The organism is Lederbergia citrisecunda (assembly GCF_018343695.1).
GTDB lineage: Bacteria > Bacillota > Bacilli > Bacillales > Bacillaceae_C > Lederbergia > Lederbergia citrisecunda.
Genome location: NZ_JAGYPJ010000001.1, coordinates 3145601 through 3203271 on the forward strand (window position 1 = coordinate 3145601; position 57671 = coordinate 3203271).

57 protein-coding genes, 1 pseudogene and 2 riboswitches (2 of these 60 running past the window's edge) are annotated in these 57671 nt (G+C 36.4%); of the genes and pseudogenes, 17 read left to right on the forward strand and 41 right to left on the reverse strand.

Going from position 1 to position 57671, the window contains the following annotated elements:
- From KHA93_RS15370 to KHA93_RS15410, 9 genes are all read right to left on the reverse strand, one after another.
- A protein-coding gene (locus KHA93_RS15370; RefSeq protein WP_349772303.1) for an ABC transporter permease crosses the window boundary here: on the reverse strand, positions 1–218 show its 5' portion. The gene continues 715 nt to the left of window position 1, outside the view; 218 of the gene's 933 nt are visible here — the first part of the coding sequence; its start codon is at positions 216–218; the stop codon falls past the left edge of the window.
- A 100-nt stretch (positions 219–318) separates the two neighbouring features.
- Positions 319–1932, reverse strand: coding sequence for an ABC transporter substrate-binding protein (locus KHA93_RS15375; RefSeq protein ID WP_233711178.1), 1614 nt, complete (start codon positions 1930–1932; stop codon positions 319–321).
- A gap of 59 nt (positions 1933–1991) precedes the next feature.
- Positions 1992–3044 carry a hypothetical protein gene (locus KHA93_RS15380; protein WP_213111544.1) on the reverse strand — a complete coding sequence of 351 codons (1053 nt, stop codon included), beginning with the start codon at positions 3042–3044 and terminating at the stop codon, positions 1992–1994.
- Entirely contained in the window at positions 3045–3764 is a 720-nt protein-coding gene (locus KHA93_RS15385; RefSeq protein WP_213112963.1) for a response regulator transcription factor, read from the reverse strand. It abuts the gene before it with no gap.
- The gene (locus KHA93_RS15390; RefSeq protein WP_213111545.1) at positions 3742–4548 is read right to left on the reverse strand and encodes a sensor histidine kinase; all 807 of its coding nucleotides are present in this window, start codon (positions 4546–4548) and stop codon (positions 3742–3744) included. Before KHA93_RS15390 ends, KHA93_RS15385 begins: the two co-directional genes overlap by 23 nt.
- Before the next feature lie 567 nt (positions 4549–5115).
- Positions 5116–5403, reverse strand: a complete 288-nt coding sequence (locus tag KHA93_RS15395) for a phospholipase (RefSeq protein WP_213111546.1) — start codon at positions 5401–5403, stop codon at positions 5116–5118.
- Positions 5404–5715: 312 nt separating this feature from the next.
- Positions 5716–6276 carry a DoxX family protein gene (locus tag KHA93_RS15400; protein ID WP_213111547.1) on the reverse strand — a complete coding sequence of 187 codons (561 nt, stop codon included), beginning with the start codon at positions 6274–6276 and terminating at the stop codon, positions 5716–5718.
- Positions 6277–6557: 281 nt separating this feature from the next.
- Positions 6558–7544 carry an alpha/beta hydrolase gene (locus KHA93_RS15405; protein WP_213111548.1) on the reverse strand — a complete coding sequence of 329 codons (987 nt, stop codon included), beginning with the start codon at positions 7542–7544 and terminating at the stop codon, positions 6558–6560.
- 17 nt (positions 7545–7561) lie between these two features.
- The gene (locus KHA93_RS15410) at positions 7562–8095 is read right to left on the reverse strand and encodes a helix-turn-helix domain-containing protein (protein ID WP_213111549.1); all 534 of its coding nucleotides are present in this window, start codon (positions 8093–8095) and stop codon (positions 7562–7564) included.
- 237 nt (positions 8096–8332) lie between these two features.
- Positions 8333–8432: riboswitch (guanidine-I (ykkC/yxkD leader) on the forward strand.
- A gap of 67 nt (positions 8433–8499) precedes the next feature.
- Between KHA93_RS15410 and KHA93_RS15415 the strand changes: the two genes are divergently transcribed.
- Positions 8500–8829, forward strand: a complete 330-nt coding sequence (locus KHA93_RS15415) for a DMT family transporter (protein ID WP_213111550.1) — start codon at positions 8500–8502, stop codon at positions 8827–8829.
- Entirely contained in the window at positions 8829–9143 is a 315-nt protein-coding gene (locus tag KHA93_RS15420) for a DMT family transporter (RefSeq protein ID WP_213112964.1), read from the forward strand. The genes KHA93_RS15415 and KHA93_RS15420 overlap by 1 nt, the downstream gene beginning before the upstream one ends.
- A gap of 34 nt (positions 9144–9177) precedes the next feature.
- Here KHA93_RS15420 and KHA93_RS15425 read toward each other — a convergent pair whose 3' ends face one another.
- The 6 genes from KHA93_RS15425 to KHA93_RS15450 all read right to left on the reverse strand — a co-directional run bounded on the left by KHA93_RS15425 (position 9178) and on the right by KHA93_RS15450 (position 16631).
- Positions 9178–10122 (reverse strand): hypothetical protein, encoded by a 945-nt coding sequence (locus KHA93_RS15425; RefSeq protein ID WP_213111551.1) that lies wholly within the window; start codon positions 10120–10122, stop codon positions 9178–9180.
- On the reverse strand, positions 10112–10627 hold the full coding sequence (locus KHA93_RS15430) for a sigma-70 family RNA polymerase sigma factor (protein WP_349772304.1): 516 nt from the start codon (positions 10625–10627) through the stop codon (positions 10112–10114). Before KHA93_RS15430 ends, KHA93_RS15425 begins: the two co-directional genes overlap by 11 nt.
- Positions 10628–10855: 228 nt before the next feature.
- Complete coding sequence (locus KHA93_RS15435; protein WP_213111552.1) at positions 10856–11599, reverse strand: ABC transporter ATP-binding protein; 744 nt, start codon at positions 11597–11599, stop codon at positions 10856–10858.
- A gap of 1 nt (position 11600) precedes the next feature.
- Positions 11601–13232, reverse strand: a complete 1632-nt coding sequence (locus KHA93_RS15440; RefSeq protein ID WP_213111553.1) for an ABC transporter permease — start codon at positions 13230–13232, stop codon at positions 11601–11603.
- Between the two features lie 163 nt (positions 13233–13395).
- Complete coding sequence (locus KHA93_RS15445) at positions 13396–14433, reverse strand: Fe(3+) ABC transporter substrate-binding protein (protein WP_432806351.1); 1038 nt, start codon at positions 14431–14433, stop codon at positions 13396–13398.
- Positions 14434–14678: 245 nt separating this feature from the next.
- Positions 14679–16631 (reverse strand): elongation factor G, encoded by a 1953-nt coding sequence (locus KHA93_RS15450; protein ID WP_213111555.1) that lies wholly within the window; start codon positions 16629–16631, stop codon positions 14679–14681.
- Positions 16632–16895: 264 nt separating this feature from the next.
- Here KHA93_RS15450 and KHA93_RS15455 point away from each other — a divergent pair, with 264 nt between their 5' ends.
- Positions 16896–18128, forward strand: a complete 1233-nt coding sequence (locus KHA93_RS15455; protein ID WP_213111556.1) for an EAL and HDOD domain-containing protein — start codon at positions 16896–16898, stop codon at positions 18126–18128.
- Between the two features lie 74 nt (positions 18129–18202).
- Here KHA93_RS15455 and KHA93_RS15460 read toward each other — a convergent pair whose 3' ends face one another.
- Together KHA93_RS15460 and KHA93_RS15465 are read right to left on the reverse strand one after the other, a co-directional pair.
- The gene (locus KHA93_RS15460; RefSeq protein ID WP_213111557.1) at positions 18203–19459 is read right to left on the reverse strand and encodes an MFS transporter; all 1257 of its coding nucleotides are present in this window, start codon (positions 19457–19459) and stop codon (positions 18203–18205) included.
- A gap of 159 nt (positions 19460–19618) precedes the next feature.
- Positions 19619–19858: pseudogene (locus tag KHA93_RS15465) on the reverse strand (U32 family peptidase C-terminal domain-containing protein); the annotation flags it as partial.
- A 172-nt stretch (positions 19859–20030) separates the two neighbouring features.
- Here KHA93_RS15465 and KHA93_RS15470 point away from each other — a divergent pair.
- Both KHA93_RS15470 and KHA93_RS15475 read left to right on the forward strand, forming a co-directional pair.
- Positions 20031–20411, forward strand: coding sequence for a VOC family protein (locus tag KHA93_RS15470; protein WP_213111558.1), 381 nt, complete (start codon positions 20031–20033; stop codon positions 20409–20411).
- 27 nt (positions 20412–20438) lie between these two features.
- A complete protein-coding gene (locus KHA93_RS15475; protein ID WP_213111559.1) occupies positions 20439–20903 on the forward strand; it encodes a GyrI-like domain-containing protein in 465 nt (154 codons plus the stop codon).
- A gap of 35 nt (positions 20904–20938) precedes the next feature.
- Here the strand turns inward: KHA93_RS15475 and htpG are convergent, their stop codons facing one another.
- The 6 genes from htpG to KHA93_RS15505 form a co-directional block, all read right to left on the reverse strand.
- Positions 20939–22819, reverse strand: coding sequence for a molecular chaperone HtpG (gene htpG / locus KHA93_RS15480; RefSeq protein WP_213111560.1), 1881 nt, complete (start codon positions 22817–22819; stop codon positions 20939–20941).
- A gap of 132 nt (positions 22820–22951) precedes the next feature.
- Entirely contained in the window at positions 22952–24238 is a 1287-nt protein-coding gene (locus tag KHA93_RS15485; protein ID WP_213111561.1) for an MFS transporter, read from the reverse strand.
- Positions 24239–24483: 245 nt separating this feature from the next.
- Positions 24484–25218 carry a sulfite exporter TauE/SafE family protein gene (locus KHA93_RS15490; protein ID WP_213111562.1) on the reverse strand — a complete coding sequence of 245 codons (735 nt, stop codon included), beginning with the start codon at positions 25216–25218 and terminating at the stop codon, positions 24484–24486.
- A 315-nt stretch (positions 25219–25533) separates the two neighbouring features.
- A complete protein-coding gene (hpt, locus tag KHA93_RS15495) occupies positions 25534–26061 on the reverse strand; it encodes a hypoxanthine phosphoribosyltransferase (RefSeq protein ID WP_213111563.1) in 528 nt (175 codons plus the stop codon).
- A gap of 30 nt (positions 26062–26091) precedes the next feature.
- A complete protein-coding gene (locus tag KHA93_RS15500) occupies positions 26092–27117 on the reverse strand; it encodes an alpha/beta fold hydrolase (RefSeq protein WP_213111564.1) in 1026 nt (341 codons plus the stop codon).
- A gap of 25 nt (positions 27118–27142) precedes the next feature.
- Positions 27143–27757 (reverse strand): TetR/AcrR family transcriptional regulator, encoded by a 615-nt coding sequence (locus KHA93_RS15505; protein WP_213111565.1) that lies wholly within the window; start codon positions 27755–27757, stop codon positions 27143–27145.
- Between the two features lie 122 nt (positions 27758–27879).
- Here KHA93_RS15505 and KHA93_RS15510 point away from each other — a divergent pair, with 122 nt between their 5' ends.
- From KHA93_RS15510 to KHA93_RS15520, 3 genes are read left to right on the forward strand one after another with little or no spacing between them, the layout of a single operon-like run.
- Complete coding sequence (locus tag KHA93_RS15510) at positions 27880–28137, forward strand: FeoA family protein (RefSeq protein ID WP_349772305.1); 258 nt, start codon at positions 27880–27882, stop codon at positions 28135–28137.
- Positions 28134–30143, forward strand: coding sequence for a ferrous iron transport protein B (feoB, locus tag KHA93_RS15515; RefSeq protein WP_213112968.1), 2010 nt, complete (start codon positions 28134–28136; stop codon positions 30141–30143). The genes KHA93_RS15510 and feoB overlap by 4 nt, the downstream gene beginning before the upstream one ends.
- A 20-nt stretch (positions 30144–30163) precedes the next feature.
- Positions 30164–30355, forward strand: coding sequence for a FeoB-associated Cys-rich membrane protein (locus KHA93_RS15520; RefSeq protein WP_213111566.1), 192 nt, complete (start codon positions 30164–30166; stop codon positions 30353–30355).
- Positions 30356–30418: 63 nt separating this feature from the next.
- Here the strand turns inward: KHA93_RS15520 and KHA93_RS15525 are convergent, their stop codons facing one another.
- Positions 30419–31591 carry an MFS transporter gene (locus tag KHA93_RS15525; RefSeq protein ID WP_213111567.1) on the reverse strand — a complete coding sequence of 391 codons (1173 nt, stop codon included), beginning with the start codon at positions 31589–31591 and terminating at the stop codon, positions 30419–30421.
- Between the two features lie 280 nt (positions 31592–31871).
- Here KHA93_RS15525 and KHA93_RS15530 point away from each other — a divergent pair, with 280 nt between their 5' ends.
- The 3 genes from KHA93_RS15530 to KHA93_RS15540 all read left to right on the forward strand — a co-directional run bounded on the left by KHA93_RS15530 (position 31872) and on the right by KHA93_RS15540 (position 33461).
- Complete coding sequence (locus KHA93_RS15530) at positions 31872–32507, forward strand: hypothetical protein (RefSeq protein WP_213111568.1); 636 nt, start codon at positions 31872–31874, stop codon at positions 32505–32507.
- Positions 32508–32635: 128 nt separating this feature from the next.
- Positions 32636–33010, forward strand: a complete 375-nt coding sequence (locus KHA93_RS15535; RefSeq protein ID WP_213111569.1) for a VOC family protein — start codon at positions 32636–32638, stop codon at positions 33008–33010.
- On the forward strand, positions 33003–33461 hold the full coding sequence (locus KHA93_RS15540) for a pentapeptide repeat-containing protein (RefSeq protein WP_213111570.1): 459 nt from the start codon (positions 33003–33005) through the stop codon (positions 33459–33461). The genes KHA93_RS15535 and KHA93_RS15540 overlap by 8 nt, the downstream gene beginning before the upstream one ends.
- A 65-nt stretch (positions 33462–33526) precedes the next feature.
- On the opposite strand, the gene KHA93_RS15545 is transcribed toward KHA93_RS15540, so the two are convergent.
- The 3 genes from KHA93_RS15545 to KHA93_RS15555 form a co-directional block, all read right to left on the reverse strand.
- Positions 33527–34195: a YdeI/OmpD-associated family protein gene (locus KHA93_RS15545; protein WP_213111571.1), complete on the reverse strand. Its 669-nt coding sequence runs from the start codon at positions 34193–34195 to the stop codon at positions 33527–33529.
- A 58-nt stretch (positions 34196–34253) separates the two neighbouring features.
- Complete coding sequence (locus tag KHA93_RS15550) at positions 34254–34673, reverse strand: DUF1801 domain-containing protein (RefSeq protein ID WP_213111572.1); 420 nt, start codon at positions 34671–34673, stop codon at positions 34254–34256.
- Between the two features lie 113 nt (positions 34674–34786).
- Positions 34787–35092 carry a putative quinol monooxygenase gene (locus tag KHA93_RS15555; protein WP_213111573.1) on the reverse strand — a complete coding sequence of 102 codons (306 nt, stop codon included), beginning with the start codon at positions 35090–35092 and terminating at the stop codon, positions 34787–34789.
- A gap of 239 nt (positions 35093–35331) precedes the next feature.
- Between KHA93_RS15555 and KHA93_RS15560 the strand changes: the two genes are divergently transcribed.
- On the forward strand, positions 35332–36930 hold the full coding sequence (locus KHA93_RS15560; protein ID WP_213111574.1) for an FMN-binding glutamate synthase family protein: 1599 nt from the start codon (positions 35332–35334) through the stop codon (positions 36928–36930).
- A gap of 68 nt (positions 36931–36998) precedes the next feature.
- Here KHA93_RS15560 and KHA93_RS15565 read toward each other — a convergent pair whose 3' ends face one another.
- The 8 genes from KHA93_RS15565 to KHA93_RS15600 all read right to left on the reverse strand — a co-directional run bounded on the left by KHA93_RS15565 (position 36999) and on the right by KHA93_RS15600 (position 44885).
- Positions 36999–37592 (reverse strand): TetR/AcrR family transcriptional regulator, encoded by a 594-nt coding sequence (locus KHA93_RS15565; protein WP_213111575.1) that lies wholly within the window; start codon positions 37590–37592, stop codon positions 36999–37001.
- An 86-nt stretch (positions 37593–37678) separates the two neighbouring features.
- Positions 37679–38581, reverse strand: a complete 903-nt coding sequence (locus KHA93_RS15570) for an SDR family NAD(P)-dependent oxidoreductase (protein ID WP_213111576.1) — start codon at positions 38579–38581, stop codon at positions 37679–37681.
- Between the two features lie 367 nt (positions 38582–38948).
- Positions 38949–40949, reverse strand: a complete 2001-nt coding sequence (locus KHA93_RS15575) for a Na+/H+ antiporter (RefSeq protein WP_349772306.1) — start codon at positions 40947–40949, stop codon at positions 38949–38951.
- Between the two features lie 201 nt (positions 40950–41150).
- Positions 41151–41690, reverse strand: coding sequence for a phosphoribosyltransferase family protein (locus KHA93_RS15580; RefSeq protein ID WP_213111578.1), 540 nt, complete (start codon positions 41688–41690; stop codon positions 41151–41153).
- Between the two features lie 13 nt (positions 41691–41703).
- Positions 41704–42780, reverse strand: a complete 1077-nt coding sequence (locus tag KHA93_RS15585; RefSeq protein WP_213111579.1) for an NCS2 family permease — start codon at positions 42778–42780, stop codon at positions 41704–41706.
- Positions 42781–43098: 318 nt separating this feature from the next.
- A riboswitch (purine riboswitch) is annotated at positions 43099–43199 on the reverse strand.
- 105 nt (positions 43200–43304) lie between these two features.
- A complete protein-coding gene (locus KHA93_RS15590; RefSeq protein WP_213111580.1) occupies positions 43305–43745 on the reverse strand; it encodes a NanQ anomerase/TabA/YiaL family protein in 441 nt (146 codons plus the stop codon).
- A gap of 55 nt (positions 43746–43800) precedes the next feature.
- Entirely contained in the window at positions 43801–44181 is a 381-nt protein-coding gene (locus KHA93_RS15595; protein WP_213111581.1) for a DUF1761 domain-containing protein, read from the reverse strand.
- A gap of 206 nt (positions 44182–44387) precedes the next feature.
- Entirely contained in the window at positions 44388–44885 is a 498-nt protein-coding gene (locus KHA93_RS15600; protein ID WP_213111582.1) for a metallophosphoesterase family protein, read from the reverse strand.
- Positions 44886–45023: 138 nt separating this feature from the next.
- Between KHA93_RS15600 and KHA93_RS15605 the strand changes: the two genes are divergently transcribed.
- Positions 45024–45662 (forward strand): hypothetical protein, encoded by a 639-nt coding sequence (locus KHA93_RS15605; RefSeq protein WP_213111583.1) that lies wholly within the window; start codon positions 45024–45026, stop codon positions 45660–45662.
- 199 nt (positions 45663–45861) lie between these two features.
- On the opposite strand, the gene KHA93_RS15610 is transcribed toward KHA93_RS15605, so the two are convergent.
- Complete coding sequence (locus KHA93_RS15610; protein ID WP_213111584.1) at positions 45862–46920, reverse strand: NAD(P)/FAD-dependent oxidoreductase; 1059 nt, start codon at positions 46918–46920, stop codon at positions 45862–45864.
- 144 nt (positions 46921–47064) lie between these two features.
- On the opposite strand from KHA93_RS15610, the gene KHA93_RS15615 reads away from it, so the two are divergent.
- From KHA93_RS15615 to KHA93_RS15630, 4 genes are all read left to right on the forward strand, one after another.
- Positions 47065–47907, forward strand: a complete 843-nt coding sequence (locus KHA93_RS15615; protein ID WP_213111585.1) for an ABC transporter ATP-binding protein — start codon at positions 47065–47067, stop codon at positions 47905–47907.
- The gene (locus KHA93_RS15620) at positions 47861–48790 is read left to right on the forward strand and encodes an iron-hydroxamate ABC transporter substrate-binding protein (RefSeq protein WP_213111586.1); all 930 of its coding nucleotides are present in this window, start codon (positions 47861–47863) and stop codon (positions 48788–48790) included. Before KHA93_RS15615 ends, KHA93_RS15620 begins: the two co-directional genes overlap by 47 nt.
- Positions 48791–48861: 71 nt before the next feature.
- Complete coding sequence (locus tag KHA93_RS15625) at positions 48862–49869, forward strand: FecCD family ABC transporter permease (protein WP_213111587.1); 1008 nt, start codon at positions 48862–48864, stop codon at positions 49867–49869.
- Positions 49866–50873 carry a FecCD family ABC transporter permease gene (locus KHA93_RS15630; RefSeq protein ID WP_213111588.1) on the forward strand — a complete coding sequence of 336 codons (1008 nt, stop codon included), beginning with the start codon at positions 49866–49868 and terminating at the stop codon, positions 50871–50873. Before KHA93_RS15625 ends, KHA93_RS15630 begins: the two co-directional genes overlap by 4 nt.
- A gap of 227 nt (positions 50874–51100) precedes the next feature.
- Here the strand turns inward: KHA93_RS15630 and KHA93_RS15635 are convergent, their stop codons facing one another.
- The 5 genes from KHA93_RS15635 to KHA93_RS15655 all read right to left on the reverse strand — a co-directional run.
- A complete protein-coding gene (locus tag KHA93_RS15635) occupies positions 51101–52870 on the reverse strand; it encodes an ABC transporter ATP-binding protein (RefSeq protein WP_213111589.1) in 1770 nt (589 codons plus the stop codon).
- Between the two features lie 194 nt (positions 52871–53064).
- Entirely contained in the window at positions 53065–54105 is a 1041-nt protein-coding gene (locus KHA93_RS15640) for a flavin-containing monooxygenase (protein ID WP_213111590.1), read from the reverse strand.
- A 170-nt stretch (positions 54106–54275) separates the two neighbouring features.
- On the reverse strand, positions 54276–54434 hold the full coding sequence (locus KHA93_RS15645; RefSeq protein WP_213111591.1) for a hypothetical protein: 159 nt from the start codon (positions 54432–54434) through the stop codon (positions 54276–54278).
- A 92-nt stretch (positions 54435–54526) separates the two neighbouring features.
- A complete protein-coding gene (locus tag KHA93_RS15650) occupies positions 54527–56950 on the reverse strand; it encodes an ABC transporter permease (RefSeq protein WP_233711180.1) in 2424 nt (807 codons plus the stop codon).
- Between the two features lie 31 nt (positions 56951–56981).
- Positions 56982–57671, reverse strand: partial view of an ABC transporter ATP-binding protein gene (locus tag KHA93_RS15655; protein ID WP_213111593.1) — the 3' portion only. The gene runs 27 nt beyond the window's last position; the window shows 690 of its 717 coding nt (coding positions 28–717); the start codon falls outside the window, past its right edge; it ends in the stop codon at positions 56982–56984.

Sequence of the window (57671 nt, forward strand, 5' to 3'; positions counted from 1 at the left end):
CCCCAGTCACCTGTAAATACATTTCCAATCCAAGTAAAATATTGAATGTACAAAGGTTGATCTAAACCAAGCTGGGCATTTAATTTAGCAATCGACTCTGCTGTTGCTTTCGGACCTAGTATAATTTTTGCAGGATCTCCTGGAGATAAATGCATGATAGAGAAAACAAGGATGGTTACACCTAGTAAAACAGGAATTAGCCCTCCTAATCTCTTCAAAATATATGTAAACAACTCATTCACCTCGTTCCGTACTAAAAAATGATTGTACTCTTGTGAAACAACAAAGAGGAGTTGCTCTCCTCTTTGCTGTAAACCATTATTCTACTGTTACAGTCGAAAATCTAAATACACCCGTTGGATGAAGTTTAAAATCTTTAATACGACTATTTGCAACAACAATTTGCTTTTCATGATCCACGACAATCCAAGGTGCATCTTCCATCACTAACTCTTGAACTTCTTCGTATATCTTTGTACGTTCAGCTTTGTCTTTTATGACCCTGGCTTTGTCCAACAATTCATCAACCTTTTTATTTTGGTAATATGCATCATTGAAACCAGCTGTTGGCCATTGCTTACCACTTAGTAAAATATATAAGAAGTTGTCAGGGTCACCATTGTCACCCATCCAAGACATTTGGTGCATATCCATGTCATTCTCTTCTGCTGGAACAAATACTTTATCTAAATACGTTCCCCATTCCAGAGTTTGAATCTTTACATTTACACCGATTTCTGCCAAGTCTGCTTGGATGGCTGCTGCCATTGCTTCAGGCTGCTGCATCCCACTTCCAGATTCCGGTACCCAATAGGTCACATCGAAACCATCTGGATAACCAGCTTCTGCTAATAGCTTCTTCGCTTTTGCAGGGTCATGTTCATAATTTTTCACATTTGGATTATGACCCCATACAGTTGGTGGTACAGGACTGTTTGCCACTTCACCTGTTCCTTGTAAAATTCCTTCTACAATCGCTTCTTTATTAATAGCATAGTTAATCGCTTGACGAACTTTCACATTATTAAAAGGTTCACGTTGCGTGTTAAGAGCTGTCCACCAAACGTGCATACCAGCTTGTTCAATTACTTGCAGCTTTGAGTCATCTTTTAGTCTGGCAAGATCATCCGGCGGAACGTTTACGATAAAATCAATACTTCCTGATTCAAGCTCCGCTAAGCGTGTTTGCGGTTCTGTGATTGGTTTAAATATTAACTTATCAACAGAAGGCGCACCTTTAAAATATTCTTCGTTCTTTTCTAAAATAACTTCGACGCCTGGATTCCATTTTACAAATTTATATGGACCAGTTCCGACTGGATTTTTCGTAAAATCAGCACCGTATTTTTCAACAGCTGTTGGGCTGACGATACTCGCTGCATGCATAGCCATATTTCCTAAAAACGGAGCAAACATTTCTTTCAATGTAATTTTTACCGTGTATTCATCGACAACCTCTACTTTATCAACGGATCCAAAGGTAAAATCGGCGTAAGCATATTGTCCAGTATCATGGAACGGATGCTTCGGATCGATTTGACGATCAATACTGAACTTAACTGCATCTGCATTAAATGGAGTTCCATCGTGGAATTTAACATCCTTTTTCAAATAAAAAGTATATTCTAGACCGTTATCAGAAACATCCCACTTTTCTGCTAGGCCCGGCTCTAGCTCTGTACTCTCGTCTTTAAAATGGACGAGCTGATCATATAATTCCATAGCTGTCCGGCTCGAGTTGAAGTCTGACAACTGATGAGCATCTAAAGATGTCGGCTCAGCCTCCAGCCCAATAACAATCGTATTGTTCTTTTCTGTTTTTGCGTTACCGTCTTTCCCCTTTTCATTAGAGGTCTTGGAACTACTACAACCACTAATGACTAAAACAACAATAAGAAAAAAAGAAAGTACCATTAATTTGGTTCTCCCCATGTTTTCAACCCCCTCTTTTTGCTTATTATAGGGAATTTTCAAACAATAATGTTGCAATATTATTTCATTTTTTTAATGTTTTTTGACATTCTGAAAAATAGAAATAAAAGAATAAAACCACTAATAAGGATCCCCGAAAAACTATATATATTCAAAAGGGTCAGTTCTTGATGGTAAAAAACAATCGCACATCCTGCTGCAATTAAAATTAGAGTCTGAGGAATTCTCAATAACCTTCTATGATCCAGCTCATCTTCAAATAGAAAAAAAGAAAGTACTAACGTAAGCAAAGTACATATATAAAGAACTATTCCTATTAAATGAGAGACGTTCGGAGTTGAAAGTTTTCTAATCATGTACAAGAGCAACTCGTTAACATGATTCACTTCCAAATTTTGAGTAATCGCAACAACCATCATCGTTGAAAAAGCCAAGATAAAAGTTGAATAAATAAATACTGCTACGAATAGCTTGCGAATTCCTTTATTAAACGTTGTTCCCGCATATTTAGCCAGCAGTTCTCCTTGCAATAAAAACTTCGTAAAGAAAATCAAAAAAGCAATGGCAATAAGCAGCCACAAGTCCTTTTGATCATTATGGAGAATACTAGGATGATAATGTAAGAGATCGTGGTATACGGATTCGAGACCTTTTTGCAAATAGATATAGGTAGGTAGAAAAATGGCTAAACTACTTATTAAAATAAATTTGGTATTTTTAAGGGCAAATATCAACATTCTAATTTTTGATAAAAATATAATGACCCCGAAGGTTATCGCGACTGTAAAGAAAATAGAAACCGTATAGTGCAAATCAAAAAAGGCTTGTAAGAGCAGCCCACTGATCACAAAATGTAAAATGAATATTTCAAGAAACCATATTGCAAGCAGAAGTCCCTTTAACCATTTTTGGATCCTTACAGGAGGAGAATTAGAGAAAATAGGCTTTAAAAACGGTAGTGCAGCACAAAACGCCAGTAAAAAAGTGCACACAATCACAATGCCCGCAAACACTCCAAATCGAATGACGGCCTCACCTATGAGGAAAATCATGCTAATGGAGATCCAATTGGAAATTAAATACGTTACATTTAAAGGTTTTAATGTTTTCACTTATGCAATTCCTTTATTTCGATATTCTTTTGGTGTACAGCTTGTTATTTTTTTAAATGCGTTACTAAAATAATGTTGGCTATTAAAACCACATTCTTCTGCAATACGTTGAATGGACCAATTTTTTTGAAGCAATAACAGACTCTTTGCTTTTTCGATTCGATAATTGAGTAAATAGTCTGAAAAAGACGAACCGACTTCCTCACTAAAAAGTCTACTTAAGTAACTAGCGTTAATATGAAGCTTCATAGCTATTTCTGATAGTTTAAGAGACATCTTATAATTATTTTTCACTAACTGTATTACTTCATGTACTACTTCTGTATGGTTATTATATTCCGGATGATCATTTAAAAATAGATGAAGACTTTCTATTAATTCTCGTTCTACAACTGGCTTGACCAGATAATCAATTACTTTTAAATGAATCGATTGCTTCGCATAATCGAAATTTTGGAATGCCGACACGATGATGATTTCTAATGAAGGCATGAGGGACTTAAGCTTTTCAGCCACTTCCAATCCATTTCTTCCAGGCAATTTAATATCCATAAGTGCAAGTTGAAATTGCTTTCCATCTTTTATCATATCTTCGGCTAATTCCATTGCTTTGGATCCGAATAAAGCCTTATAAATATTCCATGTTGGAAAATGCGAATGAATGAGCAATTCCAATTGTTCCAATTCAATTGGCTCATCATCCAAAAGAAGAATATTCATGTTCATTGTCACCTCCCAGCTCGTCAATATTGAAAATCTTTGGTAAAGAAACTTTCACCTTTCCTCCTGTTTCCTTTTTATTATTTAAGAGAAAATCAATTTGGGCTTCCTCTCCGAATAGTAAATTTAGACGCTTTGTTATATTCATTAATCCTACGCCCACTTGATAGTCGCCAGATAATGGATGATATTTAAAACCAGGGCCGTTATCCTCTACAGTAAGGTTAAGCCGCTCTTCACCAGTAGAACGCACTGTAATGTTCAATATCCCTTCTCCCTCAACACTTTCGATTCCATGCTTAAAAGCATTTTCAACTAATGTCTGTAGGACATACGGAACAATCATAGCTTCTTCAATTTCTTCCTCAACATTCCAATTCACATGAAGACGCTCACCGAAACGTAATTGTTGGATTGCGATAAAATGTCTAGTATATTCTAGTTCTTCACGTAGTGTATAGAGTGATTTTTCTTCATTGTATTTAGAACGTAAATACAGCACCATATGCTCAAATACATTTTCCAATCGCTCATATCTCTTTAACCTAATTAATCCGAGCATGGAATTCAAAGCATTGAACAGAAAATGAGGTTGGATTTGTTGATTCAGTTGAATATATTTGCTTGTTTCCAGTTCTTTTTCCAATAATACTTGTGTGTTCTCCACTTCCAGCATATAGACTTGTCTTTCAAATGCATTGAAAAATATAAGAGTGATTAGTCCAACCACTGGTCCTAGTACACTAATTAATATTAATAAAAAGAAACTTTCATAGGAAACCATTGATTAGTTTCACCACTTTCAAAAGATTATTAATAATATTACTATGAAAGGTGACTTTATTACTAGAGGAGTTATTGATTTTCGGCAGAAGTCCTCCGCTGTTAATCGTTCGAAAGAAGTCTTTTCATTCAGAAGAGGTGTCGACTAAGAATGCAACGGATTAATATAGCATCTTCTATTTGGAATGATCGATATTACTTTTTGCCTTCGTCCATACTGAGATCAAAATGAATGGGGCTGTCTAATATGTCCCTAAAATAAGTGAAGAAAAAACGGGTCGTTTTTCTCCATTAAAAAGCACATAATTAAATTTGGCACAATGTTGATTGTAGCGGAAGGTGTGAGACTCCTTCAGGAATACGGAGCAGGGGAGATCCCGCAGGCGCTGAGGCTCTGAGGAAGCTCCCCGTACCGCCAATGCCTGTAGCGGAAATCAACAGTCCAGGTAAACAGGGCCAATTAAATAAAAAGAGAGGGACCTCCCAAAAGTAGTCAATTACTACGACTTTTTGGACTGGCCCCAGAAACAAATATTTTTTACATTGAACAGGATAAGTTGAACGTGATTCATAAAGTATCACAATGGAATAATATTTGGAATTTCATATATTCGTATAAAAGGGAGGCATGTCTTCCTGTTCTCGTATGAGGATTCTTTATTGAGCGTAGACGGCGAAGGAATGCCCGATCACAATCACAAGAGCTGCCATACCGTTGATAACATTCATCATGTGCCTTACAAGCCGCATCCACCTCATTAATTGGAGCACCCGGTCCACTACAACCTGGCCCACACCAGCGGTATCCTGGTAAAACACATATACGCAATCTTCTGCGATACCTTTTTCTTGTCATTAACACAACCTCCCTCCGATAAGTTATTTATATAAGATATTCCATTTTGAACAGATATGTATAAGCTGTTTTCTTAACTGTAAGAGGCTTGAGATTACAAGAACAAAAGCGCAAGCGACTGTCCATCGACGTACAAACTTCAGTGCCTTTGACTGAGATAAAGGAAACACGCCGAGGTTGGAAAAGCGGAAGGCGTTGGAGCTAGACGGAAACAACCTCCTTAAAGATATCCACATCGTTTCCAATTTATTTTTTTCTAAAGCATAAAAAAACCATTCCTAAAAACTAGGAATGGTCTTAGAAAAAATAAAATTAAAATTTAAGAGAACTTTCTCTATTACTTCGATTCCAAGGTGTGCCTAGTAACGGCAGAGCCCAACGATCTAATCCATACCAGCCCGCAACTTTCCAAGCTAATACTAACCAGGTTGCTAGAATGAACAACAACGGATTAATGCTCAAGGTGCCGGCGAAAAGAAAACTTACATTCATTAATGCACCAAAGAATGCAGCAATTCCAGTTAATAAACCAACTATTAATCCTAAACCAACGAGTAATTCACCGTAGGCAACCATAAAAGAAAAAGCTTTGGCGTTCGGCAATACCATACTCTCTAAAAAGTTAGCATACCATCCAGTAACATCTGCCCCTTCTTGAGACTTTGCTAATGCTCCCTTTACAAAACCTTGAATAGCCGCTCCAGCATTTTCACCCGTCCAAGCATCGCTTGTCACCTTTCCCCAACCGGCGGTCAACCAAGTATAGCCCACATATAAGCGAATAATTAACCAAATCACAGCGGAACGTGTATTACTAAATAAAAATTTTGAAACAGGGTTTTCAGATATCACAATATTTTGTTTGTCAAACATCGCTCTTCCTCCTCGAATTTCATCAAATTTCATTATATTATAAAAAAGGTGAAAATCCGAATTTTTACTTATTTCATTCCGGACTTAAATGCTTTCAATATTAATATTGATTTTCCTTATTACTTTATTTTTAAACTATCGAATAAGAAGATAGAGACATCCGTTTATGAATGTCTCTCATTACACTACTGAATCACTTTTCTCATTTTCCTAATTATTATAAATGATAAAACTCCAAAGATAGCTTACAACATTCAATGGTTTATACAATGGTAGTATTACTAACCAATATGAATCGTCTCCTGTGGTACATTTTTTACATCTTCCTTCCAGTTGTTTAGCCAAGAAGTTAGATGTTTTACTAGCTCTTCATGAATCGGTTTACCTACTGTTTTTAAGTAATCCTTTTTAGCCGTTAATGCAGAAATAGGTGTAAGTTGAACCTTTAAACCGTGATCCATATTTTCAATTAGGAAAAGTGACACAGGTCCTTTCGCATTCTCTGGGATTCTATTTAGAAAATCATGACTTGTTTGAAAGTCCTTTAAGCCATTAATAGCAAGAACAGGACATGTAATCTTCTTTACCCCCTCAATAATGTCATATTTAAAATGCTCGCGGAAATACTTAGCTGGCATTTTCACAAAACCAGCAATCTTGACGATATCTTTGCTTGTTGAAGTCATTTTTCGATAAAGTCCTTGTGCCTGTTTCTCACTTTTTTCAATCGTATTAAGTTTCTTAATAAGAAATCCTTTAAACCCTTTTGTGTTACTCATTTCTTTATATACTTGCTGTCTTTGCGCATCGAGACTTTCTTGCAATCCTCCGCCCCCACCCGAAAGAAGAATTAAGCCATTAACTGGCCTTCTCTCATTTAACGCAGTTCCTACTATACAGCCTTCACTATGCCCTAACACAATGATCCGATTTGAATCTACTCTAGGATGGCTCGCTAAAAACTCCAGAGCATGTTCAGCATCTGAAACAGCATCCCATAGCCCTGTCTTTAAGAGACTGCCTTCACTTTCTCCAACACCACGTTTATCATAGCGGAGAGTAACAAAATCTAGTTGAGTAACGATTTTTTCTAAGTCTTTATATAAATTAAATTTAAATTTTCCTTTATCGGTACTTCCATCTCGATTAATATTCCCAGAGCCTGCAAGAAATAAAATGGCTGGAAGTTGGTTTTCCTCTGAGTTTGGAAACGTCATTGTTCCTTTTAACAAAACATCACTTTTGATACTGATTTGCTTTTGTTCCATTTTCTTATTCCTCCCAATTAATTGTTTTCAGATGTTACTATCGTTGTAAATGTTCTTTTTCGCCGATTTTCTCCCTCTTCATTCTGAAGGAGCTTTACTGCAGCGCTACTTAATGTTTGTAAGAACTCCAAGTATTCTTCGTCCGTTGCATAAAAGCTTATTTGTCTATAACCGGCTCCGTCTTTTTGCATATCGAACTCCTTCTGACTTACGTACCTTTCAAAATCCGCTAAAACAACAGAAATAAATTTCATAAATGAATCCATATGTTCTTCCTTCGTCCATTTCGATATTTCTTCAGGAGAAATGGATCCAGCTTGTTCTGGCAAGGCATAAACTTTTTCAACAGCACCTCGAATTGGGTTTTCTTCCACCACCTCAATCACCTTTGCCTGTAATAGCTTGTTTAAATGGCGATACAATGTTGCCTGTGGGATATCATGAAGTTTCTCTCCAATTTGCTGAACGGTTAACTTTCTCCCGTTGATCAATGTTTGTATAATTCTCATTCGGACTGGATGTAATATTACGTCTGCTTTTGATTCCTTCATATCTTTCTATCCCTTCTATTGTTATTGTTATCGATAATGATAACAATAATTGATAAAAAATACTGACATAGATAGTCAATAAATATTAGTTGATTTATTCCCTTTTTCACTAACCATTATCAATTATGATAATAATGCATTAGGAAAGTATTGTCAATATTTTTTTGGAAATAAAAATCATTTCTCATTGCTTGAAAAAAAGATGCCCTTGTGTATAATGTTAGATAATTGCATAACATAAATGTTTTCTAGGGTTCCGCAACAAGTTTGTTGGACTGGTCCGAGAGAAAACTCATAGTTTTTAACTATGCCACGGAAGGATAAAAGCCTGGGAGAAACTGTTTAACAGTTATCTCTCGGGCTTTTTTGTTTTTTAATATAAAAAAATTGGAGGTTGTTTATTCATGAATGCAAACTGGTTAAAAGTAGTGATTGCAGCTTTTTTTGAGGTTTTTTGGGTGATTGGATTGAAACATGCAGATAGCTTTTTATCCTGGGTAGGAACTGCTATAGCTATTTTCATCAGCTTTTACTTAATGATTATGGTAGGGCGTCAACTTCCCGTTGGAACGGTTTATGCAGTTTTTGTTGGATTAGGTACGGCAGGTACGGTATTTTCCGATATCCTTTTCTTTGATGAGCCATTTAATATTGGGAAAATCCTTTTAATCTTCGCTTTATTAGTAGGTGTTATTGGTTTGAAATTAGTGACAAAAGAAGGAGTTGATTCGTGATGGCATGGGTTTCTTTAGTGATTGCAGGGCTTTTTGAAATGTTTGGTGTATTAATGATCAATAAATTGCATAAAGACCGCAATTGGCAGTCAGTGATTCTGCTTATTTTAGGATTTGGAGCAAGTTTTCTATTTCTTTCCCATGCCATGCTTACATTACCGATGGGTACTGCGTACGCTGTTTGGACCGGAATAGGTGCTTCTGGTGGAGCTATTTTAGGTATGATGTTATACGGTGAGTCAAAAGACTGGAAACGAGTCATGTTCATCATCATGATCTTAGGTGCAGCAATTGGTTTAAAACTATTTTCTTAAATAAATTCGGATCAAATATCATGAACGAAGCAGTTCATGATATTTGATCCCATATTTTTGAAAAAATCTCGTTATCCATTTTGAAATAAAAATCTGAAGATCCATAGCTTATATACCCACCTTTGATGATCACCAAGCTTACTCGAGATCCATCCTCTAGGTGAAGAATCAGCTGTTTATATTGTTTGTCATTTCGAAAATCACCAAGAAGTTCTTCTACCTTTTCACGAGTCTCGGGAAGGGTATGGTTAAGTTCATTCACAAAAGCTGACAAGGTCTTTTTATCCTTGACTGGTTGGAAATAATCCTTGCTATGATTCCAATCACTATATGTTCTGTATTCTGCCATAACTATATGATTGTCTAGTTTTAATTGACCAAAAATATCTTTTCCATCGCGGATTGTAATGCCATTTAAGCACTCATAAAATTCTGCCTGATTTTCTCCATTTTCTTCATCATACGCCATGATTCTAAAATCTTTGTCATATCCTTTAACTGAGTATATTTCCCTCTTGCCAATAGTAGAGGCAAATTCAACTGAATATTGATCTTGTTTGCTCCATTCATCTATTGTAGGTTTGGTTGTGCCAAGCTTTTCGTCTATTAATGCTTTTGCGTGTTCCGAATCTATTTCCGTTGCAGTATGTGTATAAACCTTTCCGTTATATACGACAAGCCCAATCATCTTCATATTTTCCGAACTCGTTTTTGGTAATTGAATTGGAGGAATTGTTAAGGAGTTGCGTTCTTGTACAATGTTTGTACTCTCATTTGATTTAGAAGACTGTTGGCTAAAAATACTATATCCCCCTATACCAACTACAAGACAAGCGGCTGCGACTATCCCTTTTATTGGCATATTCCTTTTACTCCGTGGCATTTCTGCCTTTGCCATTAAAACACCCATTTTACTTTTTTCATGCAGTTCTGAAGGTATTAATATTCTATCCATTTCTTGTTTCACTTTATTGCTCACCAGCCTCATCTCCTTTCCATTCTTTACGAAGTTTTTTTATGGCTCTGTATAAAATGGTTTTTGCTGTTCCTAGTGGAATTTCAACTGATTCCGCCACTTCTTTAATCGTATAATCATGGTAAAACCTTAAAATGACAACATTCTTCTCTTCTTCATTCAAAAGGTCGAGTAAATCATTTAAAGAGATGGAAAGAGGGATATCCCCTTCGTAATCTTGAGAACGAATCATTTCCTCAAATTCTCGCTTCATCGGAACAACCTTTTTTTGTCTTCTCAAAATATCGAGCGAGCACCTAATGGCAATTTTCATCAACCATGTTTTAAAATACTTTGGTTCCCGCAAATGTTGAATTGATTTAAAAGAACGATACGCCGTCTCTTGTACGACATCTAGTGCATCTGCTTGATTTTTCACATAAACATATGCAGTACGATAAATATCTAATTCGTATTGTTGAAACAGCTTTAAGAATGCTTTGTCATTTCCTCTTTGTGCTTTCCTCACTAACTGTTCGATTTATACCACCCCCCAGCCTTTCACTTATTAGACGTATACGATATTTATTTGGCTTTATATTTTTTCTTGCTCAAAAAAAATAACCTCTTGTAGCTTTCACAAACTACAAGAGGTTATTGGAACTTACGCATTCTTCCATACAGTCGTATATTTCTTTTTATACTTAGGGTCGTCCTCTAATTCAATTAACTCTAATGCTTTTTGCTCAATACCTTCCTATACTCCAGCAAAAGCCGGCTCGCTTTGTTCTACATTAAGCATTGTAGGCTTGGGCACCTGAGCTCCTAATAAATCACACGGTCTTCCGATATTTTGAATTTTACCCGCTCTAATTTGTACAATTCGGTCTGCAATTGCCAGCGCATCGTTTTCATCATGTGTAACAAAGATAGAAGTAATTCCAGCACTCTTTAAAATGTTCCGCAAATCCTTACGAATTTTTAATTGAAGCTCGGAATCTAAGTTGCTAAATGGTTCATCGAGTAAAATAAGACTTGGGTTCGGGGCAATGGCACGTGCAATCGCAATACGCTGCTGCTGACCTCCACTAAGTTGATGTGGATACCTTTTTTCATAATCAGCCATCTCTACCAGCTCTAAGACCTCTTTCAACCTTGCCTTCTTTTCACTCTTTTTCATATTGAAAAGGCCAAAAAGGATGTTTTCAGCAACGGTCATATGTGGGAACAACGCATAATCCTGAAAAACCATGCCAATTCCCCTCTTTTCCGGCTGCACAAACGTATGTTGATCAAATATCACACTATCCTGGATTGTAAATGAACCTTGGCTAGGCAGTTCAAGACCTGACAACAAACGTAGAACCGTACTTTTTCCACTTCCGCTTGGTCCAAGAATAGAAATAACCTCGCCCTTTTCTATTGCCATTTCAAAACAATCCAAAGCTTTTTCCTTTACATGAGGATATGAAAAACAAACATTTTTGATTTTAATAAACATCTTATTGTGGCTCCTTTTCAAGTAGCTTATGGAAAACAAAAATGGCCGTGGCACTGATTGCAACAATAAGTAATGATGCTTGTGATGCTTCCATTATTTTTTCATCACTCGCATATTGGAAAGCTTTCGTCGATAATGTATCAAAATTAAATGGCCTTAAAATCAAAGTTAACGGAATTTCTTTTAAAATATCAACAAATACAAGAATAAATCCACTTATAATGGCTCCTTTCATCATGGGAACATCGACTTTTAAAAATGTTTTCGTTAACCCCATGCCTAGAAGCCTTGATGCATCGCGAAAATTAGTTCCAATCTTATCGTATCCTGATTCAATTGAATTAAAACCGATGGCAAAAAAGCGAATAATATATGCCGCAATGAGCATGACAAGGCTGACACTTAGAACTAGACCGGTATCAATGCCGAGCATTATATAAACCGGAGCCAGAGCCTTATCAACTGCGATAAAAGCAGTAACTACAGCGACAGCGATGACTGCTCCGGGAATCGAATAGCCAAGCACCGTCAATTTCGGGAGTGCTTTTGCTATTTTGCCGTGAACAAGTCGACCGAAATTGCCGACAATAAGGGCGAAAAAGATGATAAGTGTTGAACTGATTCCCGCTACCATGACAGAATTTTTCACATATAAAAGAAAATTATTAAACGGGATTTTCCCCCACGTCAAGATTAACCAATCTATTAATTGAATACTTGGTATCAAAAAAGCAAGGCTAAAAATAAACATACCGTACAAACTGGCAAGTATTGCTTTCTTTCCCTTCAAACGCACAAGTGGGAGCGGCCTAATTTTAGTGGACGAAAAACTATACTGTTTTTTCCCTCGTAGCAATTTTTCAACAATAAGAATAAATATAACTAGACCCATTAAAGATGCGGCAAGTTTAATAGAAGATTCAATGTCTCCTAGCCCAAACCATGTTTGGAAAATAGCTGTACTGAATGTTTGGATACCATAATATTTTACAACCCCATAGTCATTCAATACTTCAAGTACAACTAAGCTTGCGCCACCTATTATGGAAACACGAGAAATTGGAAGCACAACTTTGAAGAATATTTGCCATGGTCCCCTGCCAAGAACTCTTGCACTTTCAATGAGCGAAGCAGATTGTTGAGATAAGAAAATTCTTGTGATTGTATATACATATGGATATAAAAATAACGTATAGATGAAAATGGCTCCAGGTATATTCATAATGTCAAAATAAGCTGGATTTACAGTAATATCAAATTGATTTCGTAAGGTTTTTTGGATAACGCCAGTATAGTTCACAATTCCGTGATACGTGTAAGCACCAATGAATGGTGGAATAGATAGCGGTAATATAAGTGCCCATTTCAAAAAATTCCTTAAAGGAAATTGATATTGGGCTATTAACCAAGCTAGGCTAAGTCCGATAAAAATGGTTAATAACGCTGTTGAAATTACAAGAATAATAGATGTTTGTAAATATTGAAACAGTACATGTTCTTTAATATGAAGCCAATTTTCTGTTACTGGTGAAAATATCCCTGTAACAATCGATAAATTTGGAAGGAATAATAAAAGAATAATAACTGTTGCTGCTATCGTCCAACTATTCACATTCACAAGAAACTTTCGCATGATGCCTACACCTCTGAATCAATGACCAATTACGGAATTTAATACACATTTACTGTATGTAGAGTTTAAAGTTAATACGCTTTCCGGTCTTTATGATACTATTTTTCAAACCTTTGATAACCGCAAGAAACCCCTTGCTAGCATACAGCAAGGGTTCTCTCTATTATTTCCAGCCGACTTCGTTGAAAATCATGATTGCTTTGGCGTTATTATCACCTAGAACTGATAGTGGGATGTCTTGTTCCTTGAACTCTCCCCATGATTGTAACAATTCAGACGGTTTGACATGTTCATTTACAGGATATTCATAATTTGCTTCTGCAAAAACTGCTTGTGCTTCATCTGCAGATAAAAACTCAAGTAGTTTAACAGCATTGCCTTTATTTTTAGATGCTTTCACAACTCCAGCACCACTCACATTAACATGAGCGCCATTTGTATCTTGGTTTGGGAAAAATACTCCGAGCTGTTCAGCCACTTTAACTTCTTCAGGATCTTCGGAATTAAGCATTTGACCAAAATAATAAGTGTTCATAATAGCAACATCGCCTACACCCGCAGCTATCGCTTTTGCCTGGTCACGGTCTCCGCCCTCAGGGTTTTGAGCCATATTGTTTACAATACCTTGAGCCCATTCTTTTGCTTTTTCCTCACCATCAATTTCAATAAATGATGCAAGAAGGGATTGGTTATATACACTTTCAGATGAGCGAACTAAAATGCGTCCTTTCCACTTGTCTTCTGTTAGAGCTTCATAAGTAGAAAGTTCTTCAGGTTTAACTTTTTCTTTATTATACACTAAAATACGAGCTCTTTTCGTTAAACCATACCACATTTTATCTTTATCTTGGAATTTTGCAGGGATTTGCTTATCAAGCACTTCACTGGAGACTGATTGTAGCAATCCAGCATCCTTTGCACGGAATAATCTTCCAACATCAGCGGTTAAAAAGAGATCTGCCTTCGTTGCATCACCTTCACGCTTGATTCTTTCAAGCAATTCGTCTGCTTCTCCTTTAATGATGTTTACTTTAATACCTGTTTGTTCTTCAAATTTAGCATATAGTTCATTATCGACATCATAATGTCGGCTAGTATATAGATTAACTTCTTTGCTTTCGGCAACTTTTTCATTCCCTTGGGAATTAGAAGATCCTTCTTTATTTTTTTCCGGCTGACTTCCGCAGGCTGCAAGTGCCATAACAAAGCAGCAGATTAATATCGAAAAAACTTTTTTCAAGTTATTTCACTCCCTATTAATATATGTAATCACATAAATGAAAATGATTCTCAATTTCAATTATATGGATGAGAGCCTATTTGTCAATTACTTTTAACAATATTTTTTCTCTAGTATATATTTAGGAAGGTCGCATACTGATTTCGTTTTAGTATTTATTCAGTAAAACTATCCAATAGATTAATTATTGTTTCAACGGTTTATTTTTACAAGGCATGCATTTCCTGCTCCGCCTCCTCCCATCTCACAGTATACCCCTGACCTTTAGCACAAAAGATGGAGGAAGAAGTATATTTTGGATCAGCATTTTTATCATACCCAATTCTTTCAATGACTTCCTTCTCATTATGGCATCGTTCATATCCTGAAAAAACGAGGGAAATGGCTCCCTTCCCATGGGTAAGAGCAGATAATTGGGCAGGGTAATCCATAAACGTTGCAACCGGTGCGATTCCTGATAAAAATGCTTTATCTCCTTCTGTTTTTGGCGGATCAAATATACCGTGTCTCGCTTGAATGTCGGAAATGACACGGCCCATCTGTTCAATATCGATTTTTATTTTATATTGATAAACTGGCTCCAGTACGATATTTTTTGCTTTTTCCAAACCTTGTCGTAACGCTCTAAAGGTTGCCTCCCTAAAATCCCCACCTGATGTATGCTTATTATGGGCACGTCCTGTGAGTAATGTGACTTTTACATCGGTCAATGGTGAACCTGTTAAAAGTCCATTATGTTCTCGTTCAAAAAGATGATGTTGAATAAGATTTTGATTACCAACAGACAAATCATCTGCATGGCAAGCATTTTCAAACGTAATTCCGCTATTGCTCTCCGCTGGTTCTAGCCTCATATGCACTTCCGCATAGTGTCCTAAAGGCTCAAAATGCCCATAGCCATTCACGGTTGTTTCAATTGTTTCCTTGTAAAGAATTTCAGGTTTGTCAAAAGTAACTTTTAACTGGAAACGATCGAAAACGATTTGTTCCAATACTTCGAGTTGAATAATGCCCATGACATGGATATGAATTTCCTGCAAACTTTCTTCCCATATGACGTTTAAAGACGGATCCTCAGCATCTAGAATGTTAAAATAACGAATAGCCTCTTTAATATTAACTCCTGTCTCGAATATTACTTTTGATTTCAGTGTCGGGATCATTTCATAATGGATTTTTTCTCGTATTGATCCAATACCTTCACCAACTTCAGTATTAGACAAGCCCGTAACCGCAAACAGTTGACCAGCTTCAACCTGTCTGACTGATTGAAATTTATTCCCACTGTACAGACGGATTTGGGTAACTTTTTCAGTAATTGACTTATCCCCATCTCCGTATTCAATTTCCTCTCTGACATGTAACGTTCCTTGTAGGGCTTTAATAAACGTTACACGAGTTCCATTCTCGTCATGGCGTATTTTATAAACTTGACCAGCAAAAGGAGATTCGTTTTCGTAAAAAGTAGATGTTAATAAATCGATCTTTTCAAGAAAGGAATCAACCCCAATATCCTGAAGGGCAGAACCACACATACAAGGAAAAAATTGATTCTCATTAATCATTCCTTTCATTGCATTCAACCACAATTCTTTGTCGTACCCCTTTTCCATATAACGCTCGAACAGGGCTTCATTTCTTTCCGCGATGAATTCAATTAAATCCTCACTCATTTCACCATTAGACAAAGAATCAGTTAGATTATAAACATCTTCCGTTAAGTTCAATCGAATATCTTTTATCACGGCACTTACGTCCGCTCCAACACGGTCAATTTTATTAATAAAGAAAAAAGTTGGGACTTGATGTTTTCTTAAGAGCTCCCAAACCGTTTCGGTATGTCCTTCTATCCCTTCTACTGCACTCATAATGATGACAGCATAATCCATCACTTGAATGGCACGTTCCATTTCAGGAGAAAAATCGACGTGGCCAGGAGTATCGATTAAATAATAATGAGAATCACGATAAGAGAACATCGCTTGTTCAGCGAATACCGTAATTCCTCGTTGTCTCTCAATGTCGTGATTGTCTAAAAAAGTATCCTGATGATCAACGCGGCCTCGTTTCCGAATGCTATTTGTATGATAAAGAATTTGCTCAGAAAAAGTAGTTTTTCCTGCATCTACATGAGCTAATATTCCAATTGTTTTATTCATACTCGTACCTCAATTCAGAGTCGTTCTTTGTAACTAATATTATAGCAAATGGATCAAAAGAACATTTCTCTATTTTCATACTAGAAATGCACCTCTTAGAAAATATTGTCAATTTTCTAGGAATATCGACCTCGTACATTGTAATTATTTCCAGTTTAATATATATTCGTAGTATGATTTGTAATTTTCTAAATAGGATTAATATTAAATGAATAATCTTTATAAAAGTAAAGTAAGATCGTGGTAATTTTTAGGGGGAGTCGTATGGAGTTTTTTGTAGCGAGACAGCCGATTTTTACAAAAGCGAAAGAGATTTTTGCGTATGAATTGCTCTATCGCAGCAATCAAGAAAACATATTCCCTGAAATTGATGGAGATGTAGCAACGACTGATGTCATTGTTAATAGTTTTATTAACATAGGAATTGGTCAGCTTTCAAATGGGAAGCCATGCTTTATTAATTTTACTGAAAGGTTACTAAACTTAAGACTCCCTTCCTATTTCCAACCAAATGAAATTATCGTAGAAATTCTGGAAACCGTAGAATTTAATCAAAATTTAGTGAACATATGCAAAGAACTTAAAACTCAAGGATATCAAATAGCCCTTGATGATTTTGTATTAAATAAGGAAAATCCATATTCCTATCCTTTATTGCAGCTTGCGGATATTGTAAAGGTTGATTTTCGAGAAACTACTGTACAAACAAGACAAATCATTGAACTAATTTCGAAACACTCCAACTTTAAATTACTTGCTGAAAAGATTGAAACGAAAGAGGAATTTGATTTAGCTGTAAAATCTGGCTACGAATATTTTCAAGGATACTTTTTTTCCAAGCCTGTCATTCTTTCAACTAAGGATGTACCTGAGTATTTTCAAAATTACTTTGCCATTATCAATCTTTTATCTAATGATGAACCCGATCTCGAACGAATAACCGAGTTAATTGAACAAGATTTATCATTATCTTATAAGCTATTAAAGCTCATCAATTCACCGGCTTATCGCCCTGCCAGTAAAATAAATTCTATTAGACAGGCGATTGTCCGACTTGGATTGAATGAACTAAAAAAATGGCTTTATATTCTTTCCATAAGAGGTAGTTCGACCGTAAGAAGCGAATGGTCTAAAGAAATATTCTTCAATAGTCTTGCCAGAGCGAAAATGTGTGAACTCATTGCCATACATATAGACATACAAAAGGAAGCATCCTCCTATTTCTTAACCGGAATGTTTTCCCTTATGGATGTATTATTTGGCCAGCCCATGGATGAAATATTACATTCGATGCCACTTCAAGAGGATATTTGTGATGCTTTAAAAGGACATTCTAATCAAATGAAGGATACGTTGGATTTGATTATTTCCATTGAAAAAGGAGACTGGGAGGGTTTTAATATTTGTTGTGAGAAGCTACATATCGAGGACCATATTGCTCACAGTAGCTATTATGAAGCTTTCAAATGGGCGAAACAATTAATCGAGGAGCAATAATGAAAGGAAAATCCGATAAGTCATCTGGATTTTCCTTTTTAAGTAATCCATTTTTCAATGCATTTATATTTTCACTATGCTGCTTGTCTTACTTCTTGCCGCTGTTCTTTAATCAACATTCCTCCAATTAATCCTATCAACGAAAATACCACGGGTATGATAAAACCATAATGATATCCTACAGTACTAGGAGCAGTGTGAAAGTGATCGAGTATTTTTCCGAAAATGATCGGTAACAGAACAGCACTTAAAAAACCTCCTGTATTGGCGAAACCCGATACGACTCCAACGACTTTTATATCAAAAGATTGTCGGACAACAGCGAATGTTAAAGAGCTGGCACCATTTCCAAAACCAATAATTAAGAAAAGAATAATGAGTACGATATATGGTGGTTTTCCACCAACTACAAATAAAGCAAGCCAACTTAAAAAAATCACAAAATGGACAAGTACATAGGGGCGCTTGATAGTGCCTAATCGGCTTGCAATCCAAGTTGTTAGAGGAGAGCCAATAAGTGCTCCAATAAGACCAATCATGACAAGCTGACTTGCACTTGAACGAGACATCCCATATACATGGATCCCGTACGGTACTGCCCAAGAACCAATGAATCCAATATACGTACCTACAAGACCGAAGTGACAAAAGAAGGTAGCCCATGCTTGACGATCAGAAAATATTCTACGTAACAGCAACCCTGTTTTTTCCCGTTTAGACTCAGTCCGATTAGAAATTTTATAATCCTTAATGATTTGTTTCGGCTTTTTTTCAAGGACATAAAAAAGGAGACATGCACAAAGACATAAAATAATTCCTACTGTAAAAAAGACTGGCCGCCAACCCGATATCCCAATCCAGGCAGAAAATGGCACGGTCGCCATTAATACTCCTAAGCTTCCTGACATTCCTGCTATCCCAAGTAACCCGATAAATTCTTTCACTTTGAACCACTGACTTAGAATTAATACTAGATTAACCCATATGGCTGCATCGCCAATCCCAACCATCAGCCTTGCCAAGAGAAGGATAAACTCGTTGGGAGCAATACTATATACTAATGTTCCTACACCATTAAGCAATGTTCCTACAATTAAAAATAGATTTGGGCCAAAACGATCTGATAAAATCCCGACCGGAATTTGTAAGCTAGCATAGGCAAAAAATTGAATACTCGTTAATAATCCAATGGTTGCTGCAGTTACTTTGAAATCATGCATCAATTGGTCTGAAATTAATCCTGGTGCCGTTCTTTGACTTACAATCAAAAAATACGCTAATAATACCGTCGCAAATACAATCCATCTATATCTACTATTTTGCTTCTCCACTGATGTCGACTCCTGTATCTATAAATATCTATTCATTATACTCCTAAGAGAACCTATCTCACCAATTAAAATATGGAAATGGAAAGAAAAATATAAAAAGGAATGAGTTACTAATTTAGCAACCCATTCCTTGTACATTATATTCCTATTTAGCATTCTTTATTTTCTTTTCCGTATCATATCATAAGGCTTAACAGGAGCATTAACTTTCATTTTTACAATCATCATCGCATTTGGTGCACGATCAATTGGATTTCCCTCTTCACCCCACAAAAAATCAATTGTTTGATATAAATGAGAAAACTCTAGCCCATAAAATTCAATTTCATCTCCAACAACAAATAAATTACGTTGTTGAATCGTTGCGATTTGCGTCTCTTCATCATATTCAAATATTTGTCCTTTGAACCTCCCTCGACTAAAGTCGAAAGATTCCTACCCCGTTACTCCTTTTGGAGGACTTCCTTTTTTTGGATATCTTTTTGTTCTTAGGAAAGGAGTATAGAGGGAAAATAGTACAAGTTATCGAATAAATATTTATTCTAAAAAATTCCAAAAAGGAGACTTATTCATGTCTGTTAATATTGAAAGCAAGATTAAGCATTTCTCCGCCATCTTCTTTGTTTCTAACCGTAAGGAAGTAATGGATTATTATAGCAAATTAGGGTTTTGGTGTGATTATGAAATGGGATTCGTTGAACGGGATGGACTCATGCTCATTGTTCATGAAAGTGAAAACTCGAACTCTATTGTTCCCAATTCTCCTATACATGGAAATGAGGCTTTACATATATTTGCGATGGTTGAGGGTGTTGACAACTTATATGAGGAGTTTAAGTCCAAGGGGGCAGTATTTCAATATATTTTAAGAACGAATCCATACAAAATGAAAGAGTTTGCCATTATAGATCCGCAAGGTTATACGATTGGGTTCGGGGAACCAATAAGTTAAAACTTTACTAAAGGGGTTATGGATACAATGAGTCAGGCAAATTTTGAAGTTGTCCAATTAGACGAGAAAAAATATATCGGAGTAGCTGCCACTTCTTCCTTCCAAAACATCACAGGAATAGCTGAAGCACGAAACATTTTCATGGACAGAAAAAGGGAAATTGAACTTATCGGAGACGAAAATACATATACATGTGTCCATTTCGCAAATGAAGTATTATTCACTTATATTTATTGTGTGGGAGTCCAAGAACTAAAGACGATTCCAAACGGAATGATTGGGTTTACAGTTCCAAATCAACAATATGTTAAATTCTGTTCAACTGGTGAAGAACCATATGAAGCTATTAGCCATTATGTAAAAGAAAACGATATGGTCATAAATACAAACGCTGTTTCTTTAGAAGTTTTTAAATTTGGTAAAGAAGAGAATAAATATAATGCTGATATTTACGTCCCTTTTTTATATAAAACTGTAGAATCATTCAATTGAAATAGAGCATGGAAAACTCCATGCTCTATTAATATTTAAACCATTACTTTACAAATATCATTTGTAAATTCAACTGGATCTTTAATTGGCAAGCCTTCAATTAGTAGGGCTTGGTTGTACAATAGATTTGTATATAGTGATAATTTTTCTTTATCTTTTTCAAACGAATCCTTAAGGGATTGAAAAACCTCATGATGTGTATTGATTTCCAATACTTTTTCAGCCTGAATATTTTGGTTGTCAGGCATTGAATTTAAGATTTTTTCCATCTCAATTGTGACTTCGCCATCTGTCGAGAAACATACAGGATGCGATCTCAATCTTTTTGATGCTCTAACGTCCTTCACTTTATCTGCCAAAATATTTTTCATTTCAGTGAAGAGATCTTTATCAGCTTTTTCTTCTGTTTCCGACTTTTCCTCGTTATCAGAAGCATCAATTCCTAAATCGCTGCTTGATACTGATTTGAATTCTTTTTCTTTATAATTCATCAACATTTTGATGGCGAACTCATCAATATCCTCTGTAAAATACAGAATTTCATAACCCTTATCCGCTACTAACTCTGTTTGTGGCAGCTTTTCAATTCTTTCATTTGATTCACCCGAAGCATAATAAATATACTTTTGATCTTCAGGCATTCTCGCTACATATTCATCCAATGTGACAAGCTTCTTCTCTTTGGAGGAATAGAACATTACCAAATCCTGCAGTGTTTCCTTATTCATTCCAAAATCACTGTACATGCCATATTTAAGCTGTCTACCAAAGGATTCATAGAACGTTACATACTTGTCCCGATCATTTTTCAAGAGGTTTTGCAATTCGCTCTTAATCTTCTTATTAATATTATTGGCAATTCGCTTCAATTGACGGTCATGCTGTAAAATTTCCCTAGATATGTTTAGTGATAGATCAGGCGAATCAACCATTCCTTTAACAAAGCTGAAATGATCTGGGAGAAGGTCAGCACATTTATTCATAATCAATACGCCATTAGAATACAACTCTAACCCTTTCTCATATTCCTTTGAATAGTAGTCAAAAGGAGTTTTTTCAGGAATATAGAGAATGGCATTGTATCGAATGGCTCCGTCAACGCTCGTATGGATGTGGGCTAGCGGTTTGTCATAGCCATAATGCTTTTCCGAATAGAAATTCTCGTAGTCCTCATCTGTAAGTTCACCTTTGTTTTTTCTCCAAATCGGCACCATACTGTTAATGATTTGCTCTTCTTCAACCTCTTCGTACTCATTTTCAGTGCCTTCTTTTAACTTACTTTCTATAACATCCATTTTGATCGGATAACGAATGAAATCAGAGTATTTCTTGATAATGGATTTTAAACCATATTCCTCTAGATACTCATCGTACTGCTCTTCTTCCGTATTTTCTTTGATTTTTAAGGTGATTTCTGTACCTACCGTTTCTTTCTCAGTAGGCTCAATTGTATAACCATCTGCACCAGTTGAATGCCACTTGTATGCTTCATCGCTTCCTAAAGATTTACTAATTACTGTAACCTCGTCAGCCACCATAAAAGCGGAGTAAAATCCAACACCAAATTGACCAATAATGTCATGGCCATCCTTCAATTCGTTTTCAGTTTTAAAAGCAAGAGAACCACTCTTAGCAATAATTCCAAGATTTGCTTCCAGCTCGTCTTCCGTCATTCCGATTCCAGTATCAGACACAGTTAATGTTCTGTTTTCTTTATTCGGGGTCACTTTTATGTAGTAGCTATCTTTGTCAAAACTTAATGAGTCATCCGTTAATGCTCTGTAATAAATTTTATCAATGGCATCACTGGAATTGGAGATTAGCTCTCTAAGAAAAATCTCCTTTTGTGAATAGATGGAATTGATCATCATTTCCAATAGCCTTTTAGATTCTGCCTGGAATAACTTTTTTTCCATGAATATTTCTCCTTTCAATCAGTGAAAAATAAGTATTTAGTAGATATTTCTATTTTAGCACTCCGCATTAAAGAGTGCTAATCATTAATTTAATAACATACACGAAATTCGCTTGTCAATATTCATGTTTTACTATTCCACATGAGTAGGTTTCCTCTCTATTTTTACAAATAAAGTGATGAATATTGAAATTAACAATAATCCGAATGGAACAATACTGATTAAATAACGGAAAGTGGACTCTGGATCAGGTCCAGGATTCTCACCACTTTCATAGCCAAAGATAAGACCTACAACAAGAAATGCTAGAGCAGAAATTAACCCGCTAGAACGAGTAATGAACCCACTTACCGCCGTATAAACCCCTTCTCGTCTTTGACCAGTTTTATCGAAATCCATATCTATAATTAAACTATTAACGATCGGCGGTGTAACAAGAAAGCCCGCCATACCGAAGCCTACTAAAACACCTGCAATGATTCCGCTTATTAAATCCGATCCAAACCAAAGTGGAAGGACAGAAATTGCATAAGCGATCATAGACAATCTCCACCCTTTGACAGGATCCATTTTTCGAATAAGCCAAAACCACACTGCAACAAGAGGGATAATTGAAATAAACACGGAGGCAAGTAAAACAGCATTCTGAGCTTCTGGAATATTTAAAACGTATTTAGCATAGAAAGGAATCATCGAGCTGAGGAGGCCATTAACCGTTTGGGCGAATGAATTCGCCATATTCACAAGCCAGAATGGTTTATTTTTTAAAGTTTCACCAAACGACTCTTTCAAACTAAGCTTGGGACTGTTGACAGCATTTTCATTTTCTTTCACGTACAATAAAAAGAAAAGCATAAACATAGCAAACACAAAAGCATACACTATCGACATCTTGCTAAATCCCATCGCTGTAAACAAAATAGGAGTTAATGCTGTACCAATGAGGAGAGCGACAATTTGGAAACCTTGTTGGATCGCAGATGCTTTTGCACGAATCTTGTCTCCCTTGAACAATTCTGGAAACAAAGCTCCATAGTTAACCCAAATCACGGTAGCCACAGCTTCATATAATATAAGAGCAATTAGAAACCATGTGAATAGTCCCATCTCTGAGATATCTTTTGGCGGTGAGAAAATCATAATAAAGGTTAACATGAAAAGCGGAATCGCACCAAAAATCCATGGTCTCCTTCGCCCGTATTTTGTGTTCGTCCGATCGGACCAATAGCCAAACAACGGCTGGTTAACCGCATCCCAAATCATAAAAATGGTACGGGCTAATGTTGCTAATCCTATGCCAAGTCCCAATTTATCAACATAATAATAGCTATAAAACGAGCTAAACGCTTGACTTGGAATCATCATGGCAAGCATCCCGAATGCATACATTACTGGAGAGTTCACAAGATTTTTTTTCATAAAGCACCTCCAAAATTTAACTTATTTCTCTACTAGTATTCATAGATTCAGAAACACATGAATAAATGCTGAATTTTCAAATTTATTTTACAACAAATAACGCTAAGGAAACAGATTATTTTCCTTAGCGTCATTTGATTTATTGCTCTAGTTCCTGTTCTTTTCATTATGGGTAATTTGTATAAAGTTATTACCACAAAAATATTTTATGAAAAAATTACAATCCTCTAGAAAACAGCCTTTCATTAATATAAGCGATCCACCACCATTTGAATAATTAGCGCAACTGTCACAACTCGTAAAACTGGTTTTACATACCGAGGCTTTAACTTTTCGGCAATACGAACGCCTATCTGAGCTCCCGTAAGTGAACCTAATAGAAGACACACCGTTAATGGCCACATTATTTTTCCTGTCGCTATATAAGATATAGCTGCTCCAAAACAACTTGAAAACGTCGCAAGGCGAACTAGACCAACAGCTTGGATATAGGAAATCTTTAAATAACAAAATAAATAAAACATTAACGTTCCTTGTCCTGGACCAAAAAGGCCATCGTAAATTCCAATACCATAAAGGCCGGGTACACTAAATTTGTTCATTTTTAATCGGTTTTCTCCTGTAAAACTACCCTTCCCTTTAAATGAGGTAATAAATGCAAATATTAATAGGATGATAGCTATAATGTACATATGCTCACCGGATATTTTTGACGCAATATAGCCTCCACTTAATCCACCGCCAAGACTGACAGGAATAATCCAGAAGCATTCTTTTAAAGATATTTCTTTCTTTTTATACAAATGAAAAAAGCTTGAGAAGGAACTAATCGTATTCGATACTTTGTTAGCGCCAATTGCAGAATGGACAGGCATGCCCAAAATCAGCATAGCTGGAAAACTAATGAAACCTCCTCCACCTGCTAAAGTTCCGACAGTCGTTGCAAATATTCCAATTAAAAAAACCATTACATACTCCATAACAAAGCACCTCCCTTGATTCACCTTAAGAATAGTATGAATTTAATCATAAGTAAAATCGATAAAAATTATAAAATGACATAAGAAATACTTATGATAATATCATATAAAAAAAGCCAACTTATAAAAGTTGACTCTGATTGTAGACCTATTTATTTAGAAGTACATTCAGACTAGTTGAAAACGCTTGTCTTTCGAGGCATGAGGCCTTCTGGGGAGCGGAGTTGCCTTACTGGGCAATGAGTACCGCAAGAAGGCGAAAAACGAAGAAAGCAAGCGTTTGTCAACGGTCTGAGCCAACTCATAAAAGTTGACTTATACTTCTTTCACCGTTGCAATATAAGGTAAATTCCTATACTTTTCTGCGTAATCAATTCCGTATCCTACAATGAATTCATCAGGAATGACGAAACCAACATAGTCGACCGGCAAGTCAATTTTCCTTCTTTCGGGTTTATCTAATAGGGTGCATATTTTAATATGTTTCGGTTTATGCATCTTCAAGTGATCCCTTAAGAAATGAAGGGTCAAACCACTATCGATAATATCCTCTACTACAACAACGTTCTGATTTGTAATATTGGCATCTAAATCTTTTAATAGCCTAACTTTCCCTGTCGTTTCCGTTTGATCGCTGTAGCTGGAAACAGAGATGAAATCAACTTTAATATCTCCCTTCATCTCCCGGATTAAATCGGCTGCAAAAACGAAAGAGCCTTTCAATACAACAATCAAAAAGATAGATTCATGATTAAAATCCCTTTCTATTTCTTCCGCTAATTCCTTTACTCTCTGTTTTATCTCTATATCAGAAATCATGACATCATTTAATTCATAAGCCATTAGTTTTACCTACTTTCCAAAGCAAAGTCGTTAAGAACAAGTTTTCAGATGCGCAATCAATCTTTTTTCATTTTCCCTTGCGTCTTCTAAATGAAATGCATGGGAAGACTTATCTGACCAAAGCAGCTGTTTTCCTTCGGGAGCATCCAAATATTCATAATATCTCTGTATCAATTCTGGCATTACATGTTTTTCTTTGCCGCCGTGAATAAACAATACAGGCATCGGCAGTGAAGGTACTTCTTTAAAAAAGTCAAAAGTATTAATATCCTCCAACATCTTCTCTGAATAGGAGAGTTTGAAGCCACTAACTAGAGAGTGATAAATGTCTAACAAAGAATAATCTTTTGATCTCAACATTATTTTGAGCCCTGAAAAAAAGGTGGCAGATTTTTTATCCCCAGCATTGTAAAACATTGAGTTGTATTTGAATTGCCATTTTCGAATAATAGACCACTGTTGAAAGCCTTCTAGATATGGTGGAGCACCAACGGCAGTTAGTTCCCGTAACGCTTTTTTATCTTTCTTTTCATTTGCTGCTTCCATTAACCATTTATAACTAAGTTTATCATTTTCAACCCAGCTAGGAATTTGCGAAAAACCCGTGTAAGAATAGTATTTTTCCGGGTATAACGAAGCGAGCGACAAACCAATCACTGTTCCCCATGAATGAGCTACGAGATGGATTTTTTCTTTATTGAAACGCCTTCTTAAAAATTCTGTCACATCATGTCCATCGCGGATGAATTGTTTTAAATGCATTGTATCTTTCGGAATATCTTTGGAATACGACTTCCCCGTTCCTCTCTGATCCCAAAAAACAACTGTAAAATGCTTAATGAGCTCTTTTGTCGTTGTTACTAAAGCATAGTCATACCCCTTGCTCGCTACCCCGGGTATAGGCATGCTAGGACCACCATGGATAAATAGTAAAACGGGATTATCGGGATTCTCAGATTGAATTAATATACTTTGATTAATCCCACCAATCATAATTTTTTCGACACTGCTGATCCCAGGTTCTGAGATCTTAAAATCATCCTTGAATAATTTCATATAGCACCCCTAATTCCAGCATTATTTATTTTTTGATTTTATGAAAGAAAAATTCAACATGCTCTTGCAATAATTTTTCTAATTCTGCAGTATCTTGTTGTTCAAACTGTAAAATTAAATATTGAGTAATCATTGAAAAAACAGGATATTGATATTCAATAGCAAGTAAACGGGCTGGAAAATCCTGAATGTATCCTAAATCTTTGAACTTCGCAAATACGACTTCGAGGAATCTAATATTTTCTTCATACAAATCATTCAATATGATGAGTCGCGCTTGTGGATGGCTAAATTGCTCTGAGCTTACAATTCGCGATATTTTTGACATCCTCGGACTATCACAAATATAAGACTTGAACTTTTGTAAACCTTGCTGTAAAAACTGTTCTGGAGTTGTTTGTGTCAATATGTAATCAAGATCTTCAAATGGCGGACAAACTTTTTTAATCTCTTCTCGATATATTTCAAAAATGCAATCTAACAGTTCATCTTTGTTTTTAAAGTGATAATATAACGAACTTTCCTTAATCCCCACTTCTCTCGTAATGTCCCGTATTGAAACCGCACTGAAGCTAGATCTCGAAAATAAGTCGATTGCAGTATTTAAAATTTTGTCTTTTGTTGAAATAGAACCTACCATGTTTTTCCACTCCTATGACAAAAATTCTAACGAACGTTAGGTAGATTGTCAACATATTTTTCCTGTTTTTTTTTATTTACAAATGAATAATCTTCCCATAAAATTAATATTGTGAATTGAGAGTGATTATCATTTGCACTGAGGTGTATGAAATGATTCTATCTGACATACAGGTAGGAAAAAAAGTACGAATTAAAAATACTGACTTGGTGAACGAGCTTGTTCGTCGCCGTTTATTAGATCTTGGTATTATGGAAGGGTCGGTCCTTAAAATAAAGCGCATTTTACCTTTAGGCGGACCGATTACAATCGAAGCAAGAGGACAATTAATAGGAATTCGCCGGAGCGAAGCTAAAAAGATTCGGGTGGAAAGCGTATAAATAACATAGCATTATTTGGCAATCCCAATACTGGGAAAACGTCTCTATTTAATAAGCTGACAGGTTCATATGAATATGTGGGTAACTGGACCGGTGTTACCGTAGAAAAGAAAATTGGCATTTTAAAAAACAAGGATGGACACTTGGTCGATTTACCTGGCGTTTACTCTCTTAATCCTCTTTCGAAGGATGAAGGAGTTGCCACTAATTATCTTTTATATGATGATGTTTCTACGATTTTAAATATAGTGGATGCTTCCCAACTGGAGAGAAATTTATACTTAACGTTACAACTATTAGAATATGGAAAACCGCTTGCCATTGGGTTAAATATGATCGATGTGGCAAAGGCAAGAGGCATTGAAATAGATATCACTCTATTAGCTGAGCGGCTTTCTTGTAAGGTTGTTCCTATTGTCGCACGTTCTGGCGCTGGTTGTGATGAATTAGCTTTATCCCTTACGGTACCTGTAAAATCACAACAGCCACTTATGATCAATTATGGGAAAGTTTTGGAGGAATCGATTCAACACATTATATCTTTGCTTCCAAAGAATCAAGATCTCCCTCCAAAAAGATGGTTAGCGCTTCAATTTTTTGAAGGTAACAAGCTAGTTCGGGATCTTCTATTACAATATATCCCTGAAGATATTGTGAATGAAATATACGAAACTACAGAAAACCAAATTCAAGCTGAAACAACCGCAAAATCAATGGCTCAACATATACGAACCATTCGTGGAAACTATATTCAATCTCTATTATTATGTTGTGTTAACAATACAAAAAAAATAGAATATACGATGACGGACCGAATCGATCAGATCGTCACAAATAAAGTACTGGGACTCCCTATTTTTTTACTATTTACGTATCTTATGTTCAAACTGACTTTTGATTGGATCGGAACTCCGCTATCAGATGGATTAGATGCATTTATTACAGGTCCGCTAACAGATACGCTGAACAATATACTAATTACTGCAGGAGCAACTGAATTTATCAGAGCATTGATTTTACAAGGAATCATTGCTGGTGTCGGCGGGGTTCTCGTTTTCGTACCACAAATCTTTATGCTCTTTTTTATGATTTCATTCATTGAGGATTCTGGTTATATGGCCCGTGTTGCAATGGTAATGGATAAAGTAATGGAGAGCATTGGACTGAATGGGAAAGCGTTCATTCCTATGATTATCGGTTTTGGCTGCAATGTCCCCGGAATCATGGCAGCTAGAACGATTGAACAACCAAAAGAGCGGCTGCTTACGATAATATTAAATCCATTAATGTCTTGCTCAGCGCGGTTAACCGTTTATAGTTTATTTGTTGGAGCTTTTTTCAAACAAAACCAAGCTTTAGTAGTACTTTCACTATATTTATTAGGAATTATTCTTGCTTTAACATTGGCTAAAATCTTTTCTTCTACTATTTTAAAACAGGAAAGCTCATTTTTTGTGATAGAATTGCCACCTTACCGTATCCCGCAATTCAAAACACTGTTACAAAGTACGTGGGAAAAAGGAAAAGGATTTGTTCGTAAAGCGGGTACTTTTATTTTTGGTGGTTCTGTTATCATTTGGTTATTAACATATGCAGGACCAAGTGGTTTGAATGTATCGATGGATGAAAGCTTCCTTGCAATGATTGGTGGAGTGATTGCTCCGATTCTTCATCCGCTCGGATTCGGAAACTGGCAGGCGGGAGCAGCATTACTAACCGGATTTTTAGCAAAAGAAGTTGTCGTCTCGACGATGAATATCATTTACGTAGCACCAGACATGCACACGTTACAAGGCGTGATGGCCGACTATTTCACACCACTATCTGCCTATAGTTTTCTAGCTTTTATCTTGCTTTATGTACCTTGCTTAGCGACAGTCGCTGCAATAAAAAAAGAAACAGGTTCCGCTAAATGGACTTGGTTTTCAGTCATATATGCACTTATCATTGCTTATTTGGTATCAGTTATTATTTATCAAGTAGGTCATCTATTTGGTCTTCATTAATTTGAAAGAAGGGATATGAAATGTTTATCAGCATCCTTCTCGGCGCTCTTATTTTTGGTTATGCCATCTTTACGGTCTATCGATTTGTGAAAAGAAGCAAAATGGGAAAATGTGCAGGCTGTGAATTAAGTAAGAATTGTGCAGGTGCCTGTTCAACAAATTCTATGAACGATAAACCTATATCATTCTCTAATTTAAAAAGAGAAAGTTGATATAAGCATAAAAAAATCCAATTAACTAAGAAAAAACAGTTAATTGGATTTTTTTATATTCTATTAAGCCCCTGTTGCACTTTCTTGACTACTTGTAGGCAAGTGGTAGCTCCCTTTTTTAGGAAAAACGATGAAAAATAGAGTCCCCACGCATATAATACATCCCATCATCCAGAACAAAAATTGAGGACCTTGGTAATCTACGATTAGCCCGCCGATTACATTTCCTGCAATACCCGCAAGACCACCGGCAGCAGCAAACATCGTTTGAGCGGTTGCCTTCGCATCTCTTGGAGCCATTAAATTTACAATTTCAATGACCGAACTAAAGTAAAAAGCAAATGCCAATCCATCAAGAGCTTGCACAGACAATATAACCCCAACAGGAGGAGCGAATCCCATTACGATATACTTAATCGCATAAGCTAATGTTCCAAGAATGAGCATCGGAAACAATCCAATGCGCCGAATAAGCTTAGCGGATAGCCAGAACAATGGAATTTCAACTACTGCAGCAATGGTAAAATTCCAACCGACTAGATCGACTGGATAATTTAATTTTTGGAAATAAATTGGCAAATAACTGAAGTTCATCGTGACTGTTCCTGAAATCACCATCGTAATAACTAAGAAAAAAATAAAGTTCCTATTACGAAATAGTGCACCTACCCCCTCTTTTCCTAGAAGTTCAGCTTTTTTCGGCCGTTCCAATTTTGGAAAAGAAAACATGAGTAAGAACATAATGACGGCAAATATCGAGAATGCAATAAAACTATATTGATAGCCAATCGAATTGTATACATAACCAGCAATCACGGTGACGAATGCAAAACCAAGTGCTCCCCATAAACGAACCTGCCCATACGTGAACCCAAATGATGGACCTTTCTCAACTGCAATGGCATCCACTATTGTTCCAGCTGGTGTGTTAATAAAAGAAAAGACAATCGCTGTTATGATCATTGGGATAAACGATTCACTAAAAATATAACCGAACGCCGCGATAGCGGATAAAAAGGTGGAAACCTTCAACAGTGTCCGATAATCCTTCGCAGCATCGTTAATAAGTCCGAAAACCGGCTGCGCAATTATCCCCGTCAACGACCCTGCACCTAGAATAAGCCCAATCGAAGCACCATCGAAACCCCTTTCAGATAAAAACAAACTCATAAACGGCATAAAACTTCCCATGCCAAGATATAAAAACAAGTAAAACATAGATATTTTTAGCTTCATTGGACACCATCCATTCCAAAATCAGTCCGATTCCATTCGCTTCTTAATTAATAATGCGAGTTCTGACTCCATTTTTATATAAAATAATTTTCATAATCTTTTATTTTAAAAATCTATGTGAAATTTTACAAAAATAAAGGATTTTCTTTTAACTATACAGAAAAAAGATTTATATGGATTAAAAACATATAAATACCTAGTCATTATAGCCTCACCTATGACCATTTTACCACTTTTATTATCTGCTAAATTGCAAGAATTTGTTAAGGAGGAGGTTTACATGCCCAAACTTGAAGCTAAAGCTCTTAAGACGCATGATCACCGAAAAATCTACCGAGATATTTATCAGCTAAAGCCTGACAAAACAGTTATACAATTACTACCGGAACTAAAATACATATCTCAAAGGATGGTTACATCTTATCATATGAATTGGTATGGGAGACCTGAGCCGAAAGATGAAAAATGGATTGCTTGGAAAGTAGTCAACCAAATCAAAACAATAACTAGAAAAGAACAGGAATACAAATTTAAGTTAATGCCCCCAGAAATTGTTTGGCATAGAGCAGCTGAAAACGATAAATGGGTCGTTGACCAAATGATGCTTGTAGCCGACTGTGTAACAGATGAAATGTTTAATAGATCGATGGAGCGAGTCAAAAAGAATTTACGCGTAGAGGAGCTTCCTTCTATCACGTTTAAGAAAAATGGACCTACTTTATGTGCACAAAGACTCCATGTCGGCCATTACCAACATACAGAGGAAACACTTCAAATAATAAAAGAAGAGATAGAGGCGGAAGGATATCAAGTAAAAGGAGCCCATCGAGAAATCTATTTATATCCAGCCATGGACTGTTATCCACCCGAAAAGTGCAAAACGGTTGTAAGTGTGGAAATTGAGAAAAAGGAATGAGCTACCCTCACTTCTATGAAAAAAGTTGTCAACAGCATTACTGAGTTATCGTGCATCAGCATTCCCATTCGAAAAAATGATAAGAATCTATGATTTCTTATCATGTACTTCGGAAAGGACGAGGTAAATTGATTGAAAATATTTTATATAATACAGTACCTGTAAAAGACATACCAAAATCTATTAAGTGGTATACCGATGTTTTAGGTTTCCAATTTATCTGGCACAGTGAAGAAGAAAAGCTCGCTCAAGTAAACTTGCCGTCCGGACAAATGCTGTTTCTATCTGAGACAAACGATCATACAAATGCTAACTTCACAAAAAATGGTGTGCCTAAAAGTGTTGTGGGCTTTCAAGCTAAACAGATTGAACAACTTTATGAACACCTGAAAGTCCACGGTGTTCAAGTCGAGGAAATTGTTCATGATGAGATAGGCGGATATAAGTTTTTAGATTTCTTTGATCCCGATGGAAACATGTTAAATGTTGAATGTGATGCTTGAAATCAAAGGAAAAGGAATGAATATAATGAATCTACAAAATCAAAAACAAGAATTGAATATGGCTGATATTTCTACTTCTACTTTTACTTGCGTGCTTGGTCATAAACTTTATTTCGAAAATGTTGATTTATCTGATACAAAAATAGTAAATGCCAATTTAAGTCGATTAGTCATTAATGATGCAAACTTAAGTGACCTGGAGATTGATGGTGCTCAGCTTGGTGGAGCTTATATTCATAATATAGGGCTACCGCCTGAGGGCCATCCGAATTATGAACCTAACGCCAAACAAAGACCGCTTAAGTTTGAGAACTGCAACCTAAATGACAGCACGATTACCGATTGTAACTTAGAAAACGTAGAGATTAACATGTGTAATATTAAAGGAATGAAAATTAATGGGGTTAGTGTTGAGGAAATGTTAAAAGTGTATTCTGAATCGAAAGTTTAATGGTTGAAAGCCATTGGGTTGAAGTTAAATCACCCAATGGCTTCTTTGATGGAAAGGATATTCAGTTATTGGTCCCTTCGATATAAATCCCTACTCTTGTACCCTGCAGCAAGAATCGTTTTCATTTCTTCCCGTCGTTTGTTTCTCGTGGCTTCTTGTTTTGCACTATACACATGACGGGCCCAATCTTTTTGATAACCTGGAGTAAGAGACTGATAAAAAGCTAGTAAATCCGGAGTATCTTGTAATTCTTTTTCTACAGCCGGAATCATTTCGATATAATCATCGACACATTGACTTGCTTTTGTAGATGTTTTATTTTTGCTTTTGCCATCCTCTTTCAGACCAACAACTGTAAAAACATCGTCTAAGCCTACCATTCGAGCAAATTTTATGTTGCTTGTTCCAACATAACCATTATCGTCTACGCCAATACTAGAAAATATTTCGTCTCTATGAATAAAAGTTGGATATACTTTATTCCCTTTTTTAGGGTAGGCCAAAAAGATATAGCCATTTTTGTTTAAAAAATTCTTCTCGATCACTTCGAAGATGAGCCCTTTAAATGATTCCATATCGAGCACGAATGCGAAGATAAGATCATACTTACTATTCTTGAGATCAGTATCGTAATGGGCTAGCTCCGATAAATAATCTGTGCCTTCTGGTACATTTAATACTGCTACTTTTCCATACTTATTCAAATTTAGTTTTTCAACAATCGTTTTTGTCATCGTCTTCCACCTGTTAGCTTTTTTATTATCCCTTGTATAATTTCCAATTGAATTTTAACTAAAATGTAACATCAATCCACTTATTTATCACTTCTACAAATTTGTCTTTCTTTTCTTTCACATCATTCATATCTGTAAATTTTACGATCGCCCTGTCATTGGAGACCCATTCCAATAACCCTGTCGTATCATCAAACAAAGATCTTTCCACGTTGGTTTCTCTCACTTTAGAGCCGCAATGAAAAACCAACCTAAAAAAACCTTCCCCATGAAGATTAAAGGTCACCCTATCTTCATTTTTATATTGGAAACTTGGGGCATTCCATTTTATATGTTCAGTAATTTCTTCATTTGCACTTAAAATGATTTTTCGAACTTCCTCTATTTCTTCTTTTAATGGATGCTTCAGTTTTGACAAATATTCAGCTACTTGCACAGGACCAGAGTCAGAGTTTCTATTATTTTTCTTATTAGTCATAACAGTTCATCACCCTTTTAGAAACATTAAGCTTCCTCTTGAATAGTTAAGTTGAGCAAAAATCCCTAGATGAAAAACAATCACTAGTTATAAACACGATTATTTTATAAAGTTTAAAGCCCTTTTCCACCTTTTGGTGAAAGTGTGACGATTCTCTCCATTCCCGCGATGATTGGTTTTGCTTTTTGAATTAATGTTTGAGCTGCTTCTAGCGATAAAGATGCTTGATGTGCACTTTCATCACTCCAAACCTCATAAACAAACACTGAATTAGGATCTTCAGGGGAAATATTCACAAGATAGATTTCACAGTCTTCTAAATTCCGCATTGAATCTGCAGCCTCTAGTAATATATTTACTAATGTCTCTTGTTCGCCTTCTTTTGCCACTAATTTATTAAACAATGCATATTTACCCACTAAAAATGCCTCCTCATTTTCACTTTCATCGCTTTCCTTACAAGTAATAAAAATTTCTTACGTTTACATTCTTCTATTTCACATAACATATCTTTTATTCTAGGGAATTTCGTGAAACTCCTTCTTTACCCCACTTACATAATCTTCATAAAACAAGAATATGTTTAATAACTGTATAAATCCATTTAAGTACGATGATATTAATGTTAGGTAATTTTAGCCATTATGAGGTGGATGACATGAATTTTTTCGCAAGTGTATTAATTATTATCGGTTTTTTGTTTATAGGAGTTGTTTTGATCGGACTGATTGTCTCCATTTTATTTTTATTAGTGTTCGACAAAAAACAGAAAATGCATTCCATTTTAAGAAATTATCCTTTTCTCGGTAGAGTCCGTTATTTCTTTGAAAAAGTTGGTCCAGAGTTTCGTCAATATTGGTTCAACAGTGATACGGAAGGAAGACCGTTTTCAAGGGACGATTATGAACATATCGTTAAAAGTGCAAAGTATAAACGCGATGTAGTCGGATTTGGTTCGAAACGTGATTTCGAAGAAGAAGGTTATTACGTTCGAAATGATATGTTCCCAAAACTAAATGAAGAAATGAAGATGGACGATAACACACTTGCCTTAACAAAAAGATATATATTAGTTAAAGACCCTCTCTTTACCCAAAGAGAGGAAAAATGGGAAGAAAATGACTCGTCCGCTTATTTATTACATGATGATGATGCAGTTGTCATTGGTCCAAATACAAAGCATCCCTTCGTATTAAAAGGGCTTATTGGCATGTCCGCTATGAGTTACGGTGCATTGGGCAAAAACGCCATAACCGCATTATCAAAAGGATTGGCCATTGCTAAAGGTACATGGATGAATACAGGTGAAGGTGGTTTATCCCCTTACCATTTAGAAGGCGGAGTAGATATTATTATGCAAATTGGACCTGCCTTATTTGGAATTCGTGATGAAAATGGAGATGTAGATTGGGATGAATTAAAAAGAAAAAGTGAAATTCCACAATTAAAAGCTTTTGAAATCAAATTAGCTCAAGGTGCCAAAACGCGAGGTGGCCATATTGATGCAGAAAAAGTGAATCCTGAAATTGCTGAAATTCGTAAAGTAGTCCCCTATAAATCTATAGATAGTCCGAACCGTTTTCACCAATTTGATAATGTAAAATCAATGTGCGACTTTATTGAGAGGATTCGTTCTCATACAGGAAAGCCAGTTGGAATAAAGATTGTTATCGGTAGTAACGATAGCGCTGAAGAACTAGCGAAGTATATAAAGGAGACTGGTAAAGGACCCGATTTCATTACAGTTGATGGTGGCGAAGGTGGTACTGGTGCCTCTTACCAAGAGCTAATTGATAGCGTAGGATTGCCTCTTAAATCTGCCCTTTCCATTCTTGTATGCACACTTAACAAATATGGAGTTCGAGATCGCGTGAAAATCATCGCTTCAGGGAAACTGTTTACACCGGATCGAATTGCAGTTGCTTTAGCGATGGGAGCAGACTTGATTAACATTGCACGTGGTTTTATGATTACTGTTGGCTGCATTCAAACATTAAAATGCATGTCCAATACTTGTCCCGTCGGAGTTGCTACGACAGATTCTGATTTACAAAAAGCGCTCGTAATCGATGAAAAGAAGTATCGAGTGGCGAACTATTTAATTACTTTACGAAAAGGTTTATTCCGTATTGCTGCAGCCGCCGGATTAGATTCACCCGTTCACTTTTCCCCTAGAAATGTTATGTATAAAGATGATAAGGGGATTGTTTATTCTTTAGAGAGCATTCTTAAAGACATTCAAAAGCAAATCGGGTAAGTTATATGAAAAACAAAGTGGGTGACAAAAAGTGAATGTTCTTTTTGTCACCCCTTAAAACAAGCTTTTCATTTCATTATAACCTTCATTAATAAATCAACCTCGTGAATCCAATAATTATCATCTGCTTGCACTTCTTGTAACATTAATCCCGTGATAATGGAAAAATAGCAAAACAGTAGCTTATAAGGATCACCCTCGCAAAATTGTCCCATTTCTTGGCCATCTATAAATAATGGAATTAGTAGTTGAATTGGATTTTCTTTAGAGAATTGTTCGAGTAATTGTTTCGCCTTCTCTGGAACTTCATCCGACCCTGCAGCCTGCTGAATGAGCATGAAAAAATACTTATTACTACCATCAAGCATACTTTTTGTTAATCTTCTCATTTTTTCTAAAGGCGTTCCTGGCAAGTGATTAACTTGTTCCATTGAAGCTTTTGCTTCCTCTAGGGCATCTTGAATTAACGTAATAAATAGTTCTTCTTTTGATTTAAAATAACGATACGATAAGCCTTGACTAATGCCTGCTTCAGCGGCTATCATACTCATCTTCGTTCCAATGATTCCACGATGTGCAAATACTTTTAATGCTGCTTTTTTTATTTGGTCAATTCGTTGTATGTGTAGTTGATCTAACTGTTGCTCGTTTAATGGTGCCATTAGATGACGCCCCTCCATATTTGTATTTCAGCAAGGTCAAAAATATATTTTATCTTCTTAGAAATAGATTACTAATTATCCTAACCTTATATCAACGTTTGTGCTTCACTGATCTCCCACAACCGCTTTGCAATATTTCGATCATTTGTGATTTCAATTGGGCTTTCTATTTTTTTATCCACATAATAAAGACCCGTTTGATGGCTGACTTCTTCTGCCTCAGCTAACCATACCATCGTTTCTGCCCCCTTTTCAGGGCTACGGGAAAACAACTTCATAATCGCCATCGTCAAGCGTGCCAACTTGCCATTATGTTGGTTGAAGTTCGTGTTAACTAATCCTGGGTCAAAGCAATAAGCTGTCACCCCTGTGCCTTTTAGCTGTTGACCGAGCTCGGATGTAAAAAATATATTCGCAAGCTTTGTCTGTCCATAGCGAAGAGTAGGGCCACCCATTAACTTTTTCATCGGTTTGTAAAGTTGTTCTGCCCGTAAATCATTAAAGTCTATCCCCTTTCTAGCCATTTTGTGCCCGTGTGAAGAGGTCGTAATAATTCGAGCTGGGGCACTTTCCTTTAATCGTTCCAGAAGAAGTGTTGTAAGAAGGAACGGTCCCAAATGATTTACTGCCCAAGTCATTTCATAACCTTCAGCCGTAATTTGATGATTCTGGAACAAAGCGCCAGCGTTGTTAATTAAGACATCCACTTTTGGACACCTAGATAAAATCTCCGAAGCCACCTTGCGGATCGATTGTTGCGAAGACATATCTGCGATGAACACATCGATCACTATAATTTCATTCGTTGACGCTTTAATTTGATTTACGACTTCATTAGCCTTGGTTTCGTTTCGAGCAATAATTCCAAGGTTTGCACCTCGACTTGCCAAAATCTTTGCAGCCGCAAGACCAATACCGCTTGTTGCACCTGTTATGACCACATATTTGCCTCGTATATTCCATTTAGAAACTGTGAATTCTTTACCCATTTAATCTCAGCTCCCTTTTTTATTAATAAATGAATGAATCATTCATTCAATGATTAATCAGATTATATCTCCTTTATTTTTAAATGTCTACAATTTTTTAAGGAATTTTTTAAAAATGAACACCTAAAAAAAACAGCCCATAAAAATGGCTGTTCCATCCTATTATTATATTTCAAATCTAATTTTAGAAATTCTTCGTTTCTTACTGATCTTATAAAGCAATACCCCATATATCGCAAACATGACACACAGGATTAAACCAACTAATAGAACTGTTGTGGAAAAGCTTGATTGATGAACTCCGTTTTCACCGGTCGAGTAATATTCAACATGACAATAAGCGATCTACTTTTCTCGGTTCACTCACTTATTCAATACGATCGTTCAAAGTAACACTTTCAATATAATTAATAAATCTTCTTAATTCTCTTGCTTGTTCCCTATTGATTTCTCCTGCCTGATACATCTCATGAATCTTTGAACGCTCTACATCCATCACTTTAATACGAAGTTCATCTTTTTGTTCTTCTATTTTTTCATTATAACGGACAGATGGCTTTTTTAATCGCTCGATCAATCTTTTATAATCAAGAATGACCTCATAAACCATATCATTTTTTTCAAAGCGTTTTGAGGTTTCTTCTAACGTTTCAATCGCTGCTTGTAATGCTTTTATTTGGATTTGCTTCCCTAAACGTAGTTTGGCATTATTGTTTTTTCTAATATGTAATCTAAAGTGTTTTAAGCCTCTAAAAGCTAATCCGATAAGATACATAAATCTTGACCGTATATTGTTTGAAAGAACTTCCTCCCGATGGTTTAGCGATTTTTCAAAGGCTTTAAAGACGTCTTCGTCCATACCCTTTTTATCAATTAATTCTTGAATATATTTTCTCTCAGCTTTTAAACCGATTAATCGTATTTCAGCCATTTTTTGTTGTTCTTCAGCCGTATCTTCATCTTTCCTTCGTTTCGGGTGGATCTGTTGTAATTTCATTTTATATTCGTTCATCAGCTCATATGCAGCCGTTTTATTTTCTTCATCTATCTCCATTCCAATTGTTTGAATCGCCGCAAGCAAAATCTTCCTTTTTGCTTTTATTACATCCATTTCGGACGTTACTGTAGGAGCGTTTTTACTTAAAAGTGGCAGGAATACTGTTGCAGATACTAACGTAAAAAGAATAACACCTGCAGCCAAAAACAGAATTAATGATCGTTCAGGAAATGCATTTCCATTCATGATAAGGTACGGGATCGAAAGAACTCCTGCCATTGTAACTGCGCCCCGAACTCCTGTTAAACTGATGAATAAACCCGTCTTTAAACTCGGTTTGATGGACTCGTTTAATTTATTGTATCGATAAGCTGAATATGAAAAAATATACGACCAAATAAAACGGATACTTAATATAACAAAGCCAATCATAATAACGTATAAAACAGCTAAACCATTCCCGATATCGGGATTTTCCACTGTAGCCGCCATAGAGGAAGGGATATTTAAGCCTAATAAAAGAAAAACAATACCGTTTAAAATAAATAGTACAATCGTCCAAATATTTTCTGTGAGTACTTGCTCATCGGCGTTCAACGTTTCCGTACGTTCTCTAATAAGCGTATGTACAATTCCCGCCATTACAACAGCAATTACTCCAGAAGCATGGAAAAACTCCTCCGCAATCACATATATAAGAAACGGAGCTATAATTTGTAACAACGAATGGAAAGTCACATCTTGGATTCCTTGTTTCCGAAGCGTGAAACGGACCCACATGATGAGAAGACTAAGAATAACCCCCAATATAGCCCCAGCTAAAAACATATATACAAAGTCAACAGTGGCTTTTGATAATGAAAAATAACCTGTCACGACAGCCGCTACTGCATAATTGAATGCAACTAGGCCAGACGCATCATTGATTAATGATTCACCTCTCACTAAATTCAATACTCTTTCCGGAATATGTATTCGTTTCGAAATTCCATTCACGGCTACGGGATCGGTAGGTGATAAAATAGCGGCTAAAGCAAAAGCGGCTGGTAGCGGGATACTCGGTATCATCCAATGAATAAAAAAACCACCGACCATTGTTGTTAGAAGAACTAGAACAATGGCGTTTCCAAAAATAGGCGCTCTCATCTTCCATAATTCCTTACGAGGATAATGTCTCCCATCGTTATATAATAGCGGAGCTACGAATAACAATAAAAACCATTCTGTTTCAATAGTGAATGAAGTGTCTTTAATGAAAAAAGCGAGGACGATTCCAAGTGCTATTTGGGTTAATGCTGTAGGAATAAATGGTATATAGTGACTTATGACATTTGAAATTAATAGACAAACCAACAATAATATTACAGCCATCAATAACTCCATATAGCCAATTCCCTTCTAATGGACTACTTTACTTTGGTATACCATTATCATTACTCCAATATCGACCATTTACTTAAATTTTATATAAAAAAGTCTGTATGGAAAAGTATTTAATCCATACAGACAAACAGAAAAGAACACAAAGCCCCTCCCTTTTTATTCAGGAAGAGGCTTAATCTTTATCTATAATTACTTTTCAAAAAGCGGCAGATATTCCAAATAAAAAATATCCTCTCTATCTTTTGCGTCACCTTCAGCAAGGATAGCGGCTTTAGCGGCAACAATGGCACCTGCTTCTTTGACCAATTCTTCAAGTACTCTAAGCGATTCGCCTGTACTAATCACATCATCGACCAAAGCTACACGTTTTCCTTTAATAAACTCAGCATCCGCTCCATCCAGGCATAGCAGCTGCTCTTTTTGAGTCGTAATGGATGTGACTTTATTAAGTAGAGGTGCATCCATATAAGGCTTTACGTTTTTTCTTGCTACGACATAACGAGACATTCCGAGCTGCTTTGAAAGCTCATACACGAAAGGAATCCCCTTTGCTTCTGCGGTAACAAGAACGTCGACCTCTGGTAATTTTTTTGCCAATAACGGAGCTGATTTACTAACAATTTCAGTGTCACCGAGAATGACAAAGCTCGCTATGCTCAATGTATCCGAAATAGGGATAATCGGTAATTCCCGTGTCACTTCTCCAATTTGCAAAGTATATGTTTTCATTTAGAACCCTCCATCAAAATCCAAATACGTTCATTAAAAATTGAACAACTACACCTGAAAGCATACCGAGGAATGGATCTGTAATAGCAGTCACAATCATAGTGATGGCACCGACAATTCCAGAGCCCGCTCCTTCTCCCGTCAATGCAGTAATCGCATTACCCGGAAGTGTCACAATAGCACCTAATACAAAAAGGAAACCAGCTATTGAAGCACTTGGAACAAACTTACCGATTTTCGGTAATAAACCTGATAATAAAATGACCGCCATCAATACCATCATCAACACACCTGACCAAACAGCATGGGGGGCGCTTGAAGTTGCAGAAATGATGATTTCTACTGGTGCACCACCAAAGAAAGATGAAACCATATCAGCGAAACTACTAATAACTGTAAGTACATCGACATTAACGGCTTTATTAGCAATTTCACCGTTGATTTTTCCAAAAGCAATATTCGCTCCGATATTCAAGCAGACCATTGCAAGAGCCCCGCGTAAAACGCTTGGATTCATGATCAACTTCTGGCGCATAAAGCCATCTTTTATTGATTCCTGCTTCACGATAGATTCATTTTTATTTTTTGAAAAAAAGTAACGAACAATACTGGATAAAATGACAGAAGCTGTAATGGTATACACTAAATCCTTTGTTGCAAAATAAACGACAAGTGCACTTGCCATCGAAGTTATCCCACTAATTTTATCGCTCTTTGCCATGTCCCAAGACACTTTTGAAAGCATAATCCCGACACCAGCCATCATTCCCGTTGTAATGATTGGCCCGATCCAAGTGATCAAAGACTCTAAAAACCCAAAAAGGCCGATTATGAGCAGAATGGCACCACCGAAAAAGATCATCGATAATCTTTCACGCATGCTTCTACCCATCGTACCAGCCAATGTAATCGTCTCTGCTTGATATGAAATGACAGCAACATTACTTGTTGCGGCATTTCCAACTGCACCAATGAGAAAAGCAGCAGCAGTCGGAATGGTTGCAAAACCAAAAGTCATTGCTAATAAACCTTGCGGGAGTCCATTTAATACTCCACTTAAAGCAGCCAAAATATCTTTCCAAATTTCCATGTTGATCCCCTCTCATCACACCATCGCTACGGAATACAACTCATATGAGAAGTATAGTGAATGGGACTTGTAGAAAAGAGCAAGCTTGACGATAATCCTCGTATGAACCACATGGACTCACCAATAACACGATAAGCTTCCTTTGATCAATACAACAGCAAATGATCATGTGATACAAAGGTTAGCGTTAACTAAACTTAAGAGGCTTATCAATGTCGAGTTATCTTTTGGAAAGTCTCGTAGTTTACGAGTCTATACAGCTTGTACTAGTCAATACAAAGTCAATATAAAAGAAGTGAGAGAACATCTTAATAGATGAAATCATGTCCTTTTATCCATAGTAGAGCAATTATGGTTGCTCCGTAGAAACTCCTAAACCAGATTATTAGGATTATATGGATGGGTGTTTGTTGTATTTTTTTTTGGCAAAATAAAAATATCACAAAAAAAAGACATGTACAATCTTTTTTTTAGGCACCGACACAACGTGAAAACGTTTCATAGTGTCGGTGCCGAATATTGAACTACATTGAAATTTTATAAACAATTTTGCTAATATTTTCTTCAGCTTCTTTATGCGCACCTACTAAATGCGTATCTTCTGGAAAACAAATCAAGGCATATCCCTTTTCCAAATAACCGCAAAATTTTCTTTCGGATAATACGTCTCCGAAGAAAATATCATTGTTAGGATCGTATCCCGTTATATTCGTTAAATCTTGAACATTCGCAACCTCTACATATTCCCTTCCCTCTAAAACAATATGAATATCAATATATTTCTTGTGCGCCTCATATCTTTTTTCATTCAGAATAGTAGTTGTAAATGCAATTTTATTTTTTTGAAAATCATCCGATGCGTTCTGATCTTCCCTTAGACCTGCAGTAATATCTTGAATAGCACTATTTAATTTTTGATTGTTAAAAATATACTGCCCTAAATTCTCTAACTTATCGTATATCATGTTAGCATTTCCCCTTTGAAATAAAATCCGAGTAACTGATAATGTTTAAATAAAATTACACCATTATACCGTGCAAACCACCTAACAGTGTAAAGATAATAAGGTGATCACCAATCGCAATGATAAATGATTTTTTATTTACCAAGCCAAACAGTGTGTTTTTCAAATAAACAAGTGAAATAATCACACCTACCATAAAACCTATTGTTAAACCTTCTACAATACCTTCTGATCCAGATGCTTGAATGATAGTAGCCATAAAAAATGAACTGATAAACGCTATGATAACAGAAACGACATACTTAATTGGACCACTGTCTTGATTTCCTTTTTTGCTTGAAAGCAAAATTGAATAATAAACTGCTCCATATATCATATACAAAAATCCACCAATAATAATAGCTATGTAATTTAATCCATTCCAATCAATTAACATCTACACCCTCCATCTTCTTTAGTGTTCCATTCGTCATTAATCCTATATGTGGAATTGCTGATACCTATATAAGAACTCTGGAAACACAATTGTTTCACCTTTCTTATATTCCTCATGATTTTCAGTATAGCTGTTAAACAGGGTGTCTTCTACTAAAAATTTCACCTATAAGTTACGTTTTTTCCCATTCGCTCGGAAATTGATTCTCAAGCCTTATCATCAAAAAATACATGTTCTAAAGCTATTTCCTTTGTAATAGACAGTACCCCGAAGGAAAACTGCTTTTGTCTCCGTTTATCTGTTGGGGAACCAGGATTAAAGAGCGTCATGTTTCCTACCTTTTTTATTAATGGTATATGGGAATGTCCGAAAATCAGAAGATTGATTTGTTCATCCTTAAACATGTCCAATGCCCTTCTCTCCGTTGTTTTTCCTTTACCATCGCCATGTGTCAATCCAATTGTGTACGATCCAATCTTTAGAATCTTCTTTTTACCGAAGAAACTCTGCAAATCCTCACCGTCTATATTCCCTGCAACTCCTTCCACTGGAGCATATTCCCTCAATTTTTCATAAACCTCGAATGTTTGCCAGTCGCCAGCGTGAAGAATCAAATCCGTGTTTTTAAACTCATCGACTAATCGAGAAGGAAGCTTTTTTGCCATCTTTGGCATATGAGTGTCGGCGATAATTACAATTTTCAATTTTACCCCTCCTTTTTTGAAGCTTTGCCATTAATCAGTTTAATTAAATCAGTAATATAATCTTTTATGCAAAATAGGTTGTCCCATAATTAATGTAGTAAATACATTTTAATAGTTTTCACCATCCTTACCCACTTGATGTATTATTTAATTGGAGGTGTGTGTTGTTTGCTTAAGATAAAAAAACAAGATTTTGATTCACTGCCAATTTCTGAACTTAGTCAAAGATGTTTTGAACCCCTTATTTCGTTATATAAAAGCAAAATAGCGGTAGAAACAAATAGTAGTATTCTCGGATTTAAAGAGGGTTTTTATGAGCAACTGAGTGAAGGTCAAAAAGCGTTGTTTATGTTTTATGTTTACTATAATCATGCAAGGAAATCGCATATTGAATGTTATTGGTGGAGTGCTTATTTTATGGCTCAGCCCAAAAGTTGGTCAGCAATCAAGGCTGGAATGAAGCACTTTAAGGATGACTCTATGATCCAACTTCTCGAGAATATCGAACAAAAATTGAAGCAACACGATTACCCCCAAACACTTGAAAACTTTGCAGTCACTCGGGAAGAACTAAACAGAAATAAAGACCTAGAAGCATCTTTTAAATCTCTATATACATTATTGGAAATCACCTCTCCCATTACCATAAGAAAAATAAATGACTATATTAATAGAAACCCGCGAGAATTTTTTGAGATAGAAGACCAGTGTTTTACCGTTTCCCAGAAAGATTGTTATGGAAAAGCCCTCTGCCTTTCAATTCCTTCTAGGAGGTAAACTTGCATAAAACAATCCTTTCCGTAAGGTGGAAAGGATTGTTTTTGAAAGCTATATAACTTTTCGATCCCAGTGACCATGCATTGTTACAGCTTCGATAAACTTTTGAGCAAATTGATATTATTGTCTATCATAACTCCTGGAATAGGAGCAAACAACTATTTATAATTCTATATGCTAGGTGAAAAATCTATTATATTCATTCATTACTGCTTATCATCTTTTTCACTAATTCCTTATTGCGGTTTGTAAATCTATCATTATGTGAGGAAACCATTGCAACTTTATCAGCATCCGGCTGGATAAATGTTTTGGCTTTGTTTACAGCATTCGCAGCATCTTGAAAAGCACCAGCAATTAATTGCAACTTCCCTTCATGCATAAGAATATCTCCAGCAGCGTAAAGACCCTCTATCGAAGATTCGCTCGAAGCATTTCCTGCGATATAGAAATCATCGATTCTATCAATTTTCAATTCGCTGTTTACCAGTAAAGTCGTATCTTGTTCATAACCATGATTGATCACAACTTCATCAATGGAAACATACGAAACCTCTCCTGTTTCATGATTAGTTAGTTCAACACGCTCGATCACTTCATGGTTTGCGCATGCTACTAATTTTGTAATGGAAGTATTAAAGAGACAAATGGCAGAACTATTTAATAACTGTGTAACTTGCGACTCATGACCGGCCAATTCACTTTTTCTATAAGTCAGATACACTTTTTCTGCGACGGGCTCTAATTCATTAGCCCAGTCAATGGCAGAATTACCTCCACCCGAAATGATGACCGTTTTATTTTTAAAATGCTTTAATGACTTCACTGTGTAATGTAAATTAGACACTTCAAATCTCTCTGCACCTTCAATATTCAACTTTTGCGGATTTAATATTCCACTTCCAACAGCCACTATGACCGTTTTGGAATAGTGCTTCTCTCCAGATGAAGCATGTAATACAAAAACACCATTCTCATCGCGTGAAATCGACTCTACTTTCTCATTTAACACAACTTCGGGATTAAATGTGAGACCTTGTTCTACAAGCTGTTCTATAAGCTTTGCACCCGGAATCGGAGTGAGCCCTCCTACATCCCAAATCATTTTTTCGGGATATACATGAACTTTTCCTCCTAATTGTGGTTGATATTCAATAAGTTTTGTCTTCATTTCCCTTAAACCGCTATAAAAAGTGGCATATAGCCCTGCTGGTCCCCCTCCAATTACAGTTACATCCAATAAATCGTATTGACCCATTCTCATTCACTCCCATGAAATATTGCATAATTGATAATCATTCTCAATATAATTGTTGACAAGAGAATACAGCACTATTATAGTTATCATTATAACGATAATGATAATCATTCTCAATTGTTTTATTAGTATGGAGGTGAAATAATGGTTCGTCTGTATACAAATGGATTAAACATAAGCTATGGTGAACGTTTAATTGTGAAGAACCTTAGCGTGGAAATACCCGATAAAAAAATCACAACTATTATCGGATCTAATGGTTGCGGGAAATCAACATTGTTAAAAGCCATTACACGCATCATCTCACATCAATCGGGAACTATTGTGTTAGATGGTAAACATATCTCTAAAGAAAATACAAAAACGCTCGCTAAAAAAATGGCTATCCTCCCACAAACTCCCGAAAGTGCTAGTGGATTAACAGTAGGGGAATTAGTTTCTTACGGGCGATTTCCTTATCAAAACGGCTTCGGAAGTTTAACGAAGCATGATTATGAAGTGATTGATTGGGCACTTGAAGTCACAGGAACAATTGACTTTAAATTTCGTCCTGTCGATGCTCTTTCCGGTGGTCAACGCCAACGTGTTTGGATTGCAATGGCTCTTGCACAAGAGACGGATATCATCTTCCTTGATGAACCGACAACGTATTTAGACATGGCGCACCAACTTGAGGTTTTAGAGCTTTTGCAAAAACTCAATGCGGAACAGGATCGCACGATCATCATGGTCCTCCACGATCTAAACCAAGCAGCTCGTTTTGCCGATTACATCATTGCTTTAAAAGATGGTGAAATCGTGAAAGCTGGTTCTTGTGAAGAAGTAATCAGTCATGAAGTACTGAAAAAAGTGTTTCAGATTGATGCGGAAATAGGGCGCGATCCGAGAACAAATAAACCGATGTGTATCACATACAATTTATTAAAAGGAGAAGAAGAAAATGAAGAAATTATTAATACCGTTTCTCTTGTTGCTGCTAATCATTAGTGGATGTGGGAGTAAAACAATAGAAAAGAATGGCAACAATATTAACAAAGAGGTAAGTGAAAATAAATCAGATACGATCATATACGAATCTGAAAACGGCCCGGTCGAAGTTCCTGCTGACCCTAAACGTGTCGTCGTTCTCTCTTCTTTTGCTGGGAATGTTATGGCTCTAGGTGTTAATCTGGTCGGCGTAGATTCATGGTCCAAAATGAATCCCCGTTTCGATGATACGTTAAAAAATGTCGAAGAAGTTTCCGACGAAAGCTTGGAAAAAATCATTGAGTTAGAACCAGATTTAATTATCGGGTTATCAAATATTAACAATGTAGATAAATTAAATGAAATTGCCCCTACAGTCACATTTACATATGGAAAAGTAGACTATTTAACGCAACATATAGAAATTGGGAAACTATTAAACAAGGAAAAAGAAGCACGAGCATGGGTTGATGACTTTAAAAAACGTGCGCAAGCTGCAGGTGAAGAGATCAAAGCAAAAATCGGAGAAGATGCAACTGTCTCTGTAATTGAAAATTTCGATAAGCAGCTTTACGTATACGGTGATAACTGGGGCCGTGGAACAGAAATTCTGTATCAAGAAATGCACTTAGCTATGCCTGAGAAAGTAAAAGAAACAGCATTGAAAGATGGGTATTATGCTTTATCTCTAGAAGTACTTCCTGAATTTTCGGGAGACTATGTCATTTTAAGCAAATTCAGTGACACCGATAACGCATTCCAAGAAACAGATACGTATAAAAACATTCCAGCTGTAAAGAACAACCGTGTATTTGAAGTAAATGGGAAAGAATTTTATTTCAATGATCCATTGACGTTAGATTTCCAGCTAGATTTCTTTATGAAAAGCTTTCTAGGTAAGTAGTACAACAATTGAGGGATTCTTGTAATAAGAATTCCTCATCCTATATACAAAAAAGAAAAGATGAGAGCGTTATGATAAATGAAAAACGTACAATTCCATTTATTTATATACTGATAGTCGGAATTTTGGTGCTCCTATTTATGTTTATTGCCGCAATGATTTTTGGAGCAGCCGAGACGACCATTAAAGATGTTTGGTTAGCACTCACGTCTAATGCAACAGGTGAAAAAATTTCTATTATACGTGAAATACGCTTACCACGTGAAGTCGCGGGAGTGTTAGTTGGAGCATCCCTCGCTGTTTCCGGTGCGATTATGCAGGGTATGACAAGAAACCCGCTCGCAGATCCAGGCCTACTCGGATTAACCTCTGGAGCAAGTGCTGCACTTGCCGTTACGATCGCATTGATTCCTTCTGCCAACTACTTCGGAATCATGATCGCTTGTTTTATTGGTGCTTCTGTTGGTGCTATCTTGGTATTGGGAATTGGCTCCATGAAAAAAGGCGGATTTTCTCCTTTTCGAATTGTCCTTGCTGGAGCTGCAGTTTCCGCCTTTTTATACGCCATTGCAGATGGTATTGGGCTATACTTTAAAATTTCAAAAGATGTATCCATGTGGACAGCAGGAGGATTAATTGGAACTTCTTGGAATCAACTTCAAATTATTCTTCCCTTTATTTCGATTGGAATTTTGATTTCTCTTTTTCTATCTAGACAGATTACTATTCTAAGTTTAAGTGAAGAAGTGGCAGTTGGATTGGGGCAAAAAACAACGCAAATCAAAGTCATTCTTTTCTTTGTCATCATTTTATTGACTGGAGCCTCAGTTGCGCTTGTGGGAAATACGGCATTTATCGGATTAATGGTCCCACACGTAGTTCGAAGTATCGTCGGGACTGACTATCGTTTCATCATCCCTATGTCCGCTATCTTTGGAGCTTCCTTTATGTTATTTGCCGATACACTAGGACGTACGATTAATTCTCCTTATGAGACACCTGTTGCAGCTATCGTTGCTATGATGGGATTACCTTTCTTCCTAATCATTGTTCGTAAAGGGGGCAGGGCTTTCCTATGATTCAAAGAGCTTTAATAAAAAAACAAAGATTCATGTTATCTCTTTTTTCGGCGCTTATTTTATTAACCATTGTGATTGGTTTAGGGATTGGGTATTCCTCTTTATCGTATGACAGATTAATTCCTACCTTTCTTGGTCAAGGTACATTCAAAGAAGAATTTGTCTTATTTTCGATTCGGTTACCAAGAATCATAATTACGCTGTTGGCGGGGATGGGGCTAGCCTTATCAGGTGCTATTTTACAAGGGATAACCCGAAATGATTTAGCCGACCCTGGAATAATTGGGATCAACTCTGGAGCTGGTGCTGCGATAGCATGCTTCTTTTTATTTTTTCCTATAAAAGCCGGGACATTTGTTTATTTACTTCCACTTGTCGCATTTTTTGGTGCCCTTGTGACCGCGTTCTTAATATATATGTTTTCCTACAACCGAAATACTGGCCTTCAACCCGTACGCCTTGTGCTAATTGGAATTGGATTTTCCATGGCGCTTTCAGGATTGATGATTATCCTCATTTCTTCAGCGGAACGGGCAAAGGTAGATTTTATTGCAAAATGGTTAGCCGGTAATATATGGGGCTCGGATTGGCCGTTTATATTGGCCATATTGCCTTGGTTAATCGTATTAATTCCATATACCTTATACAAGGCAAATCGATTAAATCTTCTCGGTTTTAGTGAACCTATAGCAATTGGAGTTGGTGTTTCGATTGAAAAGGAGCGGATCACCCTACTCTTAACGGCCGTTGCACTAGCGGCTGCCTCTGTTTCTGTAACTGGTGGAATTGCATTTATCGGATTAATGGCACCCCATATCGCTAAATCTTTAGTTGGACCTAGACATCAATTATTCATTCCAATCGCCATTTTAATTGGCGGATGGCTATTATTATTCGCCGATACGATTGGACGAAATTTAGTTGAACCAGACGGGATTCCTGCGGGTATTATGGTAGCACTAATCGGGGCGCCTTATTTTATGTACTTGCTTTTGAAAAAATAATAGCCACCTATTTTTAACAACATCCCTTAAGAAAAAGATTCTTAAGGGATGTTTTACGTATGCATAAACAGTAGATAATTAAAAACACGGAACAATGCTTATATTAATATATGAAAAGACGATGTAAAAGCAGCAATCATAGATAGATTTAAAATGTATTTAAGCTACACAAAAGGAAGCGATCTATATAAAGTGATGTACATCTATGAGTCTAAAAATCCTAATCATCATCCCGCTTGAGTTAATCCCTCACCCATTAACATATTCTGCTTCGAGTACAACTCTTTGTAATAACCATTACGTCTAAGCAAGCTTTGATGGTTACCACTTTCGACGATTTCTCCTTTTTTCACAACAAATATCATATCTGCGTTTACAATCGTTGAGAGCCTATGGGCAATCATGATAATTGTTTTATCTATTTCGAATTGGTTGATCGATTCCTGAACAAGCTTTTCACTTTCATTATCTAGTGCGCTTGTTGCTTCATCTAAAATGATCAGGGATGGATTCTTTAAAAATACACGCGCTAAAGCTATTCGTTGTTTTTGACCTCCAGAGAGCTTGATTCCTCTTTCGCCAATTTCTGTATCGTATTGATGTGGTAATTCCGAAATAAAATCATGAGCAAAAGCTTTTTTGGCTGCAGTAATGATTTCCTCATCCGTCGCATCTAGTTTTGCCATTTTAATATTATCTTTGATTGAGGTACTGTATAAGAAATTATCCTGTGTCACAATCCCCATATGTTCCCTAAGGCTGGCAATCGAGTAATCTTTAATATTTACTCCATCAATTAACACCTCACCTTTTGTCGCATCATACATTCTTAGCAGCAGTTGAAGAATGGTACTTTTTCCACCACCGCTTTCGCCGACAAATGCATACGTTTTTCCTTTCTCTAATGTCAATGACATGTTTTTAATGATTTCATTTTTTCCATCATATGCGAACGATACATTATTTAATTGAATAGATTGGCGGAATTGCGATAATTCTACTGGCTTTTCACTTTCTATAATCGTTGATGGAGTAAGGAAAAAATCAAAGATTCTTTTAAGGGCAACATTTCCTTCCACTATTGCTGGATAAGCATTCACCAACGCGGCAACAGGACTTCTCATTCTATCTACATAGGCGAAAAAAGCAATTAAACTACCGATTGTTAAGCTTCCATCTATTACATATAGACTTGCAACAATCGCTACGATAAATGGTGTCATGTCACTTAGTACATTTACTGATGCTAACATGATGGCATTCACCCGGGCATGCTTATCAGTTAGACAATCGAAATGGGTTAAATGTTCATCCAGTTCTTCTTTGTCACGCTTTTCGGCTGCAAATAGTTTTGATAGAAAAGCACCCTGTATCTTTTCAAATATAAATCCACTCATTACTGATCGATACTTCATCATGTTACGGGTTGATCTTTTAAATTTTTTAGATAAAAGATGGGCTAAAACAAATTGAAAGCCAACTAATAAAACCGATAGCACAGCTAGTTTCACATTAAGTTTCACCATAACAGTTATTACAAAGAGCAATACAATCATTTCAATCCAAATGTTCCCGAACATAGCTGTCAAAAAGCCTCTTACCTTTTCAATATCATCGAAAAAACGAGTTCCAATTTCACCACTTTTATTATCTACAAAATACTTCGCATCGAGAGAATGAACCTTTTGAAAAGCATCTTTCCGTAGCTGTTTGATGATATTGTTGTTTGCCTTATGAATACAAAACTGCCGTACATATTCCATTGGAGTTCTAAGGAAAAGAAACACAATGATCATTCCTGCTGAAATGTATAAAAGTTGCTCGAGCATTTCCGTACGATTTAGCGCTTCATTTTGCAGTAATTGATCAAATATATATTTTAAAATTAACGGAACAAAAAGGGGAATTAGAAATCGAAAAATGCTACCGACAAATCCTATAAGATACCATTTACTAACCTGTTTTACATATGGCATAAACAGTTGATAGTTATTCATCATCCGTACTCCTTTCAATCATTTGATTTATTGATTGATGTCATTGTACGGCGAATTCACTGCTTGCGAACCGCAGTATTTGCGAATCTTCCCCGCATGGTTTTTGAGTCATGCCGCAAGTTTTTGTGGGATACATGCAAAAAAAATCCACCAAATGGTAGATTTTTAGATTGCGATCTTTTCGACTTAAATGGTTAAGTTAATTGTATATGGTGAGCTAAATATTCTGCATCGTCTCCCACCCCTAAAAGTAGAGCCGATCCTCTTCGATGTTGCCAAGGTAGGCCTAGAAAGTATAGGCCTTCATTTTCCGTTATCCCTCTCTCATGTTTTATATAGCCATTCCGATCAAAAAGGTTAGGAATATCTATCCATGAGTAATCTTTATTAAAACCAGTTGCCCAAATAACATTTTGTACTCTTAAAGTTGATGAGTCTTCAAACTGAATAATATTTCCTTTGATAGATTTTGATCTAGCTTTTAATTTAACTTCTTTATTCTTGATTCTCTCTCTTAACTCAAATCCAAATATTGGATCTGGTTTACCTTTAAATTTTTTACCGATAAAGGAGTCACCGCTCGCCTTCAATAACCCGATTTTCTCACACCACCAAAAGAAACTCTTTTTACCGATGGATAAGGGGAGAAAACGAATCTTATGACCAATAGATAAGTATGTTTCATGAATGCTTGATAACTCAACGGCTATTTGCGCACCGGAATTTCCTCCTCCTACGACTAACACAGAACCGTGATTCAATTGAGTTTGATTTTTATATTCAGAAGAATGAAGCTGTACAATGTCTTTAGGAAGGTCTTTTGCAAAAGATGGGATTCTAGGAGTATGAAAAGGACCTGTAGCGATAATTACTTTTTTAGATTTTATTAGAGAGTCCTTCGTGACTATATGGTATTGACCATTTTCTTTCCGAACCTTTGTCACTTCACATTTTAACTGAATAGGCAAATTGAATGTTTTACCGTATTGCTCTAGATAATTAGCAATTTCGTTTTTTGTTGGGTATCCTGAAGGATCACCCTCTACTTCCAAACCAGGTAAAGAACTGTATGAACGCGGTGTAAATAAGACTAGTGAATCATACCTTTTCCGCCAAGCGTCACCGACTAATTCATTATTATCGAGAATCAAAAATGATAATGACGTTTTCCTTAAGTAATAACCCATGGCCAATCCTGCCTGGCCGCCACCAATGACGATTACATCATATACCATAAACTCACTCCTACCATTCAAATCTATCCAATTCTTCTATTGCGCATGATTTACTATTTAGCAATATGTTCAGAAATTGTTTCATCTATATCATCCAAATAACTTTATAATCTTATTTCATATAATAAGCAAGACTTGAAAAATATTATTCTACCCGCACTAAGAAATAACTATTTATTTAATGTCACAATTTTAATCAATAAAAATAAGGTTTCTTTAAAAGGAAATTCTTTCTTTTTTGCTGTAAACATCCAAGCCTGATCAGCGATTCGTTGTCGTTCACGCTCTTTGTACTTTATCAATTTTTCTTCAACATATATATTATTCACGGTTATTCACCCTTCGGTTATGAATTTACTTGATAACCTCTATCGCTTGTTATGGGGCAGAATATAATTCCGCCCCATATAAAACATTCACGTTATTCGTATCTCAATGCTTCACTTAGTTTTGTTTTTGCAGCTCTTGAGGCTGGTGCAAAACTGGAAATCAAGCTAACGGAAAGTCCAAACAGAGTAGTTGCAAAGATGATAATCCATGAGATCCCAAAATCAAAAGTAAGTGAACTTACTTCCATAAAGGTAGAAGTAATATAGATTAACAGAATTCCAAACAATAAACCAATAACAGTCGCCACTAGCCCAATACCTAAACCTTCTAACATAATCATTCCGATTATTTGGCGTCGTGTTATTCCGACTGCACGCATCATCCCAATTTCACGAATCCGTTCCATCACACTAATGAGCAATGTGTTAGTGATTCCAATCCCTGAAACGATAATGGCTAAGACAACGAGTCCATTAATAATCGTGAATGATCCAGTAAATGTAGCGCTAATGACGGAAACCCAATCTTCCGGCCCAAACATTTCTTCAATTCTTTCGCCAAACTGGTCAAATATTCTTTCCCTTAATTGCAGCGGACTTATATTCTCACTCTTTATAACAAGGGCATTCCTTTCAAATTTAAGTCCGAAACTCTCTTTGAAGGTCTCTTCTTTCATAAAAGCACCGTAGCCGCTGTTTTTCATTGAGTCGACTATACCAGCAACCTTATACGCTTTTAAGCCTTGTAGTGTATCTAACCAAATGCTTTCTCCGACTATACCGCCCCACACATCGTAAGCAATTTTATCTAGAAGAATTTCATCTGATTTTAAATGTTTTATTCGATCACTATTTCGCATGTCGGGTATTGTAAACAGCGAAAATCGGTCGATCCATTCCGCGCCAACACCATAAACCGGCAGTTTACGTTGTTGATCATGTAGAGTCCAGACGACTGATTGCAAGGAATAAGTAACTGCCTCATCCACACCATCGATTTTCTTTAAAACTTCTAGATCCTCTTTTTCAACGTGGTGGAACATAATATCCAGATTTCCTCCGTAAGAGGAGTAAATCACTTTTTCATATGTTTGCAACAGAGCGGAATTCAACGAGCTCATTAATACGATCATTGTAATTCCTAAAGATAGAATGACAGCTGTCATAGATGGACGGCCTAAATTCCGATATAAATTACGTGTCGCCATTTCACCTGAAAAACGAAATGAAGGTTTATAGACAATCTTTAATAAGAAATTAAATAGCTTAAACAGATACGGAAAAACAAATATGATTCCTATCATTAACGGAATAATCAAGAGCAAATGTTTTATAAAAAAACCGGATGCGATCAACAAGATTCCAGTAAAAGCGAGCCACTTATTGGGCCTAAAAGCAGTAGCTTGATTTTCTTTCAGTACTTCGATCACACTTACATTCCCTGCCTTGCGCATTGGGTACAATGCAGCGAGAATTGGTACTAACAGACCGGCAATAACAGATAATATCATGCCTTTTACAATTACCATGCTACCTTCATAGACGCTATATATTAGGAAGATGAGGGATTTTAATCCAAGTCCAATCGCATATCCGAACAATAATCCGAAGGCTGTTCCAATAATGGAAATGAGTATGACTTCAGTAAAAACCATCGCTTGTATGTCCGCAGGTGTATACCCCACTGTCTTTAATACTGCAAATTCATTTTTACGTTCTTTCATACTTACATAGAAAGAATGGAAAATGATAAAAGCACTAAGAGCAATACCTAAGAATCCCGCAATGTAGAGAGCGAGAAAGAAGGAATCTAGCGTTTTAAAAGTTGATTCAAAATCGATCACGACCGGTTGCATATAGATTCCATCGTAATTTTTCACGAATTGATCTAGATGACTTTCCACAGTTTTAGACGTTGACACGTCTTTTACTTTCACTTGGATATTGTCAATTTTTCCTGAAATACTATACCAATCCTGCACAACACTTAAAGGGACGGCAACAGACCATGGGTGATAGTTTGCCATCGACCAGCTTGATGGTCCCATAAGTTCAACCGTATATTTGACGATTGCAGAAACTTTAATACTTTTAACTCCATGATCTGTTTTGAAGGAAATCGAATCCCCCACATCGACTTTCCATACTTTTGCTGTTCGATCTGTAATGACAGCTCCATCTGAATTCAAACTGCCTTTAACAACACGGAAATCCGTAACTGGGGTATCTAAATTACTATATCCTGTTATGACAACTCTTTTTTGAATGGGAGAAAGATTTTCTCCTTCCATCTCAATCCTTGTATTTTCTTTTAACACTGCAATGGATGTAATACTTTTTATTTTCTTTATATCTTGATGAACTGCTTCTGAAAAATACGCTTCTGTCCCGTTAATATTAAAATCCGCTTTTCCGAAAGCATTTTTTAAGTAAATCGGAAAAGCCTTTTCGGCTGAGTCAACAGCAGCAACGACCGCAAATGTGGATGCTACCCCAATGACAATCGATAAAATCATTAGAAAGCTCCTGAGCTTTCTTCGCATTAGGTTACGCCATGCTACTAGCCAATGATTCATTTCGAGCCACTCCCTTTCTGCGATCCTGTACAATTTCGCCATCCCTAATTAAGATAATACGATTTGTAACCGCTGCGGCCTGCTGGTCATGAGTTACCATTACAATCGTTATTTTTTCTTCTTTATTCAATTTGGTAAGTAATTGCAAAATATCACTACCATTTTTTTGATCTAGGTTTCCAGTAGGCTCATCTGCCAAAATCAATTGGGGCCTCATGGCAAGCGCTCTTGCAATGGCGACCCGTTGTTGCTGACCACCACTTAGCTGGGACGGAAACTGCGATTCCTTCCCTTCTAGGTTTACATCCTTAATCAGCTGCTTTACCCGCTGCGAAATCTCATCTTTAGGCGTTTTATTAGCCGATAAGGCAAGTGCGATATTTTCGGCAACTGTCAACATAGGAAGAAGTTGATAATTTTGAAAAACAAATCCTACTTTTGTACGTCGGAATAGCGTTCGTTCTTTTTCATTCAATTTGTTCAAATGAATACCATCCACGATCATTTCTCCTGAAGTTGGCAAGTCAAGTCCACCCATTAATTGCAGCAGTGTACTTTTCCCAGATCCACTAGGACCCATAATAGCTACGAACTCTCCTTTTTTGATGTGCACATTGTTATTTTTTAATGCGAAAAAATCACCGGACTCTAATGAATAAAC

Excerpts from the sequence above, each read along its gene's own strand:
- KHA93_RS15445 (WP_432806351.1), bottom strand. The coding sequence starts at position 14,433 with ATGGCACTTGCAGCCTGCGGAAGTCAGCCGGAAAAAAATAAAGAAGGA.
- KHA93_RS15500 (WP_213111564.1), bottom strand. The coding sequence starts at position 27,117 with ATGAAATTATTCAAGGATGATTTTAAGATCTCAGAACCTGGGATCAGC.
- KHA93_RS15375 (WP_233711178.1), bottom strand. The coding sequence starts at position 1,932 with ATGGGGAGAACCAAATTAATGGTACTTTCTTTTTTTCTTATTGTTGTT.
- KHA93_RS15525 (WP_213111567.1), bottom strand. The coding sequence starts at position 31,591 with ATGAAGCTAAAAATATCTATGTTTTACTTGTTTTTATATCTTGGCATG.
- KHA93_RS15395 (WP_213111546.1), bottom strand. The coding sequence starts at position 5,403 with ATGACAAGAAAAAGGTATCGCAGAAGATTGCGTATATGTGTTTTACCA.
- KHA93_RS15390 (WP_213111545.1), bottom strand. The coding sequence starts at position 4,548 with ATGGTTTCCTATGAAAGTTTCTTTTTATTAATATTAATTAGTGTACTA.
- KHA93_RS15455 (WP_213111556.1), top strand. The coding sequence starts at position 16,896 with ATGGAGTTTTTTGTAGCGAGACAGCCGATTTTTACAAAAGCGAAAGAG.
- KHA93_RS15400 (WP_213111547.1), bottom strand. The coding sequence starts at position 6,276 with ATGTTTGACAAACAAAATATTGTGATATCTGAAAACCCTGTTTCAAAA.
- htpG (WP_213111560.1), bottom strand. The coding sequence starts at position 22,819 with ATGGAAAAAAAGTTATTCCAGGCAGAATCTAAAAGGCTATTGGAAATG.
- KHA93_RS15530 (WP_213111568.1), top strand. The coding sequence starts at position 31,872 with ATGCCCAAACTTGAAGCTAAAGCTCTTAAGACGCATGATCACCGAAAA.
- KHA93_RS15550 (WP_213111572.1), bottom strand. The coding sequence starts at position 34,673 with ATGACTAATAAGAAAAATAATAGAAACTCTGACTCTGGTCCTGTGCAA.
- KHA93_RS15580 (WP_213111578.1), bottom strand. The coding sequence starts at position 41,690 with ATGAAAACATATACTTTGCAAATTGGAGAAGTGACACGGGAATTACCG.
- KHA93_RS15560 (WP_213111574.1), top strand. The coding sequence starts at position 35,332 with ATGAATTTTTTCGCAAGTGTATTAATTATTATCGGTTTTTTGTTTATA.
- KHA93_RS15475 (WP_213111559.1), top strand. The coding sequence starts at position 20,439 with ATGAGTCAGGCAAATTTTGAAGTTGTCCAATTAGACGAGAAAAAATAT.
- KHA93_RS15615 (WP_213111585.1), top strand. The coding sequence starts at position 47,065 with ATGGTTCGTCTGTATACAAATGGATTAAACATAAGCTATGGTGAACGT.
- KHA93_RS15610 (WP_213111584.1), bottom strand. The coding sequence starts at position 46,920 with ATGGGTCAATACGATTTATTGGATGTAACTGTAATTGGAGGGGGACCA.
- hpt (WP_213111563.1), bottom strand. The coding sequence starts at position 26,061 with ATGGCTTATGAATTAAATGATGTCATGATTTCTGATATAGAGATAAAA.
- KHA93_RS15635 (WP_213111589.1), bottom strand. The coding sequence starts at position 52,870 with ATGAATAACTATCAACTGTTTATGCCATATGTAAAACAGGTTAGTAAA.
- KHA93_RS15505 (WP_213111565.1), bottom strand. The coding sequence starts at position 27,757 with ATGGTAGGTTCTATTTCAACAAAAGACAAAATTTTAAATACTGCAATC.
- KHA93_RS15440 (WP_213111553.1), bottom strand. The coding sequence starts at position 13,232 with ATGCGAAAGTTTCTTGTGAATGTGAATAGTTGGACGATAGCAGCAACA.
- KHA93_RS15420 (WP_213112964.1), top strand. The coding sequence starts at position 8,829 with ATGGCATGGGTTTCTTTAGTGATTGCAGGGCTTTTTGAAATGTTTGGT.
- KHA93_RS15620 (WP_213111586.1), top strand. The coding sequence starts at position 47,861 with ATGAAGAAATTATTAATACCGTTTCTCTTGTTGCTGCTAATCATTAGT.
- KHA93_RS15585 (WP_213111579.1), bottom strand. The coding sequence starts at position 42,780 with ATGGAAATTTGGAAAGATATTTTGGCTGCTTTAAGTGGAGTATTAAAT.
- KHA93_RS15385 (WP_213112963.1), bottom strand. The coding sequence starts at position 3,764 with ATGAATATTCTTCTTTTGGATGATGAGCCAATTGAATTGGAACAATTG.
- KHA93_RS15405 (WP_213111548.1), bottom strand. The coding sequence starts at position 7,544 with ATGGAACAAAAGCAAATCAGTATCAAAAGTGATGTTTTGTTAAAAGGA.
- KHA93_RS15650 (WP_233711180.1), bottom strand. The coding sequence starts at position 56,950 with ATGATTTTATCGATTGTCATTGGGGTAGCATCCACATTTGCGGTCGTT.
- KHA93_RS15545 (WP_213111571.1), bottom strand. The coding sequence starts at position 34,195 with ATGACAAAAACGATTGTTGAAAAACTAAATTTGAATAAGTATGGAAAA.
- KHA93_RS15630 (WP_213111588.1), top strand. The coding sequence starts at position 49,866 with ATGATTCAAAGAGCTTTAATAAAAAAACAAAGATTCATGTTATCTCTT.
- KHA93_RS15565 (WP_213111575.1), bottom strand. The coding sequence starts at position 37,592 with ATGGCACCATTAAACGAGCAACAGTTAGATCAACTACACATACAACGA.
- KHA93_RS15570 (WP_213111576.1), bottom strand. The coding sequence starts at position 38,581 with ATGGGTAAAGAATTCACAGTTTCTAAATGGAATATACGAGGCAAATAT.
- KHA93_RS15595 (WP_213111581.1), bottom strand. The coding sequence starts at position 44,181 with ATGTTAATTGATTGGAATGGATTAAATTACATAGCTATTATTATTGGT.
- KHA93_RS15485 (WP_213111561.1), bottom strand. The coding sequence starts at position 24,238 with ATGAAAAAAAATCTTGTGAACTCTCCAGTAATGTATGCATTCGGGATG.
- KHA93_RS15415 (WP_213111550.1), top strand. The coding sequence starts at position 8,500 with ATGAATGCAAACTGGTTAAAAGTAGTGATTGCAGCTTTTTTTGAGGTT.
- KHA93_RS15435 (WP_213111552.1), bottom strand. The coding sequence starts at position 11,599 with ATGTTTATTAAAATCAAAAATGTTTGTTTTTCATATCCTCATGTAAAG.
- KHA93_RS15575 (WP_349772306.1), bottom strand. The coding sequence starts at position 40,949 with ATGGCTGTAATATTATTGTTGGTTTGTCTATTAATTTCAAATGTCATA.
- KHA93_RS15640 (WP_213111590.1), bottom strand. The coding sequence starts at position 54,105 with ATGGTATATGATGTAATCGTCATTGGTGGCGGCCAGGCAGGATTGGCC.
- KHA93_RS15470 (WP_213111558.1), top strand. The coding sequence starts at position 20,031 with ATGTCTGTTAATATTGAAAGCAAGATTAAGCATTTCTCCGCCATCTTC.
- KHA93_RS15590 (WP_213111580.1), bottom strand. The coding sequence starts at position 43,745 with ATGATATACGATAAGTTAGAGAATTTAGGGCAGTATATTTTTAACAAT.
- KHA93_RS15625 (WP_213111587.1), top strand. The coding sequence starts at position 48,862 with ATGATAAATGAAAAACGTACAATTCCATTTATTTATATACTGATAGTC.
- KHA93_RS15450 (WP_213111555.1), bottom strand. The coding sequence starts at position 16,631 with ATGAATAAAACAATTGGAATATTAGCTCATGTAGATGCAGGAAAAACT.
- KHA93_RS15605 (WP_213111583.1), top strand. The coding sequence starts at position 45,024 with ATGTATTATTTAATTGGAGGTGTGTGTTGTTTGCTTAAGATAAAAAAA.
- KHA93_RS15520 (WP_213111566.1), top strand. The coding sequence starts at position 30,164 with ATGTTTATCAGCATCCTTCTCGGCGCTCTTATTTTTGGTTATGCCATC.
- KHA93_RS15410 (WP_213111549.1), bottom strand. The coding sequence starts at position 8,095 with ATGAAGGAATCAAAAGCAGACGTAATATTACATCCAGTCCGAATGAGA.
- KHA93_RS15540 (WP_213111570.1), top strand. The coding sequence starts at position 33,003 with ATGCTTGAAATCAAAGGAAAAGGAATGAATATAATGAATCTACAAAAT.
- KHA93_RS15490 (WP_213111562.1), bottom strand. The coding sequence starts at position 25,218 with ATGGAGTATGTAATGGTTTTTTTAATTGGAATATTTGCAACGACTGTC.